Annotated in this window: 47 protein-coding genes (1 of these 47 running past the window's edge); 21 read left to right on the forward strand and 26 right to left on the reverse strand. The window is 64.0% G+C overall.

Annotation, left to right across the window (positions count from 1 at the left end):
• Positions 1-1,416, forward strand: a 1,416-nt coding sequence (locus ACIPHM_RS02660; protein ID WP_400324329.1) for a pseudouridine synthase, incomplete at its 5' end; no start/stop codon positions are given.
• A 108-nt stretch (positions 1,417-1,524) separates the two neighbouring features.
• Here the strand turns inward: ACIPHM_RS02660 and def are convergent.
• The 5 genes from def to ACIPHM_RS02685 form a co-directional block, all read right to left on the reverse strand.
• Positions 1,525-2,058 carry a peptide deformylase gene (gene def / locus ACIPHM_RS02665; RefSeq protein WP_400324331.1) on the reverse strand — a complete coding sequence of 178 codons (534 nt, stop codon included), beginning with the start codon at positions 2,056-2,058 and terminating at the stop codon, positions 1,525-1,527.
• 16 nt (positions 2,059-2,074) lie between these two features.
• Positions 2,075-4,183: an NAD-dependent DNA ligase LigA gene (ligA, locus tag ACIPHM_RS02670; RefSeq protein WP_400324333.1), complete on the reverse strand. Its 2,109-nt coding sequence runs from the start codon at positions 4,181-4,183 to the stop codon at positions 2,075-2,077.
• A gap of 183 nt (positions 4,184-4,366) precedes the next feature.
• Positions 4,367-5,866, reverse strand: coding sequence for a cell division protein ZipA C-terminal FtsZ-binding domain-containing protein (locus tag ACIPHM_RS02675; RefSeq protein WP_400324335.1), 1,500 nt, complete (start codon positions 5,864-5,866; stop codon positions 4,367-4,369).
• Positions 5,867-5,905: 39 nt separating this feature from the next.
• The gene (gene smc, locus ACIPHM_RS02680; protein WP_400324337.1) at positions 5,906-9,421 is read right to left on the reverse strand and encodes a chromosome segregation protein SMC; all 3,516 of its coding nucleotides are present in this window, start codon (positions 9,419-9,421) and stop codon (positions 5,906-5,908) included.
• A gap of 143 nt (positions 9,422-9,564) precedes the next feature.
• Entirely contained in the window at positions 9,565-10,596 is a 1,032-nt protein-coding gene (locus tag ACIPHM_RS02685) for a DMT family transporter (RefSeq protein WP_400324339.1), read from the reverse strand.
• Between the two features lie 362 nt (positions 10,597-10,958).
• Here ACIPHM_RS02685 and dapC point away from each other — a divergent pair, with 362 nt between their 5' ends.
• The 7 genes from dapC (at position 10,959) to ACIPHM_RS02720 (ending at position 19,218) form a co-directional block, all read left to right on the forward strand.
• Positions 10,959-12,161: a succinyldiaminopimelate transaminase gene (dapC, locus tag ACIPHM_RS02690; RefSeq protein ID WP_400324340.1), complete on the forward strand. Its 1,203-nt coding sequence runs from the start codon at positions 10,959-10,961 to the stop codon at positions 12,159-12,161.
• A gap of 24 nt (positions 12,162-12,185) precedes the next feature.
• Positions 12,186-13,013 carry a 2,3,4,5-tetrahydropyridine-2,6-dicarboxylate N-succinyltransferase gene (dapD, locus tag ACIPHM_RS02695; RefSeq protein WP_400324342.1) on the forward strand — a complete coding sequence of 276 codons (828 nt, stop codon included), beginning with the start codon at positions 12,186-12,188 and terminating at the stop codon, positions 13,011-13,013.
• A gap of 94 nt (positions 13,014-13,107) precedes the next feature.
• Positions 13,108-13,455, forward strand: a complete 348-nt coding sequence (locus tag ACIPHM_RS02700; protein WP_400324344.1) for an ArsC family reductase — start codon at positions 13,108-13,110, stop codon at positions 13,453-13,455.
• A gap of 4 nt (positions 13,456-13,459) precedes the next feature.
• Positions 13,460-14,611 carry a succinyl-diaminopimelate desuccinylase gene (dapE, locus tag ACIPHM_RS02705; RefSeq protein ID WP_400324346.1) on the forward strand — a complete coding sequence of 384 codons (1,152 nt, stop codon included), beginning with the start codon at positions 13,460-13,462 and terminating at the stop codon, positions 14,609-14,611.
• Positions 14,612-14,632: 21 nt separating this feature from the next.
• Positions 14,633-15,529 carry a 50S ribosomal protein L3 N(5)-glutamine methyltransferase gene (gene prmB / locus ACIPHM_RS02710; RefSeq protein WP_400324348.1) on the forward strand — a complete coding sequence of 299 codons (897 nt, stop codon included), beginning with the start codon at positions 14,633-14,635 and terminating at the stop codon, positions 15,527-15,529.
• Positions 15,530-15,676: 147 nt separating this feature from the next.
• Positions 15,677-17,104, forward strand: a complete 1,428-nt coding sequence (gene cls / locus ACIPHM_RS02715) for a cardiolipin synthase (protein ID WP_400324349.1) — start codon at positions 15,677-15,679, stop codon at positions 17,102-17,104.
• Between the two features lie 173 nt (positions 17,105-17,277).
• Positions 17,278-19,218, forward strand: coding sequence for an ATP-binding cassette domain-containing protein (locus ACIPHM_RS02720; RefSeq protein WP_400324351.1), 1,941 nt, complete (start codon positions 17,278-17,280; stop codon positions 19,216-19,218).
• 317 nt (positions 19,219-19,535) lie between these two features.
• Here the strand turns inward: ACIPHM_RS02720 and radA are convergent, their stop codons facing one another.
• On the reverse strand, positions 19,536-20,909 hold the full coding sequence (gene radA, locus ACIPHM_RS02725) for a DNA repair protein RadA (RefSeq protein WP_400324353.1): 1,374 nt from the start codon (positions 20,907-20,909) through the stop codon (positions 19,536-19,538).
• 22 nt (positions 20,910-20,931) lie between these two features.
• On the reverse strand, positions 20,932-22,002 hold the full coding sequence (gene alr, locus ACIPHM_RS02730) for an alanine racemase (RefSeq protein WP_400324355.1): 1,071 nt from the start codon (positions 22,000-22,002) through the stop codon (positions 20,932-20,934).
• Between the two features lie 337 nt (positions 22,003-22,339).
• Here alr and lplT point away from each other — a divergent pair, with 337 nt between their 5' ends.
• Positions 22,340-23,632, forward strand: a complete 1,293-nt coding sequence (gene lplT, locus ACIPHM_RS02735) for a lysophospholipid transporter LplT (protein WP_400324357.1) — start codon at positions 22,340-22,342, stop codon at positions 23,630-23,632.
• Position 23,633: 1 nt separating this feature from the next.
• Positions 23,634-24,467 (forward strand): bifunctional hydroxymethylpyrimidine kinase/phosphomethylpyrimidine kinase, encoded by an 834-nt coding sequence (gene thiD, locus ACIPHM_RS02740; protein WP_400324359.1) that lies wholly within the window; start codon positions 23,634-23,636, stop codon positions 24,465-24,467.
• A gap of 72 nt (positions 24,468-24,539) precedes the next feature.
• On the opposite strand, the gene ACIPHM_RS02745 is transcribed toward thiD, so the two are convergent.
• From ACIPHM_RS02745 to tsaB, 4 genes are read right to left on the reverse strand one after another with little or no spacing between them, the layout of a single operon-like run.
• On the reverse strand, positions 24,540-25,763 hold the full coding sequence (locus tag ACIPHM_RS02745) for a DUF1853 family protein (protein ID WP_400324361.1): 1,224 nt from the start codon (positions 25,761-25,763) through the stop codon (positions 24,540-24,542).
• Positions 25,724-26,764: a uracil-DNA glycosylase family protein gene (locus tag ACIPHM_RS02750; protein WP_400325288.1), complete on the reverse strand. Its 1,041-nt coding sequence runs from the start codon at positions 26,762-26,764 to the stop codon at positions 25,724-25,726. Before ACIPHM_RS02750 ends, ACIPHM_RS02745 begins: the two co-directional genes overlap by 40 nt.
• 37 nt (positions 26,765-26,801) lie before the next feature.
• Positions 26,802-27,281, reverse strand: coding sequence for a ribosomal protein S18-alanine N-acetyltransferase (gene rimI / locus ACIPHM_RS02755; RefSeq protein ID WP_400324363.1), 480 nt, complete (start codon positions 27,279-27,281; stop codon positions 26,802-26,804).
• Entirely contained in the window at positions 27,281-28,078 is a 798-nt protein-coding gene (gene tsaB, locus ACIPHM_RS02760) for a tRNA (adenosine(37)-N6)-threonylcarbamoyltransferase complex dimerization subunit type 1 TsaB (protein ID WP_400324365.1), read from the reverse strand. Before tsaB ends, rimI begins: the two co-directional genes overlap by 1 nt.
• Positions 28,079-28,555: 477 nt before the next feature.
• Here tsaB and ACIPHM_RS02765 point away from each other — a divergent pair, with 477 nt between their 5' ends.
• A complete protein-coding gene (locus tag ACIPHM_RS02765) occupies positions 28,556-30,400 on the forward strand; it encodes a DEAD/DEAH box helicase (RefSeq protein WP_400324367.1) in 1,845 nt (614 codons plus the stop codon).
• A 124-nt stretch (positions 30,401-30,524) separates the two neighbouring features.
• Here ACIPHM_RS02765 and pip read toward each other — a convergent pair whose 3' ends face one another.
• Positions 30,525-31,460 (reverse strand): prolyl aminopeptidase, encoded by a 936-nt coding sequence (gene pip / locus ACIPHM_RS02770; protein WP_400325290.1) that lies wholly within the window; start codon positions 31,458-31,460, stop codon positions 30,525-30,527.
• 424 nt (positions 31,461-31,884) lie between these two features.
• Positions 31,885-33,483, reverse strand: a complete 1,599-nt coding sequence (gene aceB / locus ACIPHM_RS02775) for a malate synthase A (protein WP_400324369.1) — start codon at positions 33,481-33,483, stop codon at positions 31,885-31,887.
• A gap of 230 nt (positions 33,484-33,713) precedes the next feature.
• Between aceB and ACIPHM_RS02780 the strand changes: the two genes are divergently transcribed.
• A complete protein-coding gene (locus tag ACIPHM_RS02780) occupies positions 33,714-34,655 on the forward strand; it encodes a LysR family transcriptional regulator (RefSeq protein WP_400324371.1) in 942 nt (313 codons plus the stop codon).
• A 360-nt stretch (positions 34,656-35,015) separates the two neighbouring features.
• Entirely contained in the window at positions 35,016-35,450 is a 435-nt protein-coding gene (locus tag ACIPHM_RS02785; RefSeq protein ID WP_400325292.1) for a universal stress protein, read from the forward strand.
• Positions 35,451-35,694: 244 nt separating this feature from the next.
• On the opposite strand, the gene aceA is transcribed toward ACIPHM_RS02785, so the two are convergent.
• Positions 35,695-37,017, reverse strand: coding sequence for an isocitrate lyase (gene aceA / locus ACIPHM_RS02790; RefSeq protein ID WP_400324373.1), 1,323 nt, complete (start codon positions 37,015-37,017; stop codon positions 35,695-35,697).
• 426 nt (positions 37,018-37,443) lie between these two features.
• Positions 37,444-38,355 (reverse strand): DMT family transporter, encoded by a 912-nt coding sequence (locus ACIPHM_RS02795; protein ID WP_400324375.1) that lies wholly within the window; start codon positions 38,353-38,355, stop codon positions 37,444-37,446.
• Between the two features lie 243 nt (positions 38,356-38,598).
• Between ACIPHM_RS02795 and ACIPHM_RS02800 the strand changes: the two genes are divergently transcribed.
• Together ACIPHM_RS02800 and ACIPHM_RS02805 are read left to right on the forward strand one after the other, a co-directional pair.
• Entirely contained in the window at positions 38,599-39,465 is an 867-nt protein-coding gene (locus ACIPHM_RS02800) for an NADPH-dependent 7-cyano-7-deazaguanine reductase QueF (protein ID WP_400324377.1), read from the forward strand.
• A 32-nt stretch (positions 39,466-39,497) separates the two neighbouring features.
• A complete protein-coding gene (locus ACIPHM_RS02805) occupies positions 39,498-40,304 on the forward strand; it encodes a VUT family protein (protein WP_400324379.1) in 807 nt (268 codons plus the stop codon).
• A gap of 50 nt (positions 40,305-40,354) precedes the next feature.
• Here the strand turns inward: ACIPHM_RS02805 and ACIPHM_RS02810 are convergent, their stop codons facing one another.
• Complete coding sequence (locus ACIPHM_RS02810; protein ID WP_400324381.1) at positions 40,355-40,843, reverse strand: gamma-glutamylcyclotransferase; 489 nt, start codon at positions 40,841-40,843, stop codon at positions 40,355-40,357.
• A gap of 72 nt (positions 40,844-40,915) precedes the next feature.
• Between ACIPHM_RS02810 and ACIPHM_RS02815 the strand changes: the two genes are divergently transcribed.
• A complete protein-coding gene (locus ACIPHM_RS02815) occupies positions 40,916-41,815 on the forward strand; it encodes an AraC family transcriptional regulator (RefSeq protein WP_400324383.1) in 900 nt (299 codons plus the stop codon).
• Here the strand turns inward: ACIPHM_RS02815 and ACIPHM_RS02820 are convergent.
• From ACIPHM_RS02820 to clpB, 4 genes are all read right to left on the reverse strand, one after another.
• On the reverse strand, positions 41,778-42,602 hold the full coding sequence (locus ACIPHM_RS02820) for a LytR/AlgR family response regulator transcription factor (protein ID WP_400324385.1): 825 nt from the start codon (positions 42,600-42,602) through the stop codon (positions 41,778-41,780). The two genes, ACIPHM_RS02815 and ACIPHM_RS02820, sit on opposite strands and share 38 nt — an antisense overlap.
• A gap of 27 nt (positions 42,603-42,629) precedes the next feature.
• On the reverse strand, positions 42,630-43,823 hold the full coding sequence (locus tag ACIPHM_RS02825; RefSeq protein ID WP_400324387.1) for a sensor histidine kinase: 1,194 nt from the start codon (positions 43,821-43,823) through the stop codon (positions 42,630-42,632).
• Between the two features lie 5 nt (positions 43,824-43,828).
• A complete protein-coding gene (locus ACIPHM_RS02830) occupies positions 43,829-44,656 on the reverse strand; it encodes a DUF2306 domain-containing protein (protein WP_400324389.1) in 828 nt (275 codons plus the stop codon).
• A 115-nt stretch (positions 44,657-44,771) separates the two neighbouring features.
• A complete protein-coding gene (gene clpB / locus ACIPHM_RS02835) occupies positions 44,772-47,399 on the reverse strand; it encodes an ATP-dependent chaperone ClpB (protein WP_400324391.1) in 2,628 nt (875 codons plus the stop codon).
• 250 nt (positions 47,400-47,649) lie between these two features.
• Between clpB and ACIPHM_RS02840 the strand changes: the two genes are divergently transcribed.
• Positions 47,650-48,222, forward strand: coding sequence for a group III truncated hemoglobin (locus tag ACIPHM_RS02840; protein WP_400324393.1), 573 nt, complete (start codon positions 47,650-47,652; stop codon positions 48,220-48,222).
• A gap of 87 nt (positions 48,223-48,309) precedes the next feature.
• Here ACIPHM_RS02840 and moaE read toward each other — a convergent pair whose 3' ends face one another.
• The 6 genes from moaE to ACIPHM_RS02870 are packed head-to-tail and all read right to left on the reverse strand — an operon-like array spanning position 48,310 to position 54,447.
• Positions 48,310-48,774, reverse strand: coding sequence for a molybdopterin synthase catalytic subunit MoaE (gene moaE, locus ACIPHM_RS02845; protein ID WP_400324395.1), 465 nt, complete (start codon positions 48,772-48,774; stop codon positions 48,310-48,312).
• A gap of 41 nt (positions 48,775-48,815) precedes the next feature.
• A complete protein-coding gene (moaD, locus tag ACIPHM_RS02850) occupies positions 48,816-49,076 on the reverse strand; it encodes a molybdopterin converting factor subunit 1 (protein ID WP_400324397.1) in 261 nt (86 codons plus the stop codon).
• 45 nt (positions 49,077-49,121) lie between these two features.
• A complete protein-coding gene (glp, locus tag ACIPHM_RS02855; RefSeq protein WP_400324399.1) occupies positions 49,122-50,333 on the reverse strand; it encodes a gephyrin-like molybdotransferase Glp in 1,212 nt (403 codons plus the stop codon).
• A gap of 36 nt (positions 50,334-50,369) precedes the next feature.
• Entirely contained in the window at positions 50,370-51,836 is a 1,467-nt protein-coding gene (thrC, locus tag ACIPHM_RS02860; RefSeq protein WP_400324401.1) for a threonine synthase, read from the reverse strand.
• Positions 51,837-51,872: 36 nt separating this feature from the next.
• Positions 51,873-53,183 (reverse strand): homoserine dehydrogenase, encoded by a 1,311-nt coding sequence (locus ACIPHM_RS02865; RefSeq protein ID WP_400324403.1) that lies wholly within the window; start codon positions 53,181-53,183, stop codon positions 51,873-51,875.
• A gap of 37 nt (positions 53,184-53,220) precedes the next feature.
• Positions 53,221-54,447 (reverse strand): pyridoxal phosphate-dependent aminotransferase, encoded by a 1,227-nt coding sequence (locus ACIPHM_RS02870; protein ID WP_400324405.1) that lies wholly within the window; start codon positions 54,445-54,447, stop codon positions 53,221-53,223.
• A gap of 316 nt (positions 54,448-54,763) precedes the next feature.
• Here ACIPHM_RS02870 and ACIPHM_RS02875 point away from each other — a divergent pair, with 316 nt between their 5' ends.
• The 4 genes from ACIPHM_RS02875 to ACIPHM_RS02890 form a co-directional block, all read left to right on the forward strand.
• The gene (locus ACIPHM_RS02875; RefSeq protein WP_400324407.1) at positions 54,764-55,153 is read left to right on the forward strand and encodes an Mth938-like domain-containing protein; all 390 of its coding nucleotides are present in this window, start codon (positions 54,764-54,766) and stop codon (positions 55,151-55,153) included.
• Complete coding sequence (locus tag ACIPHM_RS02880; RefSeq protein WP_400324409.1) at positions 55,150-56,928, forward strand: phospholipid carrier-dependent glycosyltransferase; 1,779 nt, start codon at positions 55,150-55,152, stop codon at positions 56,926-56,928. Before ACIPHM_RS02875 ends, ACIPHM_RS02880 begins: the two co-directional genes overlap by 4 nt.
• A 74-nt stretch (positions 56,929-57,002) precedes the next feature.
• On the forward strand, positions 57,003-57,374 hold the full coding sequence (locus ACIPHM_RS02885; RefSeq protein WP_400324411.1) for an SMR family transporter: 372 nt from the start codon (positions 57,003-57,005) through the stop codon (positions 57,372-57,374).
• A 115-nt stretch (positions 57,375-57,489) separates the two neighbouring features.
• On the forward strand, positions 57,490-57,671 hold the 5' portion of the coding sequence (locus tag ACIPHM_RS02890; RefSeq protein WP_400325294.1) for a DegT/DnrJ/EryC1/StrS family aminotransferase. 970 nt of this gene lie beyond the right edge of the window; 182 of the gene's 1,152 nt are visible here — the first part of the coding sequence; it begins with the start codon at positions 57,490-57,492; its stop codon lies off the right edge, out of view.

Consider the following 57,671-nt stretch of genomic DNA (forward strand, 5'->3'; position numbering starts at 1 on the left):
CGCGCTGACGAAGACCGTCCGCGTCGCAATACCGAAGGTGGCGCACGTGGCGATTTCGCACGCCCGGCCAAGCGCGACTTCGACAACCGCGCACCGCGTCGCGCTGACGAAGACCGTCCGCGTCGCAATACCGAAGGTGGCGCACGTGGCGATTTCGCACGCCCGGCCAAGCGCGACTTCGACAACCGCGCACCACGTCGCACTGACGAAGACCGCCCCCGCCGCAACATCGAAGGTGGCGCACGTGGCGATTTCGCCCGTCCGGTCAAGCGCGACTTCGACGACCGCGCACCGCGCCGTTTTGATGAAGATCGTCCCCGCCGCAATGCCGAAGGTGGCGCACGTGGCGATTTCGCACGCCCGGCCAAGCGCGACTTCGACGACCGCACACCACGTCGCACTGACGAAGACCGCCCCCGTCGCAATGCCGAAGGTGGCGCACGTGGCGATTTCGCCCGTCCGGCCAAGCGCGACTTCGACAACCGCGCACCACGTCGCACTGACGAAGACCGCCCCCGCCGCAATACCGAAGGGGCACCGCGTGGCCGCTTTGCTGGCGATGACCGGGATCATCAGGCACAGCGCTCGACGCGTTCCGCCCGTGCACCTCGCGTAGCACGCGACGACGATGACGATATCAAAATCCACCACGACGCCGCCGGCTCGCTGCGTCTGTCCAAGCGCATGTCCGAACTCGGACTCTGCTCGCGCCGCGAAGCCGACGAGTGGATCGCCAAGGGCTGGGTCCGTGTCGATGGCAAGGTCGTGAAGGAACTCGGCACGAAGATCCTGCCGACGCAGGAAATCACCGTCGTGCAAGCGGCGCAGAAAGAACAGGCCAATCGCGTCACGATCCTGCTGCACAAGCCCGTGGGCTACGTCTCCGGACAGGCCGAGGATGGCTACGATCCTGCCGTCGTGCTGGTCACGAGCGAGCATCACTGGGCCGAAGACGATGCCGGCGTACGTTTCTCGCCGTCCCATCTGCGCAGCCTCGCGCCCGCCGGACGTCTCGACATCGACTCGACCGGCCTGCTCGTCCTCACGCAGGACGGTCGTATCGCCAAGCAACTGATCGGTGAAGACTCCGACATCGAGAAGGAGTATCTCGTGCGCGTCTCGTACAACGAGCATTCGCAGAATGTCGAGGCGCATTTCCCGCAGGACCGTCTGGCACTGCTGCGTCACGGCCTGGAGCTCGACGATCAGCCCCTCAAGCCCGCACAAGTCGAGTGGCAGAATCCCGAGCAACTCCGCTTCGTGCTCAAGGAAGGCAAGAAGCGTCAGATTCGCCGCATGTGCGAACTGGTCGGTCTGCATGTGACCGGCCTCAAGCGCGTGCGTATGGGACGCATCACCCTGGGCAACCTGCCCGTGGGCGAATGGCGTTACCTGCGTGCTGGCGAAGGGTTCTGAGCACAGAACTCCGTGCCATGAAAAAGCCCGCCATCAAGGCGGGCTTTTTTTACGTCTCGACCGGTAGACGCCTCGGTCAATCGCGAGCCGACGAACAACCTGCCACCGTCAATCGTCGCTATTCGGATCGAGCCCCGGGAAGAGAATTTCGGTGAAGCCGAACTTGCTGAAATCGGTGATCCGCATCGGGTAGAGCTTGCCGACAAGGTGATCGCATTCATGCTGCACCACGCGGGCGTGGAAGCCTTCTGCCACACGGTCGATAGGCGTGCCGTACTGGTCATATCCTTCGTAGCGCAGCATCGAAAAGCGATTGACCACCCCACGCAGTCCGGGCACCGACAGGCAACCTTCCCAGCCCTCCTCCATGTCCTGCGTGAGCGCCGTGATGACGGGGTTGATCAGCACCGTCTTGGGGACCTCCGGCGCGTCCGGATACCGCTCGTTGTGCTCGAAGCCGAAGATCACCACTTGCAGATCGACCCCGATCTGCGGCGCAGCGAGCCCAGCGCCGTTCGCGTGCTCCATGGTGTCGAACATGTCAGCGATGAGCTCGCTCAACTCGGGCGTGTCGAAACGTTCGACGGGTTTGGCGATGCGCAGCAAGCGCGGATCGCCCATCTTCAGAATGTCGCGAATCATCGGTCGGATCCTCACATCAAAGCGCAGCCAACATCGCGCGCATAGCGTCTTCGTCAAGCACCGGCACCCCCAGCGCCTCGGCCTTCACCAACTTGCTGCCCGCTTCCGCGCCCGCCACGACATAGTCGGTTTTCGCAGAAACGGAGCCGGCAACCTTCGCCCCCCTCTCCTCGAGCATCGCCTTGGCCTCGTCGCGCGAGAGCGTCGGTAACGTGCCCGTCAACACAAACGTCTTGCCCGCCAGCGGCAATGGTGCCACTGCCGCCGGCTCCGACTCCTGCCACGTCACACCGGCCGCCCGCAGTTGCTCGATCACCTCGACATTATGATCTTCGCAGAAGAAATTGTTGATCGATTCGGCCACAATCGGTCCGACGTCGGGAACGGCGAGCAGTTCCGTCAGTTCGGAATCCCGCTTACATACGGCAATCAGATTATCGAGCTTGCCGAAGTGCCGCGCGAGATCCTTCGCCGTCGCCTCGCCCACATGGCGAATCCCTAACGCAAAAATGAACCTCGCGAGCGTCGTATGACGCGCTGCCTCCAGCGCCGCCACGAGGTTGGCCGCCGACTTGTCGGCCATCCGATCGAGCGCCGCCAGCTTCGCCACGCCAAGCTTGAACAAATCCGCCGGGGTCCGAATGATCTGCTGGTCGACGAGTTGCTCGACCAGCTTGTCGCCAAGCCCCTCGATATCGAGTGCACGGCGCTGCGCAAAATGCAGCAGTGCCTGCTTGCGCTGTGCCGCACAAATCAGGCCTCCCGTGCATCGGGCAATCACTTCGTCCGGCAGCTTCTCGATGGCCGAGCCGCACACCGGGCAGGCCGTCGGCATCACGAAGGCGCGCGCATCTTCCGGGCGACGATCGAGCACCGATCCGACGACCTCGGGAATCACGTCCCCCGCGCGACGCACGATCACCGTGTCGCCGATCATCACGTCTTTGCGACGAATTTCGTCCTCGTTATGCAGCGTGGCGTTCGTCACGGTCGCCCCACCGACGAACACCGGCGCCAGCCGGGCCACCGGCGTAATCGCCCCGGTGCGTCCGACCTGGACTTCGATATCAAGCAACGTCGTCAACGCTTCCTGCGCGGGGAATTTGTGCGCGAGCGCGAAGCGCGGCGCCCGCGAGACGAAGCCGAGACGATCCTGCTCGTCGCGGCGATTGACCTTATAGACCACGCCATCGATGTCGTAGGGCAACAACGCTCGCGCCTCACCCACCTCTCGATAGAACGCCAGAAGCCCCTCGGCGCCTTTCACGACCTTGCGCCGCTCGTTCACCGGGATACCCAGCGTGACATACCAGTCGAGCAAGGCCGAGTGGGTTTCCGGCATCGCAACACCCACCAACTCGCCCACGCCATAAGCGAAGAACGACAGCGGACGCTTGGCCGTTATCTTCGAATCGAGCTGACGCAAACTGCCCGCCGCCGCATTGCGCGGGTTGACGAACACCTTCTCGTCCGCCGCTTCCTGCGCCTGATTGAGCTTGTCGAAGTCTGCGCGGAACATCAGCACCTCGCCGCGCACTTCGAGCACCTCGGGCGGGTTGTCGGTCTTGAGGCTCAGCGGAATCTTCTTGATCGTACGGACATTCGCGGTGACGTCCTCCCCTGTGGTCCCGTCGCCGCGCGTTGCCGCCTGGACGAGCACGCCATGCTCGTAGCGCAACGCAATCGCCAAGCCGTCGAACTTCAGCTCGGCGGCATATTCGATGGGCGTCCCGAACAGATCGCCAGACGGCGCACTGGCATCGCGCAGCCCATCGGACACACGACGATCGAACGCCTCGACATCCTCGTCGGCAAAACCATTATTGAGCGACAGCATGGGCACGCGATGCACCACCGGCGCAAAGCCGTCGACCGGCTTACCCCCCACGCGCTGCGTGGGTGAATCGGGGCGCTGCAATTCGGGATAGTCGGTCTCCAGCGCGGCCAGCTCACCGAACAGGCGGTCGTACTCGGCATCAGGAACGAGGGGCGCGTCGTTTTCGTAATACGCGCGGTTGTGGCGCGCCAACTCGATACGCAGCTCGGCGGCGCGTTGTGCAGCCGCCGTTGCGTTGGCGGCCGTAGGGGCGTTCGCGCCCTGACCCGGAACGGAAGTTTGGGACATGCGTGCAAGACTCGGGATACGAGAAGTCAGAATATTATGCCTTCGACCTACACCACCGCGCGTCGTCGATAGGAGGAATCAATCGGAACAAAAACGCCGCTCACCCGGCGGTGAACGGCGTGCATCGAATGCGGCACCGGACGGAACGTCCCGCGCCACTCGCCGGGGATGACCCCCGATAACTTATTGGCTGAACAGACGGCGCGTGACTGGCGAACCCGCCGGCAAACCGCGCGCCTCAAGGCGTTCATAGAGCTTAAGCAACTGCTTGTCGACGTTTTGCAGCGCAGCATCGGAAAGCGGACGGCGCTGGTCGTCAACGACGCGGCCGCCGATGCGCTGCCCGATGGAACGCGCGTAATCGCACATCAGACGGAACGGCAAGAGGTCTTCGTCGGCCACCGGCACGTCGAGCAGCATCGTGATCAGATCGCCGCCCTTGTATGTGAGGTCGTCGCGCAGGAAGTTGGTGTCGCCGAATTGCAGCATGAACACCGGGTTCTGACGTGTATCGAGCTTCACGAAACGCATGCCGTCTCGCGAGAGCAGCAAACCGTCTTGCGTCGCCACCGCCTGCACGTAGTTCGCCGACCAGGGCGCGCCATCCGAGAGCACGTTGACCGACAACTGGGCGTCGCATTGCGCAGCGAAGCTGTCGAGTTCGCGGCCACGGGCGACCGTCTCCATCATCTCGGGCAATTCAGGCAAGGCGTCGACAGCGTCGGCAAGCGTCTGCACGAGGTTCGAAAATTCGGAAAATTCGACTTCGTTCAACGCACCTGCGCGATTCGCCAACTGCACGGCCATACGCAGTTGATGGTAGCGTCCGCCCGTGCGAATCGGCTCCCAGGGCGATTGCTCGTCCGCACGGCCCTCGACGTTGACGGGCTTGCTGCCCGCACGGCGCATACGCACCGTCAGCGGCATGAGACGCTCAGCGGCGACCACGTTCGCCAGCGGCAGCTCGACGACGCAGTCGATGCGCTCGTCGATCACCGGTGGCGGACCGCTCGGCACAGCGGCACGGGCGACCACCGGTGCTGCCGCTGCCACCGGCGAGGCAGCAGGGGCGACGGCTTCGGCAATCGGCGCGGCATGCGTCGCGGGCGCAACAGGGGGGGTGTGAGCAGCCACCGTCCCCTCGGTCTTCGCCGCGACCGGCTCGGCGTCCGGGGCGCCCGCTGCCGCGGCGGCAGCCCCCGCCGTAGCGGCGTCTACCGTGTCGTCCGAGGCCAGTTCGGCGTCCACGCGAGCGACCATGCTCGCTGCGGCAGCTTCCTGAGCGTCACGCGCTTGTTCGCTATCGTCATGGGCATGTACCACCGGTTCAGGCGCGGCATCCTGAGCGGCGCGCTTGCGTGCGGCAGGCGGCGCATCCCAGGCGTCTTCGTTGATGGCGAAGGCATCCTGCACGGACGTGCCAGTCGCCGTCGGGTTCAGCGTCGGCTCACGACGTTCGCCAGACTGCGCGGGCACGCGCGGCGGCGAAAGCGTAGGTTCAATGAACGGGCGGTCGTCGTCGGCGTCGGGCGTCCCGGCGGTCGCATCGATACCGGCACCATCGACCGGCATGCGACGCGGTATGCGCGCGCGTGCCTTGCTGCCCTGCCAGGCGTTATATGCCACGACCCCCAGCAGTACCACTACCCCTGCGGCAATCAAGCTCAGCTGCAGTTCATTCATGCGCGGCGTTCCTCTCTCTTCTCCATCGTGGGCGCGGGGTCAGGCGATCTCGGCCAGATTGATCGCTGATTCCATGTCCACTGCCACGATCCGCGACACCCCTTGTTCCTGCATGGTGACGCCGATGAGCTGATTGGCCATTTCCATCGCGATTTTGTTGTGCGAAATAAATACGAATTGGGTACGGTCCGACATGCGCGCCACCATCTTGGCGTAGCGCTCGGTGTTGGCGTCGTCGAGCGGCGCGTCCACCTCGTCAAGCAAACAGAACGGCGCCGGATTGAGCTGGAACATCCCGAACACCAGCGCAATGGCCGTAAGCGCCTTCTCTCCACCAGACAGCAGATGGATCGTAGAGTTCTTCTTGCCTGGCGGTTGTGCCATGACTTGCACGCCGGCGTCGAGAATTTCGTCGCCGGTCATGATGAGTTTTGCCTGTCCGCCGCCGAACAGCATCGGGAACAGTTCGCCGAAATGCTTGTTCACTTCGTCGAACGTGCCTTGCAGCAGCACGCGCGTTTCTTCGTCGATCTTGCGGATGGCGCCTTCGAGCGTGTCGATGGCGTCGTTCAGGTCGGCCGACTGCGCGTCGAGGAAAACCTTGCGCTCGCGCGCCGTCTCCAGCTCTTCGAGCGCGGCCATGTTGACCGGGCCGAGCGCATTGATCGCATTGTTGATGCGCGTGACTTCGCCTTGCAGATACGACGGTTTCATATCCGCCGTCAGTTTCGCGGAGAGCGCCTCTTCATCGACCTCCGCGGTCGTCAACTGCTCGACGAACTGCTCGCGATTCAGGCGTGCGGCCTGCTCCTTCAACTGCAATTCCGTGATGCGGTCGCGCAGCGGCTGCAAACCGCGCTCGGCGGCCAGCCGTTCCTCGTCGCTCTGGCGCAACTTCTGCGTGAGCGCTTCGAGTTCGATACGCGCGGCGCCCAGAATCTCTTCCTTCTCGGCGCGCAATTCGAGCGCATCCTGCAAACCGTTCTCGGCCGTCTGCTCGGTGATCTGCGCGAGCTCCGCCTGCGCCTGCTCGATCGACACAACGAGACGTTCGGCCTGTTCGAGCGCCGTCTGAATATTGCGACGATGCTCGTCGATCTTGCTGGAAATGCCCTTCTGTCCGTAAGACGCTTCTTGCGCCAGACGCTCCAGTTCGCGGGCGCGATTGCGCGCGTCGGAAAGCTGGCTGTCGAGCGATTCGAATTCGAGTTGGCCGTCTTCGAAGGTCGCCTGCAACTCGGCCAGACGCGCGTCGCTTTGCTCGAAGTTCGCCTCCGAATCGGCGCGCATCGCCAGTTGCTCTTCGATTTGCGCAGCGATTTCGCGCAGTTCTTCGTCGATCTGCGTGCTGCGGGCGTTGTAGCGCTCGTAAGCCTGCGTGAGCTTGAGCACGTCCATCTGCAACGCGTGGACACGCTGCGTGGCACGCTCGGTACGCCCGCGCACTTCGGTCAGCGCCTGCGCTGCCTGGCTGTAAGCTGCCTCGGCGCGCACGGCGCTCGATTTGGCATCGTCCGAGAGCAATGCCTGAGCGCGCAACTGCTTGCCCAGATTCTCGATTTCCTGCTGACGGGCGAGCAAACCGGCCTGCTCGGAGTCCGCTGCGTAAAGCTGCACGCCAACACGCGTGACCTGATGGCCGGCCTTGACGACAATCGACGCGCCCTCGGGCAACTGCGCCCGGGCGACCATGGCTTGCGCCAGATCGTCAGCGACGAAGACATGACCGAGCCATTCCTGCAACACAGCGCGCAGGCCCGGATCGTCGATACGCAGCAACGCGAGCAGCGGACGCAGCGATGCCGGGGCTTCCTGCGGACGTGCGGCCGGGGGCGGCGAATAGAACGCCAGCTTGGCCGGCGGTGCATCGCTCGCGAAGGCCTTGACCCAGTCGAGATTGCTGATTTCCAGCGCGGCGAGACGCTCGCGCAATACCGATTCGAGCGCGTTTTCCCAGCCCGGCTCGATATGCAGCTTTTTCCATAGACGCGGCAATTGCGCCAGCTCGTGCTTGTCGAGCCAGGGTTGCACCTTGCCTTCCGTCTGAACGCTTTCCTGCAACTGCTTGAGCGCGGCAAGACGTGCCTCGAGCTGCGCGATGGTCGCCGCTTCGGATTGCACACGAGCCTGCGCCTCGGCACGCTCGACTTCCAGTCGCGGCAAGCGTTCCTGCGCATCGGCCAGTTCGGCTTGTGCGTCTTCGAGCATCGCCTGATGCTCGGCGAGGTCGGCACGCTGCATCTCCAGCTCGGCTTCGTCAGGCCTGTCGAGCCCGCGAGCCTCGCCCTGCAAACGTTCCTGACGCTGCTGCAACTGCTGCAACGCCTGATCGGCATTGCGCTGATGCGCCGCTTCAAGTTTCAGACTCTGCTCAACCTGAGCGATCTCGCTGCGTTGTTCGTTGAGGAGGTTTTGCGCGTCGCGCCAGCCGGATTCGAGCGCCGGCAGCGCTTCGTTCTGATCGGCGGCCTGATCCTGAGCGGTCGCAGCACGCTCTTCCGCGATGATGAGTTCTTCTTCGGCGAGTGCGAGTTCTTCTTCCGACTGCGCAGAACGGGCCTGCCACTGCTCACGCTGTGACGTGAGCGCCGCCAGTTGCGCCTGCACGCGGTTGCGCGACTCGACGACGTAACGAATCTCGGCCTCGAGACGGCTGACCTCGGAGTTCGCCTCGTACATCTCGCTTTGCGCGGCCTGCACGGCGTCGGTGGCCGTGTAGTGCGCGGCCCGCAGCGTTTCGAGATCGGACTCCGAACCACGCAGCCGCGACATCTGCGCCTCGAGATCGACCTGTGCCGATTCGATGGCGCGCTGCTGACGTGCTTGCTCGTTCTGTGCTTCGTTCTTGCGCAGCAGCCACAGCAGTTGTTGCTTTTCTTCACCGTCGCGTTGCAAGTCCTTGAATCGATTGGCCACGACGGCCTGCGATTCGAGCTTCTCGAGATTGGTGCCGAGCTCGCGCAGAATGTCCTCGACGCGCGTCAGATTCTCACGCGTGTCCTGCAAACGGTTCTCGGTCTCGCGACGACGCTCCTTGTATTTGGACACGCCCGCAGCTTCTTCGAGAAATACGCGCAACTCCTCCGGCTTCGCCTCGATGATGCGCGAGATCATCCCCTGCCCGATGATGGCGTAGGCGCGCGGGCCCAGGCCGGTACCGAGGAAGATGTCCTGAATATCGCGGCGTCGGGCCGGCAGGTTATTGATGTAGTAGCTGGAAGTGCCATCGCGCGTGAGCACACGCTTGACGGCGATTTCGGCGTATTGGCTCCACTGCCCGGCGGCGCGCCCGGCGCTGTTGTCGAACACGAGTTCGACGCTGGCGCGGCTCGCCTGCTTGCGGGCGGTCGATCCGTTGAAGATCACGTCCTGCATCGATTCGCCGCGCAGCTCGGAGGCGCGCGACTCGCCGAGCACCCAGCGCACGGCGTCGATGATGTTGGATTTGCCGCACCCGTTCGGGCCGACGATCCCGACCAGTTGGCCGGGCACCGCGAAGTTCGTCGGGTCGACGAAAGATTTGAAGCCAGCGAGTTTGATGGAGGTCAGACGCACGGCAGGTTCGCTTTATCGGTCATTGAATGATGGGAAAGACGCAGACGCGCTAGCTGGTCCTGTCGGGCCTGCGCACGCTGGCGCGCGCGGGCCGCCTTTCTTGCTTTTTCTTGCGGATTACATCGATATCACGACGGTACGCATCATACCATCGCATCCCCCGCCGTCGCGGATTTACAACGACGTGAATCCGGCAAAATACCGGACAACGCACCGGCTGCCACAATGCACAGTCCACCCGCGATTTCACGTGCACCCAGGCCTTCGCTGGCAAGCCACCAGGACGATATCGCCGCCACCACGATTTCGAACAGCATGATGAGCGCGGCCTGGTTGGCCGGCACGCGCGCCAGACCGAACTGCACAACGACGTTGGTAAGCGCAATGGTGCAACCCAGCGCAAGTGCAACCGCCGCTGTCGCGGCTCCCGAACTCAAGGCCGAGACAGCCTCGCGTGCGCCCTGGATCCCACCGTCGAACGGCAGCACCAGCAGGCCGCCGACCACACAGCCGAGGTAAAGCGTCCAACTGCGCATTTCCGCGCGCACATCCGGCAACGACTGACTGACGCGGCGCAGCAACACGTTATTGAGCGCGAACGCCGCGCCCGCAATGGCGCCCGCCCACTCGCCGGGGTTGTTCGGCACCGGCCAGCCCAGTTCGGGCGTCCAGAGCATCAGCCCGGCCCCGCCCAGCGCCAGCACGATCAACCCCGCACCGCGCAAGCCGACGCGCTCGCCCAGCAGCCAGTGAGCAAACAATGCGGTCCAGACCGGGGTCAGATAGAAAAGCAGCAGCACGCGCATGACATGGCCGTGCGTGGTGCCCCACACGAACGCCACGTTGGTCGTGCCACCGGCGAACGCAACCCCCACGAGCAGCCACGACCAACGCAGCGTGCCGAGCGAGCGGCGATACACCAGCGTGAGCAGCACCAGCGCCACGCTCGCCGTACAGATCTGCGCGGGAACAGCCGCGACGCCCCATCCGGCAAGCACGCGATAGGGAAACCAGGCCAGCCCCCAGACGGACGAGCCGATGAGAATGGCCAGGGCTGGCGCGGCCCGGGCATAAAGTGAGGCGGGCAACGCAGATGCACCGGTGGAATGATGGGAAGTGCTGGAAGCGCCGGAAGCCGGTTCCGGGCCGCGCGCGCCGTTACCGGCTACGGTCATACTGTTGACTCCTGAAAAACCTGAGATACTCCGCAGACATGCCCCATTGGCGCCTCGGAATATGCTGAATTACGCGCCGGTCGCGCTTTGTGCGCGCCGTAACGGTATAATTTTCGCTTTGCCGATCTTGCCACTCTTGAACGCGTCCGGGAACCCCTTTGCGTGATGAAGCGGATAAGCGCAAGCCCATGTCTGGGCCGCCATGCGTCGGTCTGGCACCGAAAAGTCGCGGTGTCGCATGGCGCGCCAGCGCGTCCCGGATCCCGCCCAGTCGCCCTGCGCGTCACCGGGCGGCCGCAAATCAGCTCGACGGTGCCTTGAGCGGCATCGCGAACCCTAGTCCTGAGTCTGTTTGAATCCAAGTGAACCCATTACTCGACAAGCTCCAGCCCTACCCCTTTGAACGCCTGAAATCCCTGGTGGCGGACGTCACGCCCTCCAGCGAATACAAGGCCATCAGCTTCGGCATCGGGGAGCCCAAACACCCGACGCCGCAGTTCATCAAGGAAGCCCTGATCGAAGGGCTGGGCGGTCTCTCGAACTACCCCGCCACCGCGGGGGGTGAGCCGCTGCGCGCGGCCATCGCCCAGTGGCTGGAGCGTCGCTACGCGTTGCCCAACGTGAACCCGGCCACCGAAGTGCTGCCGGTCACGGGCTCGCGCGAGGCACTCTTCTCGTTCGCCCAGGCTGTCGTCGACGGCAGCAAGCCCGGTGCGCGCGTGCTGTGCCCGAACCCGTTCTATCAGATCTACGAGGGCGCAACGCTGCTCGCCGGAGCCACGCCCTATTACGCCGACAGCGATCCGGCGCGCAATTTCGCCCCGGATTACGACTCGGTGCCGGCAGACGTCTGGCGCGATGTCCAGCTCGTCTACCTCTGCTCGCCGGGCAATCCGACCGGCGCCGTGCTGAACCTTGCCGACTGGAAACGTCTGTTCGAACTCTCCGACCAGTACGGTTTCGTGATCGCCTCCGACGAGTGCTACTCCGAAATCTACTTCAACGAAGACAGCGCACCGCTCGGTGGCCTCGCAGCCGCCCAGGCGCTGGGCCGGGGCTTCGAGCGCCTGGTCGTGTTCTCCAGTTTGTCGAAGCGCTCGAACGTGCCGGGCATGCGCTCGGGCTTCGTGGCGGGCGACGCCGCCATCCTCAAGAAATTCCTGCTGTACCGCACGTACCACGGCTGCGCGATGAGCCCGGCCGTGCAGGCGGCGAGCATTGCCGCGTGGAACGACGAAGCGCACGTGCGCCTGAACCGCAGCAAATACGCGAAGAAGTTCCAGACGGTCACGCCGATGCTCGCCGAAGTGCTCGACGTGCGTCTGCCGGACGCCGGTTTCTATCTCTGGGCCAAGGTCGACACGAAGACCGGCCTGTCCGATACGGAATTCACGCGCCGCCTGCTGGCGCAATACAATGTGGCCGTACTGCCCGGGTCTTACCTGGGGCGTGAGGCACACGGCACCAACCCGGCCGAGAACTATGTGCGCATCGCCCTCGTGGCCGATGTCGACGAATGTACCGAAGGCGCCGAGCGCATCGTGAAATTCTGCCAATCCCTTTAATCCTTACTGCAACTGATCCTCGCCATGTCGCAACAACTGCAAACCACCATCGATCAAGCCTGGGATAATCGCGCCAAGATCTCGGCCAAGTCCGCACCCGCCGAAGTGCGCGAGGCTGTCGCCCACGTCATCGCCGAACTCGACAAGGGCGCGCTGCGCGTGGCCCAGAAGCAAGACGGCCAGTGGATCGTGAACCAGTGGATCAAGAAGGCCGTGCTGCTGTCGTTCCGCCTCGAAGACAACGCCGTGATGCCTGCCGGCGGCTTCAGCCAGTTCTACGACAAGGTGCCGAGCAAGTTCGCCGACTACACCGCCGAAGACTTCGCGCGCGGCGGCTTCCGCGTCGTGCCGCCGGCCGTTGCACGCCGTGGCTCGTTCATCGGCAAGAACGTCGTGCTCATGCCGTCGTACACCAACATCGGCGCTTACGTCGATGAAGGTACGATGGTCGACACGTGGGCCACCGTCGGTTCGTGCGCCCAGATCGGCAAGAACGTTCACCTCTCGGGCGGTGTCGGCATCGGCGGCGTGCTCGAACCGCTGCAAGCCAACCCGGTCATCATCGAAGACAACTGCTTCGTCGGCGCCCGTTCGGAAGTTGTGGAAGGCGTGATCGTCGAAGAAAACTCGGTGATCTCGATGGGCGTGTATCTGGGTCAATCGACCAAGATTTACGACCGCGAAACGGGTGAAGTGCACTACGGTCGCGTGCCGGCCGGTTCGGTCGTCGTGCCGGGCAACCTGCCCTCGAAGGACGGCAAGTACAGCTTGTACTGCGCCGTGATCGTGAAGAAGGTCGACGCGCAAACGCGCGCCAAGACGGCCATCAACGATCTGCTGCGCGGCGAATAAGGCCACGCAGGATGGCGAGGCAGATGTCGCGGCGAGTGCCGCGGCGTGTCTGCCTCGTTTTTGTTTTGCAATCGCGACCTCAGGAGTTCAAGCGATGACGGCTGTGCTGTACGGCATTCCCAACTGCGATACCGTGAAGAAGGCGCGCACGTGGCTCGACGAGCACGGCGTGGCGTACGACTTTCACGACTTCAAGAAGGCGGGCGTGAACGACGCACTGCTGGGCACCTGGCTCGCCCAGGTACCGCTGACCACGCTGCTCAACCGCAAGGGCACGACGTGGCGCAAGCTCACGCCGGAACAACAGGCGGCAGCGGCCGATGAGTCGGTCGCGCGCACCCTGATGATCGAAAATCCGTCGCTCATCAAGCGCCCTGTGCTGGTGGCGCACGGCAAGGTTTCCGTGGGCTTCACGCCCGATAGTTACGCCTCACGATTCTGATTTCATGACTTCCTCCCAAGGCGCCACGCTGGCGCTTACCGAGCAACTGATCGCCCGTCACTCGGTGACGCCCGAAGACCGCGACTGCCAGGCCATTCTGGCGCGCCGCCTTACGGCGATCGGCTTCGCGTGCGAGACCATCGCGTCGAACGGCGTGACCAATCTGTGGGCAGTCAAGCGCGGCACGCGCGGCACCGACGGCAAGTTGCTCGTCTTTGCAGGCCACACCGACGTGGTGCCGACAGGCCCCGTCGAGCAATGGCACTCCGATCCGTTTGCGCCCACGCATCGCGACGGCATGCTGTACGGTCGCGGCGCCGCCGATATGAAGACCTCGCTGGCCGCGTTCGTGGTCGCCTCGGAAGAGTTCGTCGCCCAGCACCCGGATCACGCGGGCGCCATCGGCTTTTTGCTCACGAGCGACGAAGAAGGCCCCGCCACCGATGGCACGGTGAAGGTCGTCGAAGCGCTGGCGGCACGCGGCGAGCGTCTGGACTACTGCGTAGTCGGTGAGCCGACCTCGAGCCAGCGTCTGGGCGACATGGTCAAGAACGGCCGTCGTGGGTCGATGTCCGGCAAGCTCGTCGTCAAGGGCGTGCAAGGCCACATTGCCTATCCGCATCTCGCGAAGAACCCGACGCATCTGTTCGCGCCGGCGCTCACCGAGCTCACGCAGACGGTGTGGGACAACGGCAACGAGTACTTCCCGCCCACGACGTGGCAAATCTCGAACATTCACGCAGGCACAGGCGCGACCAATATCATTCCGGGCGAGCTGACAGTGCTGTTCAACTTCCGCTTCTCGACGGCCAGCACGTCGGACGGTCTGCAACAACGCGTACATGAACTGCTCGACCGTCACGGCCTGACGTACACGCTCGACTGGTCGATCAGCGGCCAGCCGTTCCTCACGCCGCGCGGCGATCTGTCAGACGCACTGGCAGGCGCCATTCGCGAGGAAACGGGTCTGGAGACCGAACTGTCGACCACCGGCGGCACGTCCGACGGCCGCTTCATCGCGCGCATCTGCCCGCAGGTCATCGAATTCGGGCCGTGCAACGCGAGCATCCACAAGATCGACGAACACATTGCAGTGGCCGACATCGAGCCGCTCAAGAATGTCTATCGCGGTGTGCTGAAGCGTCTGGTGGCGTAAGGCGTACGAGGCGAATTCATCATGACGACTCACACCACCCATCCCTTCCAGACGTTGCGCGATCTGCTGCGCTACGCCGTCTCTCGCTTCACCGAAGCCGAGCTTGCGTTCGGACACGGCACGGCCACGGCGTACGACGAAGCCGCGTATCTGCTGCTGCACACGCTTCATCTGCCCATCGACACGCTCGATCCATTCCTCGACGCCCGCCTGATGCCCGAGGAAATCGAGCGTGCGCTGTCGGTCATCAATCGCCGTGCGGGCGAGCGCGTTCCCGCGTCGTACATCACGAACGAAGCGTGGATGCACGGCCACCGGTTTTATGTGGACGAGCGCGTCATCGTGCCGCGTTCGTTCATCGGCGAGCTGCTCGAAGACGCTTTGCAGCCATGGGTTGACCACGCCGAGAACGTCGCCGACGTCCTTGAACTGTGCACCGGCTCGGGCTGTCTGGCGATCCTCGCGGCGCAGACGTTCCCCGCGGCACAGATCGACGCCGTCGACATTTCATCGGACGCGCTGGACGTCGCCCGGATCAACGTAGCCGACTACGGCCTCGACGACCAAGTGGCGCTGCACCTGGGCGATCTGTACGCCCCGCTGCCCAAGGGCAAGCGCTACGAGGTCATCATCACCAACCCGCCGTACGTGAACGAAGGGTCGATGCAGGTGCTGCCGCCGGAATACCTTCATGAGCCGCGCCTCGCACTGGTCGGTGGCGACGACGGCATGGACGTGGTCCGGCGCATCATCGCAGGCGCCCGCGAGCATCTGACGGAGAACGGCGTGCTCGTCGTGGAGATCGGCAACGAACGCGACTTCGTGGAAGCTGCGTTCCCCGATCTGCCGATGACGTGGCTGGCTACCAGCGCCGGCGACGACATGGTCTTCCTGGTGCAAGCGGCCGATCTGCCGTAATCTCCCGCCCCGCCGTCATAACCAAGCACCGCCCCAGGACTCGCGCATCGCACTGATGCAGCGAGCCCTCGCCTAAGGTGACACACCCCGGTTACACTCAGGTTCCCGAGTCTTCGCGACTCACGGCATGGAGGAAGGTTGTCCGTCATGGTGCTCAATTGGCTCGACGTCGGCTTTGCCGTCGCCTGTCTCCATGCACTGGGGGTGATCGCCGCGATTCATGCGGTTCTGACGGTGCGGACGTCGCAAGGCGCCGTAGCGTGGGCCGTGTCGCTCGTGACAATGCCCTACCTCACGCTGATCCCCTATCTGTTCCTCGGACGGTCGAAGTTCATCGGCTACGTCGAAGCGCGTCGCGCGCGCAATCAGGCCTTGCAGTCTCGCATGGGGGACACGCAGTGGAGCGGCGAGCCGCCCGTCGCAATGGAAGCGCATCCGGAGTTCGCGGCACTCACCGCCATGACCGGGATGTCGTTCGTGGCGGGCAATCGCGTGCGGCTGCTGGTCAATGGCAGGGCCACGTTCGACGCCATCTTCGCGGCCATCGACCGCGCGCGCGACTACGTCATCGTCCAGTTCTTCATCGTCAAGGACGACGCCCTCGGGCGCGCCCTGTCCGCACGTCTGCTGGCTCGTGCCGCGACGGGCGTGAAGGTGTACTTCCTCTATGACCGGATCGGCAGTCACGATCTGCCGCGCAGCTACTGCGAGAAGCTGCGCCGGGGCGGCGTGCTGGTGCACGAGTTCGCGGCCAAGAAGCGTGGCATTTTCGTCAACCGGTTTCAGTTGAACTTCCGCAATCACCGCAAGGCCGTGGTGATCGATGGCAACGAAGCGTTCATTGGCGGGCACAACGTCGGCGTCGAGTATCTCGGCGAGAAGCCGCCGCTCGCGCCGTGGCGAGACACGCACGTTTGCGTGCGCGGACCAGCGGTGGTCGGGATTCAGCGCGCGTTTGCCGAGGACTGGCACTGGAGCACGGGCACCGTCCCCGAGCTTAACCGCCAGCCTGCCGCCTCCGGTGAAGACATGCATTGTCAGGTGGTGCCGAGCGGCCCGGCGGATCGTCTGGAGACGTCGTCGCTTTTCTTCGTGACGGTCATCAACGCCGCACAAAAGCGCGTGTGGATCACCACGCCCTACTTCGTGCCCGACGAGGCCGTCTTCTCGGCCTTGCGTCTGGCGGTGCTGCGCGGCGTCGACGTGCGCATTCTGATTCCCGACCGTCCCGATCACTACGTGGTGTTCGAAGCCACCACGTCGTATGCGTTCGAAGCTGCGCGCAGCGGCATCAATGTCTATCGCTATCACCACGGCTTCATTCACCAGAAAGTCGTGCTGATCGACGACAACGCGGCGGCGGTCGGCAGCGCCAATCTCGACAACCGCTCGTTCCGCCTGAACTTCGAAATCATGCTGTTGACGGTCGATCGAGGCTTCGCCGACGACGTCGCCTACATGCTCACCAACGACTTCGAACACGCCACATTGCTCAACAAGGACGACTTTCGGACGATTCCGAGATGGCGTCAGATTGTGATGCGTGTGGCACGCCTTTTCGCCCCAATTCTCTAGGCGCCGCGCCGCGCGCATCGCTTTCGTGCGTGCAGACCGGTAAAATGCCGGTTTTGCCGTCCGCCGCGCGCCGGTATCGACGCATCGTCCGACAGATCCCGACGGGATCGACGGTGCGGGCTCCGCGCTCGGCCCCAGGACGAACTGACCCGCTTTCCCCTCGGCCATTTTTTGTGATTCGATTCGAACACCTCAGCCTCGCACGCGGCACCAAGCCGCTCTTCGAGGACACCTCCGTGACGCTCAACCCGAGCGAGCGCGTTGGCCTCGTCGGCGCCAACGGTGCAGGCAAATCCACCCTCTTCGCTCTGTTGCGCGGGCAACTGCACGCCGATGGCGGCGACGTCTTCGTGCCCAGCGGCTGGCGTGTCGCGCACGTGATGCAGGAAACGCCTGCGGTCGAGCGCACGGCACTCGACTACGTGCTTGACGGCGACACGCGACTGCGCGAGATCGAAGCGACCATCGCCGCTGCCGAAGCCGCACACGACGGCCATACGCAGGCCGAGGCGCATGCCGCCTTCGCCGATGCCGACGGGTACACCGCCCCCGCGCGCGGCGAAGCGCTGCTGCTCGGCCTCGGCTTCACGCTTGCGCAAACGCAACTGCCCGTCGCCAGCTTCTCGGGTGGCTGGCGTATGCGGCTGAATCTGGCGCAGGCGCTCATGTGCCCGTCCGATCTGTTGTTGCTTGACGAACCGACCAACCACCTGGATCTGGACGCCATCGTCTGGCTCGAAGATTGGCTCAAGCGTTATCCCGGCACGCTGATCGTGATTTCGCACGACCGCGAATTTCTGGACGAGGTCTGCAACGTCACGCTGCATATCGATAACCAGCAGATCAAGCGTTACGGCGGCAACTACAGCCAGTTCGAAATCCTGCGCGGCCAGCAACTGACGCTGCAACAAAGCGCGTTCGAGAAGCAGAAGAAGACGATTGCGCACCTGGAGTCGTTCATCACGCGCTTCAAGGCCAAGGCCTCGAAGGCGCGTCAGGCACAGAGCCGCATGAAGGCGCTCGAGAAGATGGAGCGCATTGCGCCCGCGCACGTCGCGTCGCCGTTCACGTTCGAATTCCGGCCAGCCGACACGGCGCCGAACCCAATGCTCGTGCTTGAGGCCGTTCGCTGCGGCTACGCCCTTGAGGACGGTACCGAGAAGACCATCCTGCCGCACGTCACGATGTCGGTGCAGAACGAGCAGCGCATCGGCCTGCTGGGCGCCAACGGTCAGGGTAAATCGACGCTCATCAAGACGCTCGCCGGCACGCTTATGCCACTGGCCGGCACCGTGAAAACCGGCAAGGGACTGCAGATCGGCTACTTCGCGCAGCATCAGGTCGAAACGCTGCGTCATGATGATTCGCCGCTGCAACACTTGCAGCGACTCGCGCCCGACACGCGCGAACAGGAATTGCGCGACTTTCTCGGCGGGTTCAACTTCCGTGGGGACATGGCGACGGCGTCGATCGCCCCGTTCTCCGGTGGCGAGAAGGCGCGTCTGGCGCTCGCGCTCATCATCTGGCAGAAGCCAAATCTGCTGCTGCTCGACGAGCCGACCAACCACCTGGATCTCGAAACGCGTCACGCCCTCACGATGGCGCTCGCGCAGTTCGATGGCACGCTGATTCTCGTCTCGCACGACCGGCATTTGCTGCGTGCAACGACCGACCAGTTCCTGCTCGTCGCCGGTGGCGAAGTGAAGACGTTCGACGGCGATCTGGACGATTATCGCGACTGGCTGCTGCAACACGCGGCGGACCAGCGCGCGGCCGCACGCGAGGCCAGCAGCGGCACCGGGGATAGCACCAACGGTGACGACGGCGTCAATCGCAAGGATCAGAAGCGGGCCGAAGCGCAGGAACGTCAGCGCCTGTCGCAGTTGCGCAAGCCGCTTCAGCGCAAGATCGAAAAGCTGGAGCAGTCGATGGGCAAGCTCTCGGACGAGAAGGCCCGCCTCGACGCCATCCTCGCCGACAGCAGCACCTATGAAGAGGCGAAGAAGGCGCTGTTGACCGACAGCCTCAAGCAGCAGGCGGACGTCACGGCCAAGCTCGCGGACATCGAAGCCGAATGGCTCGAAGCCCAGGAAGCGCTCGAACAGATCGCCTGATGGGAACGGTGGGCGGTGCGCAGCGCACGGCGCATGCGCTCGCGTCACCCTCGCCGCCCTCCGCTTCGAAACGCCTAAACCGAAAAGCACCGTTACGCCCCTAACGCCCCTAACGCCCCTAACGCCCGTTACGCCCGTTACGCCGCGCATTCCAACCCACCGGATACGGGAGCAATCGCAGCAAAGCGCCGCGAAACCTCGCAAAAAAATGCCGCTTCGATTTGCACCGAAGCGGCATTTTTGTCTGAATCGAATGGCATTGCGGTCGCGGCGTCGCGGTCGCAAATGACGACCGGCCGCGAACCGCTTGCGCCGAACTACAACCCCGCCACCACCGAGATCGCCTGCTCCAAACGGTCGACAGCGTGCACTTCAAGACCGTCGATAGGCTGCTTGGGCGCATTCGCCTTCGGAATGATCGCAATCGAGAAACCGAGCTTGGCCGCTTCCTTGAGACGATCCTGTCCGCGCGGGCTCGGCCGGATCTCGCCCGCCAGCCCCACCTCACCGAACGCCACGATGCCGCGCGGCAGCGCCTTGTTACGCAGCGACGAATGAATCGAGAGCAACACGGCCAGGTCGGCCGCCGGTTCCGTGATCTTCACGCCACCCACGGCATTCAAAAAGACGTCCTGATCGAAGCAGGCGATGCCTGCGTGACGATGCATCACCGCCAGCAACATCGCCAGCCGGTTCTGCTCCAGCCCCACCGCCAGACGCCGCGGATTCGGCACCTGCGCCGTATCGACCAGCGCCTGCACCTCGACGAGCAACGGTCGCGTGCCCTCTTGCGTCACGAGTACGCACGAGCCGGGCACGCTCTGTTCATGTTGCGAGAGGAACAGCGCCGACGGATTGGCCACGCCGCGCAGGCCCTTCTCCGTCATCGCGAACACGCCCAACTCGTTCACGGCGCCGAAGCGATTCTTGAACGCACGCACCAGACGGTACGACGAGTGCGTATCGCCCTCGAAATACAGCACCGTGTCAACGATGTGTTCGAGCACACGCGGCCCCGCAAGGCTGCCCTCTTTCGTTACGTGACCGACCATGATGACCGTCACGCCGCTTTGTTTTGCGCTGCGCGTGAGTTGCGCCGCGCATTCGCGGACCTGCGCCACCGAACCGGGCGCCGAGGTCAGCGCCTCCGAATAGATCGTCTGGATCGAGTCGATGACTACGACGTCAGGCTTCTCCGTCTCGATCGTGCCGAGGATCTTCTCAAGCTGAATTTCCGCCAGCAGATCGAGCTCCCCCCCACCTTCGCCCGCCGCGCCGAGGCCGAGCCGCTGCGCGCGCAACGCAATCTGCGCACCCGACTCTTCGCCACTCACATACAACGCGCGACGCTCACGCGCCAGATGCGCGAGCGATTGCAGCAGCAGTGTCGATTTGCCGATGCCGGGGTCGCCGCCGATGAGCACCACGCCGCCCGCGACGAGACCGCCGCCCAGCACGCGGTCGAATTCGCTCACGCCACTCGAAAAGCGCGGAACGTCGGAGGCCTCGATCTCCGCCAGCTTGCGTACTGGCGTGCTCTTGGCGAGCGATTGATATCGATGCCCGGTGGAGGTTTCCGCCACGGACTCGACAAGGGTGTTCCAGCCGTTGCAGTTCGGGCATTGGCCCGCCCATTTGGGCGTCTGGCCACCGCACTCGGTACAGATATAGACGGTCTTGGCTTTAGCCATTAGGGCGATCCTGTCGTGACGCTCAGATAGCGTGAACCGGCACGCGACGCGCCAACGCACACATCAATTCATAGCCCAGCGTGCCAGCCGATGCCGCGACCTCGTCGATGCACAGACCGCGTCCCCACAACGTGACAGACGTCCCCACACGGGCTTGCGGCACGGGCGTGAGATCGACGGACAACATATCCATCGACACGCGACCGATCGTGCGCGTACGCACGCCGTCGACCAGAATCGGCGTGCCCGAGGGCGCCACGCGCGGATAGCCGTCGGCATAACCGCAAGCAACGGTGCCCACGCGCATGGGTGTGTCGGTGACAAAGGTGCTGCCGTAGCCAACCGAGCCGCCTGCGGGCACGTCCTGAATGCCGATCAATTCGGCTTCGAGCGTCATCGCGGGTTGCAGGTCGAGCTCCGCTGCGGTGACTTCGAGCCCCTTGGGCGACGAACCGTAGAGCATGATGCCCGGACGCACCCAGGCGCCATGCGCGCCCGAATGGAACAGCGTGCCCGCGGAGTTGCAGAGGCTGCGCTCGCCGGGCACATCGGATGCACCGCGCTCGAACGTCTCCATCTGATACTGGATGCCGCGCTCGCCGTCCGCATCGGAGAAATGAGTCATCAGCACAATCTGGCTCACGCCGGCAATCGCGCGAGCGCGCTCCCATGCCGTGCGAAAACGCTCGGGGGCGAAGCCCAGGCGGTTCATGCCCGAGTTCATCTTGAGCTGAATATTGAGCGGCTTCGTCAGACGCGTGGTCTCCAGCATGCGCAGCTGGTCATCGCTGTGCACGGTGGTCGTGAGGCCGTATTTGTCGACGATGGCGAGGTCCTCCGGCTTGAAGAAGCCTTCGAGCAACAGGATGGGACCGGCCCAGCCGAGTTCGCGCACACGCACGGCTTCATCGAGGTCGAGCAGGCCGAAGCCGTCGGCATCGCGCAAACCGGGGTACGCGTTTTCGATGCCGTGCCCGTAGGCATTGGCCTTAATCACGGCCCAGACCTTAGCGTTGGGCGCGCGGCGGCGCGCGACATCGAGATTGTGGGCGAGTGCTGCGGTATGAATCGAAGCTTTGATTGGACGAGGCATAGCAGGAATCGAATCGGAGGAGAAGCTCGCCGGCACAGGCCGGCGGCATAACGCATCGGCATATTTTCGTGTTATAAAGCCGTGCGCACAACTTGTTTTGCCGAAATCTTTTTCCCGATAACAATATCGGTCTCAGACCGAGGGCGACCGGGCGCCCGACACGGGGGCATCAAGACCGAAAATACGGTCGATTAGCGACATTTGCACGGCCGATGAGCGCAGATACCCCTGTGTTTAAGCCCGGTTTCTTCCCGTCTGGATATCCCTCGCGGGTACCGCGGATTCCGACAACCGAGACACGCAAGTTTTACGCCGCACGGGATCGACTCAAGTACCGATGAAGAAAGGCTTTTACACCATCATGGCCGCGCAGTTTTTTTCGTCGCTGGCCGACAATGCATTGCTGATTGCGGCAATCGCACTCCTGAAAGATCTGCATTCCCCGCAGTGGATGACACCGCTGCTCAAACTCTTCTTCGTTCTCTCGTACGTCATTCTCGCCGCCTATGTCGGTGCGTTCGCCGACTCGATGCCCAAGGGCAAGGTCATGTTCATCAGCAACTCGATCAAGGTCGCAGGCTGTCTGATGATGCTGTTCGGCTCGCATCCGCTCATTGCATACGGTGTGGTGGGCTTCGGCGCGGCGGCGTACTCGCCCGCGAAGTACGGGATTCTCACGGAGCTATTGCCCGCCGAGAAACTCGTCGCCGCGAATGGCTGGATCGAAGGACTCACCGTCAGTTCGATCATTCTCGGTACGGTGCTGGGTGGCGCACTCATCAGTCCGCACATCTCGGCATGGGTCTTGCATTACACGCCTGAAGTGATCAACTCGCCCGCGATGGCCTCGATGGTCGTCATCATGGGGATCTACGTGATTGCCGCGCTGTTCAATCTGCGCATTCCCGACACGGGCGCACGCTATGCGCGTCAGGAACGCAATCCGATCAAACTCGTTTCCGATTTCGCCGATTGCTTCGTCACGCTCTGGCGCGACAAGCTGGGCCAGATCTCGCTCGCTGTCACCACGCTCTTCTGGGGTGCGGGCGCAACGCTGCAATTCATCGTGCTGCGCTGGGCCGAAAAGGCGCTCGGCATGACGCTGTCCGAAGGGGCCATTCTCCAGGCCGTGTCGGCCGTCGGCGTGGCCATCGGCGCCATCGTGGCTGCCTCGCGCATTCCGCTAAAACGCTCGCTCTGCGTGCTGCCCGTGGGCATCGCCATGGGCGTTGCCGTGATGGCCATGGCCTTCTTCTCCAAAGATCTGCTGCCCTGGGGCACCCAGTGGAAAGTGCCGCTGTATCTGATCGTCTCGTACATCTTCCTCGTCATCGTCGGCGCGCTCGCGGGTTTCTTCGTGGTCCCGATGAATGCCCTGCTCCAGCACCGTGGCCACGTACTGCTCTCGGCCGGTCACTCGATCGCCGTGCAGAACTTCAACGAGAATCTGTCGGTACTCATCATGCTGTGCCTCTACGCACTGCTGATCTGGTTCAACGTGCCGGTCGGTGTCGTCATCATTCTGTTCGGCGTGTTCGTGTCGGGCACGATGTGGCTCGTGATGAAGCGCCATCAGGCCAACCAGCGCGAATTCGATTCGGTCGCGCTCATCGGCGAAATCAAGCATTGATATGAATTTGCGTCAGTCGTCCCCCTCGATGATTCCCATCGCACTCACCATCGCCGGCTCGGACTCCGGCGGTGGCGCTGGCATCCAGGCCGATCTCAAGACCTTCTCCGCACTCGGCGCCTACGGTGCCAGCGTGATCACCGCACTCACCGCGCAGAACACGCAGGGCGTGACGGGCATTCACACGCCGCCGGCGAGCTTCGTCACGGCGCAGATGGACGCCGTCTTTCAGGATCTCGATGTCGACGCCGTCAAGCTCGGCATGCTCGCGAACGCCGAGGTCGTGCTTGCGGTGGCTGCCGGATTGCGCCGGTACAAGCCGCGCTTCGTCGTGCTCGATACGGTCATGATTTCGAAGAGCGGTCATGCGCTGCTGCAACCGGACGCCGTCGCCGCATTGCGCGACGAACTGCTGCCGCTGGCCGATCTGATCACGCCCAACTTGCCCGAAGCGGCGGCGTTGCTGGGTGTCGCCGCGGCGACCGACGAAGGTGAGATGGAGCGCCAGGCGCAGGCACTACGGGCGTTGGGCGCACGCAATGTGCTGGTCAAGGGAGGTCATCTGGCCGGTGATCTGAGCCCGGACTGGCTCGTGAGCGCCACAGGTGTCGAGCGCTTCAATGCGCCGCGCATCGCCGCCCATAACACGCACGGTACGGGCTGCACGCTCTCGGCTGCGCTAGCGGCGTTGAGGCCGCGGCGTGACAACTGGTCGGACACCGTGCGCGACGCCAAGGCGTATCTCAATGGCGCACTCGCGGCCAGCGACGAACTTCGCGTCGGCAAGGGGATCGGGCCGGTGCATCACTTCCACGCGGTCTGGCCCAAGGGCTGACGCATCGACGTCCTGACGCGGCGCATTTCACTGCGCCGCCGCTCAGTCACCTCCGCCTCGTCTCGTCACTGCCTAGATCGATGGCGCACCGTCGTGCGCCGTCTGCGCCAGCGCCCGTCGCGCTGCAGCTTCGGCGCGCTCCCCCAACTCTTCGATGCGATGCCGCGCGCGTGGCGCCCAGAAATCCGGCACGATAAATCCGCGCTCGCATTCGAACCAGTCGCCGCCATGCGCGTCATCCGCACGTCGGCGCAACGACACGATCAGCAACGGCTCGGCCACGCCCCGCTCGCGCCAGTGTGTCTCGATGCGCGCGCGCATCGCGTCAAGCGAAAACACCGCCGAATCGTCGACACGCGCGGGAGCAAGCCAGCGGGCACGCGGCAGCATTGCCCACGTCTGGTCCTGCTGCGCGGATTGCGCATGCGCCCACCACGCGTCGAGCGTCGCCCACCAGCCCCGGCCATGCGCGTCGGACGCCACCTGCGGCAACCGTCCGCGCTGGCCCAGCGGATGGAATAACCACCCCTTGAGATACACCTGCGGCAACCAGGGCCCGGCGGCGGGCAGCGCAATGCGCGCGGCATCGATCGTCGTCAGACGCAGTTGATGGCCGAGCAGCCGCGCGACTTTGTCGGCAAGACTGTCGGCAAGATTCGGTCCGAGCCAATGAAACTGGAGGGCGCGCTCATCGAGCGTGGCATCAGACGATTCGGGCGGCACGAACAGGTACAGCTTCACCGCCAACTCCCAATGCAGCAGACGATGGTCGGCGCGACGCGTCAGCAGGAAATCGCACTCGCCCAACGTCATGTTGCCACGACGCGCGTCGCGCACTTGCAGGCCTGCGGCGAGCAGATCGAAGCGCGGACTGTGCAGCAGCGCGAAATGCAGCAGTTGCTCGGCGTAGCGGCCCAACCGGTGGCTTTCGCCGCGCGCGAGCATCTCATGCAATGCCTCGGGATCGGCGTCGCAGGCGAGCAGCCAGTCGTGGAGGATGCGGGAATGGATGACGGGTTCGGAGACGCCGGGAAGCGTCGCAGACGCGATGCCCGGCGTTACCTCGGCAGAGGCAGGGGCAGAGGCAGAGGCAGCAATGATGGCTGAGGTATCGGGAGGGACCGACGCGGCATCGGCCGCCGCCTGCACACCGTCGAAGTGCGCCAGTGCCGCGGGAAAGCGCGCGGCACTGAGCAAATCGGCGGACAACAGTAACCACGCGAGGTCGCGCACCGGCGCCTCGCGCAACGTTTCGATCAGTTCGCCGTAGGCTTGTTGTCCGGAGTCGTTTCGCACACCGCCTCGTAGGTAGCCCGCGCCAGGCACCAATCCGTCCAGGCCTTGGCCTTGTCGGGCAGACTGCGTAACAGATATGCCGGATGGTACGTCACGATCACCGGCACCCCTTCGTACTCATGCACACGCCCGCGCAAGCTGGCGATGCTCGCCTGCGTACGCAAGATGCTCTGTGCCGCGAAACGCCCCATCACCACGATCACGCGCGGCTTGAGCAACGCGACCTGACGCTTGAGGTACGGCTCGCAACTCGCCACCTCGTCCGCCTCCGGGTCCCGGTTGTTGGGCGGACGGCACTTGAGCACGTTCGCGATATACACGTTCTCACCTCGGGCCAGCGCCGAAGCGCGCAGCATGTTGTCGAGCAACTTGCCCGCCTGACCGACGAACGGCTCGCCCTGTAAATCCTCCTGCTGCCCCGGCGCTTCGCCCACGAGCAGCCAATCCGCCTCGCGATCGCCGACACCGAAGACGGTTTGCGTACGTTTCTCGCACAGCCCGCACAAGCGGCAATTGGCGACGCGCTCCGTCAGCGCATCCCAATCCAGTGTCTCGACACCCGGCAGCGCAGGGCGCGACGGCGCCGGATCCGCATCGCGCACGATCGACCACAGCGCGGCATCGGCGGCGGCATCGCCGTCACCATTGCCTTCGCTGTCGAGCCACATCGGAATGTCGTCGGGCGGCATGTCCGATACGCGACGGTTGCTGTCGCGCGTGGCGGGCGTCGCGGCAGCGGGGGCCGGATGGGCTTCGCGTTGCGCGGGGGCGGCGAACCGGGCAGATGTCGCAGGCGCATCGTCGAACGCCGAAGCGCGCGCCGCAGGGCGTGTGGCCGCTGCCAGCCCGGCGGATGGCGTCACATCCCATGGCGGCAGTTCCTCGGCATGCGCGGCGCCCTGGGCGCCCGAAGGCTCGACAAGGGTGGCGACGTCGCCATCGTCAGCGGATGCCGCTGCCTGCACCATATTCGCGGCATTGGCCACGGCGTCGTTCGACATCCACACCGGCCACAGCCCGAACTCTTCCAGAATCGCTTTAGGCCACGGCACGATCGCTCTCCCACGACAGGCGCATCACGATGGCGTCTTCACGCCGCCCGCTCGCCGGATAGTATCCCTTGCGCCGGCCGATCTGCTCGAAGCCGAAACGCTCATAAATGCGCAGCGCGCGCACGTTCGACGGACGCACTTCCAACAGCACCCCGCCCATGCCCTGCTCACGCGAAGCACGCACCACTTCTTGCAGCAACTGGACACCCAGGCCGTTGCCCTGCATTTCGGGGATCACGCAGACGTTGAGCAGATGCGCCTCGTCAACCACCGGCATCAGCAGGAAATAGCCCAGCAATGTGCCATCGACGGCGCGCAGACACACGCCCTGATGCCCCGCGTCGAGCGAATCCGCGAAGTTCTGACGCGTCCACGGAAAGGGATACGCGCGCACTTCGACCGCAATGACCTCATCGAGATCGGCCAGCGTCATCGGCGAATAATGGTTCGGGCCGGTCTGGCGCATCAGGGCGTCTCCTTGCCGTTGGCCTGCGTCTGGACTGGCGAAGGCGTGACCGAAGCGCCCTGCGCCGCAGCCTGCTTGATGGCTTCGCGCTCGGCAGTCGTCTGCGCCACCTTGTTACGGATGTAGACCGGCATTGCCTGATCGGCGGGAATGGCTTCGCCGCGAGCGAACGCACGGGCGGCCAACTCGGCCACATACCGCGCGCGCGGCATCGCGTCGGCCAGCACCGCCTGCGCCGACACACTGGCCTGCAGACGCTCGCCAAAGGCCGTGACGGCGTTGCCGGCGACGACGAAATCGGCATCCGGCGCACGCACGTGCTCTGCGGCGTCGAGCGAAGGCGCCTGAACTTCGCGCCAGTCGCTGGCGGCGGCGTCCCAGGCATAGTCGGCCCAGTAGGCCTCGTTCATGCGGGCGTCGAGCGCGACGAGTACGCGCTGCGTGCCGGTACGCATGGCGCGTGCTGCTTCGGCACAGGCGAGCAGCGTACCCACCGGCACCACGGGCAGTCCGGCACCAAAGGCCAGACCTTGCGCGACACCGCACGCCGTGCGCAACCCGGTAAACGAGCCCGGCCCGGCGCCAAAGGCGATAGCGTCGCATTCGGCCAGCGTGAGGCCGGCCTCACGCAACACCTCACGGGCGGCGGGGAGGATATGGGTACTGGAGACGGGACCGGTATCGAGATGACGCTCGACCACCAGGGCCGGCGCACCATTGACAGGATCGTGACGATACACGGCGACCGAACAGAACTCGGTCGAGGTATCGAGGGCGAGAAGCGTAATCGAAGACATGGCGCTATTGTAATCGGGCGCGCGGCGGGCAATCTAGCGGGATCGCGCGAACACCGGCCATTCGTCGCCCGACGGGCGGTCGTCGAGCCCCGCACGCGCTGCGCCCGAACACTCGCCGCCACAGGCCGAATCAGGGGCCCAACAAGGCGCTCGGCAAAGGCCCCATCCCTCCGTGGAAATCCGAACGTGCACTTTTCTGAAAATGGAGGTATAATCCGCGCTTCGCTTCGCGGGGACCTTATGTGATACCCCGTGTGGCGACGAAAAACCGCGTTTTGCCCCAATCCTGTGATAAGCCGCTGTAGTTCTTGCCGGTACTGGCGTTCGTAAGAACGACCCGCCACCGTCCCCTGGCTTACGATACGGATTTCGATCCGCTTTCTGCCCCATCCGCGATTTGCTTCCTGCTTGCGACGAATTGGGTTTGCCGATTGGCGCCAACGCCCCGACATAACCTTACAATCCGCAAGAGGATTCATGGAACAGCATTCCAAGCTGTCTGCCATCGCGCAGACGTATTTCCCTTCGTCCGAAGAAAATGAAAACGCCAACGTTGTCGTCGCCTCCGCTGACGAAGACGAGGGCAAGCCCACGTTCGCCGAACTCGGCCTGAACGAAGCCATTCTCTCGGCCCTCACAACCGCCGGCTACACCAGCCCGACGCCTGTGCAGCAGCGTGCGATTCCCGCCGCGCTCGCCGGTCGCGATCTGCTGGTCTCGAGCCCGACGGGCTCGGGCAAGACGGCCGCTTTCATGCTGCCGGCCATCCACCGCTTTGCCGAAATGCAAGCCAGCGGCGAACTGAGCAACCGTACCGCACCGGCCGCGCATCCGCGCAACCAGCCGGCCGCCCCGGGCGAAAAGCCCCGCAAGGGCCAGCGTGTGCGTCGCGTGGCCGCTCAGCCGCTGCTGCTCGTGCTCACGCCGACGCGTGAGCTGGCGCAACAGGTCTCGACCGCAGCCGACACGTACGGCAAGCAACTGCGCCGTCTGCGCACGGTGAGCATTCTGGGCGGCATGCCCTACCCGCGTCAGCTCGAAATGCTGGCCAAGCAGCCCGAGATCATCGTGGCAACGCCGGGCCGTCTGCTCGACCACATCTCCAGCGGCAAGATCGACCTGTCGCAACTGATGATGCTTGTGCTCGACGAAGCCGACCGCATGCTCGACATGGGCTTCATCGACGATATTCAGAGCATCGTCGACGCCACGCCGGAATCGCGTCAGACGCTGCTGTTCTCGGCAACGATCGACGGCCGCATGGGCGAAATCACCCGCCGCCTGCTGCGCGATCCGGAAACCATCGAGATCACGCGCGGTAGCGAACAACGCACCAACGCCAACATCGAGCAAACGCTTCACTACGTGGACGACCGCGCCCACAAGGACCGCCTGCTCACGCACCTGCTCGGCAACGACGCGCTCGATCAGGCCATCGTGTTTACGTCGACCAAGCGCGACGCCGACCTGCTGGCCGACCAGCTCGAACAAGCCGGCTTCGACAGCGCCGCCCTGCACGGCGACATGCCGCAAGGCGTGCGTAACCGTACGCTGCGTGCTCTGCGCGAGCGTCGTGTGCGCGTGCTGGTGGCAACCGACGTGGCGGCACGCGGCATTGACGTGCCGGGCATCACGCACGTGTTCAACTACGATCTGCCGAAGTTCGCCGAAGACTACGTCCACCGTATCGGCCGCACGGGCCGTGCCGGTCGTCGTGGCGTGGCCGTGAGCCTGGCGGCCCACGGTGAAATCGGTGCGGTGCGCCGCATCGAACGTTACACGCGTGAGCCGCTGCCGGTAAACGTCGTGGCCGGCTTCGAGCCGCGCCGCTCGCCGCCGAAGGCTGGTGCAGGCGGCAAGCGTCCGGGTCAGGGTCGTGGCGGTCCGCGTCATGGTCAGGGCAACGGCGGTGGCCGCTGGAGCAACAACGGTCCGCGTCAAGGCAATGGCGGCGGTTACGGTGGCGGCAACGGCGGCGGCTATCAAGGCGGCCAGCGTTTCGGCGGCAACAAGCCGGCCGGCACGTTCGAGCGTCGCGAGAGCACTGGCTTCCAGGGCGGCTACCAGCAAAACGAAGGTGGCAATACCGGTGGCAATGGTGGCAATGGCTTCTCGAACGGCAGCTCGACCGACCGCTTCGAGCGTCGCTCGCCGCGTCCGTTCGACGGCAACCGTCAGGATCAGGACCGTGGCAGCCGTTCGTTCGAAGGCGGTGGCTACCGTCAGGATCGCGGCACCCGCAGCTTCGACGCACCGCGTCAGGATCGCGGCTTCGGCAATCGCAATGGCGGCGGTGGCTTCAGCAAGCGTCGTAGCGGCTGAGCCTGCAGATTGTCGACAGCGCCGGTGACCTGCCGGCACTGTACGAGATGACAAAAACCCCGGATGTCGACGTTCGTCGACACCGGGGTTTTTTCATGGTTTTTGGTAGTGCGCGGGCTTTTGATTACGCTGCCGCAAACCGATCCGTCGCCTCGATCAGCCAATGCAGGATGGTGGGCTCGCTGAAGGCGTGGCCCGCGTCGGGTGCCCAATAGAAATCGGCCTCGCGCCATTGCTTGTGCAATTCCCACGCGGTGCGCGCCGGCGTCGCAATGTCATAGCGCCCCTGCACGATCACACCGGGAATGCCGCACAGACTGCTCGCCCCGCCGATCAACTGATTCGGCTTGAGAAAGCCGTCGTTCATGAAGTAGTGATTTTCGATACGCGCGAATGCCAGCGCGTAGTGCGAATCGCCGAACGCGTCGGCCAGTTGCTCGTCCGGCAGCAGCGTGATCGTGCTGCCCTCCCACATGCTCCACGCGCACGCCGCCTGGATTTGCACCGCCTCGTCGGGATCCGTCAGCCGCTTCTGGTACGCACGCATCAGATCGCCGCGCTCTTCGGGCGGAATCGGCTCGAGAAACTTCTCCCAACGATCCGGGAACAGCCACGACGCCCCCTTCTGGTAGTACCAACGCAACTCTTCGCGACGCGCGGTGAAAATGCCTCGCATGACCAGCTCGCTCACGCGGCCGACGTACGTCTGCGCATATGCCAGCGCCAGCGTGCTACCCCATGAACCGCCAAGCACGAGCCAGCGTTCGTAGCCGAATTTCTTGCGCAGGGCCTCGATGTCTTTGACCAAATGGTCAGTCGTGTTGTCGTCGAGACTGGCATACGGCAGCGAGCGTCCGCAGCCGCGCTGATCGAATAGCGTGACGCAATACCGGGCCGGATCGAACAAGCGCCGATGCGCTGCCGAACAGCCGCCACCCGGGCCGCCATGCAGGAACACTGCGGGTTTTCCTTTCGGATTGCCGCACCGCTCCCAATAGATGGAGTGTCCTTCACCGACATCGAGCATACCGCTATCGAACGGCTCGATAGGCGGATACAGGCCGCGCAGCACGCTCGGAATGTCTTCCACGACTTTGCCGCGAGCACGTGACGCGCGGGTCTGCTTGCTGCAGTAAGCCTTGGCGTCAATATCCGGAACACTGGTGAATTCGGGTGGCATCGACATCCTCACTGAACAATGGTCAGGGCGTGAAACATTCGAACGTAATGGACTAACGGCAGGCATTCACCGCCGGCACTCACAGCGAGCACCAACGACAAGCACGCCGTCGACGTTCGATACGTGGACAACTAGGACGAAGACCAATAGCGCAAGTTCAGTGTAGCGCGGCGCCTCAAACAAGACAAAGCCGGCGCAAACAAAAATGGGACGATGTCGCCATCGTCCCATTGCGTTGCTTCTGCCTGGCTTGTGCCTGGCGTCGGCGTCGCCGCCTGTCAGACCCCCGACTGCACTGAAGACGTCAGACCTCCTCGTACAACGGCAGCGTGAGGAAATCGACGAAGTCCTCGCTCGTGCTCATCTGCTCGAAGAGCACGGCGGCCCGATCATACGTCGGCGCGACCTGCCCCACGAGCGCCTTCACATGGGCCAGTTCCTGCGGAATCAGTTCGCGTACCAGTTCGGCCGTGACCTTGCGGCCATCGTCGAGCTTGCCCTTCGGCGAGCGAATCCATTGCCACACCTGCGAGCGCGAAATCTCGGCGGTGGCCGCATCTTCCATCAGGTTGTGAATCGGCACGCAGCCGTTACCGGCCAGCCATGCGCCCAGATAGTGAATGCCGACGTTGATGTTGTTGCGCAGTCCCGCCTCGGTGATCGGCGCTTCCGGCTTGAACTCGAGCAGGTCGCGTCCCTTCACGCTCACATCGTCGCGCTGCTTGTCGATCTGGTTCGGACGATCGCCCAGCACCTTCACGAACGCCTCCATCGCCACAGGCACGAGCCCCGGGTGAGCGACCCAGCCGCCGTCGTAGCCATCGGTCGCGTCGCGCGCCTTGTCGCCGCGAATGCCGGCCATCGCCGTCTCGTTCGCCACCGGATCGCCCTTGATCGGGATCAGCGCACTCATGCCGCCAATGGCGGGGGCGTTGCGACGGTGACACGTCTTGAGCAGCAACAGCGCGTACGCCCGCATGAACGGCACCGTCATGTTGATACGGCTGCGATCGGCCAGACAGAAGTCGGCGTCGACCTTGAACTTCTTGATGCAGGAGAAGATGTAGTCCCAGCGGCCGGCGTTCAGGCCCGAGCTGTGCTCACGCAGTTCGTACAGGATCTCGTCCATTTCGAAGGCGGCGAGAATCGTCTCAACGAGCACCGTCGCCTTGATCGTGCCCTGCGCCACGCCCAACGCATTCTGCGCGAGCACGAACACGTCGTTCCACAGACGCGCTTCAAGATGGCTTTCCAGCTTCGGCAGATAGTAATAAGGACCGAAACCGCGCTCGAGCGACGCCTTCGCGTTATGAAAGAAGTGCAGACCGAAGTCGAACAGGCTGCCCGACAGGCGCACGCCGTCCACACTCACGTGCTTCTCGTCGAGATGCCAGCCGCGCGGACGCACGATCAGCGTGGCGACCTTGTCGTTCAGTTTGTACTGCTTGCCATTCTGCTCAAGGCCGATGGTGCCGCGCACAGCGTCGCGCACATTGATATGGCCTTGCAGCTGGTTATGCCAGTTCGGGGTGTTCGAGTCCTCGAAATCGGTCATGTAGCTGTCCGCGCCCGAGTTCAGCGCGTTGATGATCATCTTGCGCTCGACCGGCCCCGTGATTTCCACGCGACGGCATTGCAGCGCCGCCGGCAGGGGCGCAATACGCCAGTCGCCGTCGCGAATCGCCTGCGTTTCCGGCAGGAAGTCGGGCACGTCGCCAGCGTCGAGTCGTGCGGCGCGTGCCGCACGCTCGGCGAGCAGCGTCTGACGGCGCGGCTCGAACGCACGATGCAGCCTGGCGACGAAGGCGAGCGCCTCCGGCGTCAGGATGGCTTCGTACTCGGGGGGAATATCGGTAGCGGCGTCGACATGCAGTTGCATGCCGGGGGGCAGACTCAGGGGCATCAGGGATCTCCAACAGCTTGATTTATATAAGGGAGTACGCCGCAAGGAAGAGCATCAGGGGGCTTTGCGCGGGGCCATCACCTCGCCGGGTGTCAGGCTCGCACTCCCGTCAATGCGGCGCACTGCGTGGTCCGCCAGCATTGACCGACGATTTTATTATTGATGACGATCATCATAAAAGCGCATGAAAATCACTTTATCTATGACTTTTTAGTACATAATCGCCCCCCATGGATCGCTTCAAACAATTCGAAACGTTCGTTGCCGTCGCTGCCAAGGGAAGTCTGTCGGCCGCAGCAACGCTGGAAGGCGTGGCCCCAGCGGTGATCGGGCGTCGCATCGACGCGCTCGAATACCGGCTCGGTGTGAAGCTGCTCGTGCGCACGACCCGGCGCGTCACCCTCACGTTCGAGGGATCGGCGTTTCTGGAGGACTGCCAACGCATTCTCAACGAGATGCACAACGCCGAGGCAGCGGTGTCCGCGGGTGGCGTGAAGGCGAGCGGACACCTGCGGTTATCGGCGCCGGCCGGGTTCGGACGACGCCACGTCGCACCGCTGTTGCCGGTGTTCATCGAGTCGCATCCGGACGTCACCGTCACGCTCGATCTGTCCGACCGGCTCGTGGATCTGGTCAACGAGGGCTTCGACTGCGCCATTCGCCTTGGGGAATTGCCCGATTCCAGCCTCGTGTCTGTGCGTTTGGGCGATACCCGGCGCGTGTGCGTGGCGTCGCCGGGCTATCTGGCCGCACACGGACGCCCCGAGTCGCTCGACGCCCTCGCCCGTCACAACTGCCTCGCGTTCGGCGCGACGGCCAACCAGCAGCGCGGCTGGACCTTCGCGCAGAACGGCAAGGTCGTCACCATCCGTGTGAACGGCACCATGGAGTGCACTGACGGCGCGGTGCTGCACGATTGGTGTCTCGACGGCTACGGCCTCGCTTGGCGCTCTTGGTGGGAAGTCGGCGACGACATCCGGGCCGGCCGTCTGGTAAGCGTGCTGGACGCGTTCGCCGCCCCGCCCATTGGCATTCACGCCGTGTTTGCGCAGCGTCGGCATCTTCCGCTACGGGTTCGCCTGTTCATCGATCACCTGAAACACCAGTACGGCAGCTCGGCCTACTGGCAGGACGACCTGCCCCAGAACGCGGCGCAAGACGTGTCGATCTGACGCAGGGCGCACGAGGAACGTTTGCTACGTACGCCCCGTCTGATATCTACACCGGGATGACGCCTAAGAGTGGGCATGCCGCGGTATCGATTTCGCGGCATTCATACGCGTACGAGACGTGCGGGATGTCGGGATGCCACGATTGGGTTTTCCTTGAGACGTCGGCGGCGGGGATATGGGGTTTGCGGGTTTGCCCCCGTTGCTGCATCGCGCCAACGCCATAGAATCGAAGCGAAGGGTCTGCTGGCGATGCATAGGTGGCATCGTGCGTTACACGACAGCGGACTGGGTGCGAGACCGTAATACCTGCGCGAGCCTGTGAACGCGTGTTCAGCAACGCCAACTGCGGGAGGTCATATGTTGTTTACCCACATCCTCATTCCGACCGATGGCTCGGAGCTATCCGAAAAAGCCGTCACCGGCGGACTCGAACTGGCGCGAGCCCTGAACGCCAAAGTGACCGGCTATTGTTGCCTCGCCGAGTATCCCTATTCGCCGTTCAGCGAATATGTGCTTGAAGCACCGGCCACGTTCAGCGAACGCATCGCCGAAGAGGCGTGCGCGCATCTCGACGAACTGGCCAAGGCCGCCGCCGCCGCAGGCGTGCCCTTCGACCGCGACAGTTCCACCTTCCCCGCCCCGTATCTGGGCATCATCGATGCCGCAGAACGCCATGGCTGCGACGTCATTCTGATGGCATCGCACGGCCGGCGCGGGCTCACGAGCCTGTTGCTCGGTAGCGAGACGCAACGCGTTCTGGTGCACTCCAAGATTCCGGTGCTCGTCTACCGGTGACTCCGGCGGCGCATGCGGCAACAACACATGCCCCCATGAAAAAAAGCCCGTGAGCGGGATAAGCTCACGGGCCTCTTCTCGTTCAGGCATGCACGGCAACCCTCACGGCGACGGGAACGCCGTCAGAGTTGCCCCGGCCGGATAGGCCGGACGCGCGGTCATGACGCCACACGCTGTGCCAGTCGACGACGTGCCCCCACGCGCATCGAGACTGGCGCTCGCATCGCGCCCTCCCTCAGCCCTGTCAGGCTGCCTTGACCTGCGCCTTCTTTTCGTCGAAGAACTGTTCGTCCTCCGTCGAACCCTTCAGGGCCGTGGTCGATGCGTCGCGCTCGATCGTTTGCGTGACGGCATCGAAGTAGCCCGTACCCACCTCGCGCTGATGCTTGACTGCCGTGAAGCCCTTGTCGGCGGCCGCGAATTCGGCCTCCTGCAACTCCACGAAGGCGCTCATCTGACGGCGGGCATAACCGTGCGCCAGATTGAACATCGAGTAGTTCAGGCTGTGGAAGCCGGCCAGCGTGATGAACTGGAACTTGTAACCCATGGCGCCGAGTTCCTTCTGGAACTTGGCGATGGTCGCGTCGTCGAGATTCTTCTTCCAGTTGAACGACGGCGAGCAGTTGTACGAAAGCATCTTGCCCGGGAAGTGCTTGTGGATACCCTCGGCGAACTGCTTGGCGAATTCGAGATCCGGCTTGCCGGTTTCGCACCACACCAGATCGGCGTACGGTGCGTAGGCCAGACCGCGGGCAATCGCCTGGTCGAGGCCGTTGCGCGTGCGGTAAAAACCTTCGACCGTGCGCTCGCCGGTGCAGAACGGCTGGTCGGTCGGATCGACGTCGGCGGTGATCAGGTCCGCCGCTTCGGCATCGGTACGGGCGATCAGCACCGTCGGCACGCCGAGCACGTCGGCTGCGAGACGCGCCGCCACCAGCTTGGCAACAGCTTCGCGCGTCGGCACGAGCACCTTGCCGCCCATATGGCCGCACTTCTTGACCGATGCGAGTTGATCTTCGAAGTGCACGCCACCGGCGCCCGCTTCGACCATCGCCTTCATCAGTTCGAAGGCGTTGAGCACGCCGCCGAAGCCCGCTTCCGCGTCGGCCACGATGGGGGCGAAGTAATCGATATAGCCTTCGTCGCCCGGATTCTTGCCTTCCGACCATTGAATCTGGTCAGCGCGCGTGAAGGTGTTGTTGATGCGGCGCACGACTTGCGGCACCGAGTTGGCCGGGTACAGCGACTGGTCCGGGTACATTTCGCCCGCGAGGTTGGCGTCGCCCGCCACTTGCCAGCCCGACAGGTAGATGGCCTTCAGGCCGGCCTTGACCTGCTGCATGGCCTGGTTACCGGTGAGCGCGCCGAGGGCGTTCACGAACGGCTCGTCGTTAATCATGCTCCACAGACGCTCCGCGCCACGGCGAGCGAGCGTTTGTTCCGGCTGGATCGAACCGCGCAGACGCACCACGTCTTCGGCCGAGTAGCCACGCTTGATCCCCGTCCAGCGCGGGTTGTTCGCCCAGTCTTGTTCGAGTTGCTTCACCTGTTCTTGGCGCGTCGTCATGATGATCTCTCCTGGTTTCTCGATACAAATAAAAAAGTGACTCTTTGCTGTCTTGCGCTCGTCGGGACCGCGGTTGACCGCTTTCGACGCCTCAAGATCAGCAGGTCTTGTATAAGAGTTTAGGGATTTCTCACGCAACGCAACAGAACGAATCAGCGTCTCATGTCATATTTTTTATTTATTAAAATCAACCACATAACAAAATAATTTCTTGATGTGAAACGTTATTTTCCTTCCTGAAATACGGATGTTGTGCCAAGCAGCGCAAATTTTTACGCACCGCAAAGACATTCCACATCATGAAAAAGGCCGATGACGAGGGTCATCGACCTTGAGAGACGCGATATGGCGCCGTACGTGGCGCCGGCGACATAACCCCGTGCCTGGCGCCGCATCAGTGCTCCGCGCGAGGCAAATCCGGCAGTTTTATGAGCCCGCGCGGCTCACGGATGGCACGGCCTTGGGCGGCTTGCACACCAGCCAGACGGCCAGTGCAATGAAGCATCCACCGAACAGATGCGCCATGGTGACCGCTTCATTCAGGAACAGTGCGCCCCACAGCACGCCGAACGGGGGGATGAGGAAAGTCACGGTCAGCGAGCGCAACGGCCCCAGATCCGCGATCAGACGGAAGAACAGCATGTACGCCACCGCGCTGCACAGAAACCCGAGCGCGGCCATCGACGCCCAGACACCCGGCGTGGCTGGCCCGGGAATCCCGGACGTGGCAGATACGTAACCGAAGAACGGCAGCAGCACGACAGCCGCTCCGAGTTGGCTGCCGAACGCGACGAGCTTCGCGTCGAGGCCGCCCCGCTCGGTAATCCAGCGCTTGGTGAGATACCCCGCGAGCCCATAGCAGGACGTCGCGACCAGACACGCCAGCGCCCCCATGAGCACCGGCCCCGACATGGAGACCGGCCCGGTGCGCGTGAGCACGGCCACCCCCGCGAGGCCCAGCAGCACGCCCCATCCCTTCGCCGAGGTCAGCCGCTCCCGGAAGAACAGCGAACCAATGACAACCCCCATCATCGGCGTAGTGGCGTTGAGGATCGCGGAGTACCCCGCGGGCAGCACGCGCGCAGCGAGGCAATACATGACAAACGGGATGCCGGAGTTGATGACGCCGAGCACCATCGACGCCCCCAGCAATCCCTTGAACTCCCAGCGAACGCGCAACGCGAGCAGGATCACGGCCAGACCGATGGCCCCGAGCGTCACGCGAAAGAACGCCGTAGGCAGCGGCCCGAGCGCGGGCACGATGATGCGCATGAAAAGAAAGCTCGCGCCCCAGATGGCGGAGAGCATCAGCAAACGGGCAATATCGGATGAACGCATGGTCGAATGGACGGCGCGATTGACCGCCCGGAGAGAATCGGAATGTGTGAATCGTCCCATATCGGCGCCGGAGACGCTGGTCATATTCGGACATGGCGGCACGCCCTGGAACGTCATTCCTGGTCGGCTCGCCCCCGGGAAAATCGAGATTTGCATTCGCCATTTTTCGGAATCGTCGCATTGAGCGTCCGAGACGTCGCACGATATGGTCGTGATTCGACCGTTCGGAAATTTTCATACGACATGACATATCGCGATTCGCGCCGTCCAGCGCAGCACGGCACGCCTGACGATGGCGGCAACACGGCCCTGCCGTCACGCCTGCGTCTGGGCGCCACGCTTCACCCCATCCCTCGAACGCGACTTCGATGCCGGGAAACGTCGCCCGTCGCCGCACCACGTGGCTACGACCTCTGGAATCACTACGAAGTCAGTTGGCTCGACATGCACGAGCGCCCGCAGATCGCCGTGGTGGAACTGGTGATTCCGTGCGACTCCCCGTACACCCTTGAAATGGCGGACGCCCAACGCTATTTCCTGGCACTGCGCGAGCATGGTTTCGAATCGACGGACGCGCTCGAAGCGCACGTGGCAGGCGAATTGTCGCAGTGTTTAGGGGCGTATGTTCTGGTTCGCACGACGCCCGTGCGTCAGGCGGTGCGTAGCACTATTGCGTGCGGCCCCCTCGTGCAGACGCTGGATTCGGAACCGGTCGGCGTGGTGCGCGGCGGCGTGCAAGCCGATCTCTTGTGTCATGTGCACGACGCCGACGCAGCGCTCGCCTCCCCCGTGCACGAATGCCTGAGCTCGGACCTGCTGAGCGTGCGGTGTCCGCTCAGCGGTGGCGTCGATTACGGCACGGTGTGGTTCGACTACACCGGCACGCCGATTTGCCGTCGCGCCCTGCTCGCTTACGTGCTGTCGTATCGCGACAGCGAGATGTACATCGAGCAATGCGTGGAAACGCTCTTCTCCGATATCCTCGCGCGATGCTCGCCGGCACGGCTCGTTGTCGGCGCCCGCTTCACGCGACGCCACGGTATCGACATCAACCCGGTGCGCTCGACGCATGCCACGGCCATCACCAATATCCGCACCGTTCGTCAATAAACGCAATGAACGCAACAACCGCAAGAAACGATATGGCATCGACGCCATCTGCCGCCGCCGTTCCGTACGGCCGTCAGGCGACTCGCATCACCCCCGCCGTCATCGTGCTGGCGATCGGCTTCGTCAGCTTCCTTCTGATCTCGAACGCGATGGGCGCGCGCGTGTGCGAGATCCCGCTGCCATGGGCGGTGACAAACGAACCGTTGCGCCTTACGGTCTCGGCCGCGCTCCTCAGCTTCCCGTTCGCCTATCTGTTCTCATCGGTACTGACCGAGGTCTACGGCTATCGCATTAGCCGCGTGGTGATCTGGAGCGGACTGGGGGCCAATCTGGTAATGCTGGCGTTTCTGTGGGTGATGGCCATGCTGCCGACGGACGCAGCGTGGGCCGAGCAGACCGGTTTCACCGACGAGGTGCAGCGCCACTGGTTCGAGGCCATCGCGCATATGTTTCTGGCGTCCGTGTCGGCGTGTCTCGTGGGAGAGTTTGCGAACGCGGCCACGCTGGCGCGCATGAAGATCGCGATGCACGGTCGTCTGGCGAGTCTGCGCTTCATGGCGGCCAGCGCGCTGGCCGCAGCGCTGGACTCGATCGTCTTTGTGGTCGTGGCGTTCGCTTATGTGCTCGACGTCGAGGCGATGGCGCGAATGGCCGGGGTCGAATTCGTCTTCAAGTGCGCGTTGCAGTGGCTGGTGCTGCCCGCAACGATCGGTCTGGCGCGCTGGCTCAAGCGCACGGACGGCATCGATCACTACGACGTCGGCACCTCGCTCAATCCGTTCGGCTTCCGGGTGCCGGTGCCCGAGCCTGCGGTGGAAACGTCGGTCGGTAGTCAGTAGCTCGCGTCAGGCGGGTTTCATTCGTCCCCCCTGACGTTGCGGACCGACGCTCACGCCGCGTTCGCCTCCCGCGCGCGGCGATACGCCACCCAGTCACCGCCGGGGATCTGCGGCAACTGGCCGACCGCCGACGCGCTCACCGAATAGACAATGCACGCGTATGACGCGCCGTCGCAGCTCACGTCGTGCATTTCCCGCACGAACAGCCCCGCCTCCCCGGGGTAGACGGCTTCGATTTCATCGAGCACGGGGATCAGCGCCGCCGGAATGCGATAGATATCGCCGCTCACGCGCCCCGCCGCGCCCACGCCGAGCACCATGCCCGGATAGTGGCCGAAGTCATAGAGCTGTCCGCCGAGCGTGGACGTGCCGACATACACCGGGGCCGCAATGCCGTGGCGCTGCGCCGCGCATATCATGTCGTTGATCTCGCCCGCGCGCAGCGTGCCGTAGACGAAGACATGCACGGCCTCGTCTTGCGAATGGGCAGCATCGTTCGCATCGTTCACATCGTGCAAATCACGCGAAGCGGTCATCATTACGGGCATCCAGGTCGAAAGTGACAGGCAACGAGTTTACACTTATGAAACCCCAATTGTCGCGCTCACGCCATGCCCAACCCCATGCCTGCGCCGCCCGGTCCGATCGACACCGAGCCGCCGGCCCTCGATCCCCCTGCCGCCGAACAAAGCGAGTTCGACAAGTACGTCGTGCCGGCGTCGTACTCGCCAACGCCGGAGCGTCCGGTGCGCCTGCGTGCGCGGCCGTTGCGCGACGGCATTCGTGTGCCCAATCATCGCCACGCCTGGGCGCAAGTCGCGTACACGCCGCGCGGTGTGATCCAGATCGCCGTGGCCGACGCCGCCTGGATCGTGCCGCCCTCGCGGGCCATCTGGATTCCGCCCGACATCGAGCACAGCCTTCAGGTCAACGAGCCGTCGTACCTGCGCACGTTGTACGTGCATCCGGACGTCATTCCGCCCGGACTCGATCACTGCCGGGTCGTGGAAGTCTCGCCATTGCTGCGTGAGCTGATCGCCGCCATCGACGTGCCGGAGTCGGAACTCGACACGCCTCGCGAGCAACTGCTCGGCGGCCTGATTCTGGATGAACTGCGACGCGCCTCGCCGCTCCCGCTGGAGGTGCCGCTGCCGCGCGACAAGCGACTGCTCACGCTGTGTAACGCGATGCTGGCCGATCCTGCCCGCACCTGGACACTCGACCAATGGGCGCGTTATGCCGGGGCCAGCCCGCGCACCATCGGGCGCTTGTTCCGCCAGGAACTCAATATGAGCTTCGTGCAGTGGCGTCAGCAGGTGGTGCTCGCGCAAGCGATTCCGCTCGCGTCGAAGGGGTACCCGCTCGCGCGCATTGCACGCGAGCTGGGTTATCGAAGTCAGAGTGCGTTTTCGGCGATGTTCAAGCGGACTTTCGGACGCACGCCCACCGACTTCTTCGCCACCGTTCCGGACGCTACATCTGCCGGAACAGGTGAGCGTACTGACGACTGACCGCCACGCGGTCCTTGCGGCGTTTGAGTTTGAGCGTGAGACGGCCCAGCGGCGTATGCTGCGCGCTCACGACTTCGCTCACGTTGACCACCGTGCTGCGGTGCACCTGCCAGAAGCGGGACGGGTCGAGCTGCGGCAGCAACTCGCGCAGGCTGGTCCGGATCAGCAGATCGCCGTCAATCGTCGCCACCATGACGTATTTGTCCGCCGCTTCGAAAAAGCAGATTTCTTCGACGGGCACGATACGAACCTCGTCGCGCACCGACGCCCGCACGAATTGCAGATACTCACGAGGCATCGGTACCGCCGGCTCCGGGGCCTGAGCCACGGGTGCGGCTGCCATCACCGGTGCAACCCCAGCCAGATGCGTGCGTAACGTCGTGAGCAACGCGGAGAGCGTGTCACCCGTGGGAGCGGCCAACCGTTCACGCACGCGGGCCACCGTGCGCGCGAGACGCCCCGGCTCCACGGGCTTGAGCAGATAGTCGACGGCGGCGGCATCGAAAGCATCGAGGGCAAACCGGTCGAACGCCGTCACAAAGACGATTTGCGGCGGCCGGGCCAGTCGTGCACACGCACGCGCGACGTCGATGCCGGTGGCGCCGGGCATCGCGATGTCGAGAAACACCACGTCAGGGTGAGACTGTGCAATGGCGGCAATCGCCGACGTGCCGTCCGGTGCGACGGGCAGCACGTGCAGCTCGGGCCACGTCTGCGCCAGCAAGGTGCGCAGCGCGTCGGCGAGCAGCGGTTCGTCTTCGGCGATCAGGGCGACGGGGGATGTCATGCACTCCACTCTCTCGGGACTAGAAACCTATGCCACCGCGCCACCCGATGCCGCCGGGTGCCCGGACAACGCCACGGGCAAGCGCAATGTCGCGACGACACCTCGCGGCACGCCCTCGCTGAGCGTGAGGCGCGCGGCGTCGCCGTAGAGCACCCGCAGGCGCTCTCGAATATTCGTCAGACCGATGCCGCCGGCGCGCTCCGCGCCATGACTTGCCGGTCTCGCAGCAAAGCCCGCGCCGTCGTCCGCCACGCGCAGCACGACATGCGTAGCCCCCGACCCTGAGCGCTCCAACCGGGCGCTCACGTCGACCCTGGCCCCATCGGCCAGCGGCTCGACGCCATGCTTGACAGCATTCTCGACAAGCGGCTGCACGAGCATCGGCGGCACGCATAATGCGCGGCACTCGTCGGGAAGATCGAACGTGTAGCGCAGACGCTCGCCAAAACGCACTTGCTGGATCGCCAGCAGTTCGTCGAGCAGCGCGAATTCGTCGGCCAGCGTGGTGAGCTCCGAGCGCGTCGCGGCAAGCGACGCACGCAGGAACCGGTTCAGATGCCCGAGCAATACGCGCGCACGCGCCGGGTCGCTCGCCATCAACGAGTCGAGATTGGCAAGCACGTTGAAAAGGAAATGCGGCTCCAACTGGGCTTGCAGCGTCTGAAGCTGCGCGTGCACGAGTTGCTTGTCCGCGGCCGCTTCGCGCAGCGCCTGTTGCGCCGTCGCCTCACGCAATTGCGAGATCCGCGCCCGCGACCAGCCGTGATAACTGCCGATGGCCGTCGCAATCAGTGCGATCAACAGGACGACAGGCAAGGCATGCCCGTTGACTGGCCGCCACATCGATATAGGCAGGCCGAGCAGCACCGTGCCCGTGGCGATGCCCACGACCAGCCCGGCCGCGCAGCCGAGCACGACCAGCAGCAGAAACCACACCATCGACGGTGTCGCGTCGCGCCAGATCGCGCGGCGGCCGCCGTCCACGAATACTGTGATGGCAATACCGATGCACTGACTGAAAACGAGGTTCTGCACGAACGAACCGCCGTAGCCGATGAACCAGAGCATCAACGCAATGGCCGTGTTGAAAAGCAACACGCCCGCCAGTTCGCGCCAAAACGTCTGCCACAGGCCGCGCGTCGCTTTGACGGGCGCCATGTGGGAGAGCGAAGAAGCCTGTGCGGTCTGCTCGGACTGGGCGGATTGCGGTAATTTCATCATCGACGTCATTTTCGTGCGTCCTGCGGCCCGACGGCACTCGTCATGGCGAGCAGGCCCGGCCCGGACTTCAGCCCCGTTTGCGTTTCTCCAGACGTTTGTTTTAATGCCCCTGCTTGCTTATCGCCGATTTCGCTTCTGTGGCTTCTATCGCTGCCGTAGTTTCCTTCGCTTACGGCCCTCGCATCATGGCGGTCGCGCGCCCCACGGTTTGCGTCCTGCGTCGTGCCAGACACCGCTTGCGTTGCCTCATGGTGCCACATCTGCGCGAGCGCATTGCTGAGCGTTCGCCCGGGGACTGCCACGGCCGCGACTCCTGCGATCACCAGTCCGGCATACAAGCCCAGCATCTGCCGCCGATGCGCGATCACGTTGCGCCGGCGAATCGCCAGCACCGCCAGCACCAGACTCACCAGCACATAAGCCGAGAGCGCGTGCAGCCACGACAGATGTCCCGCGCCAAGCTCGCGAATGCCGAAGCTCGTCGTCGCCGTCACCGCCATTGCCGCCACCCACAGGCGGCCCATCCAGCGGTGCCGTGGCGTGCCACGCCGCATGAGTAGAATACCCACGCCCAACATCACCGCCACTACCGCTGCAGTTAGGTGAATTCCCACAATCGTCGCCATAACGTCCTCATTGAGTTCGATACATGGCCTGACGATAAGAACCTGCCGTGCCGCACGCATCCCGCGTGCGACGAACGGCCCTCCCCAGCCGCCAACCGCATCAGCCTGGCGCGAACGGACGGCGCCGAAAGCGAAGCCAGACACGGCCGTGCGGCCATCCGGCGAGCCAATGCGGCGGTCGCGCATTTTCGCCGACGATTGTGACACGACGATGCACCGCGGCACGTGTAAAAAACAGGCAAAAAAATCCCCGCGTCCTTAGCGGAACGCGGGGAGGTGCGACGACCCCATGCGGCAATGAATCAGCGGGCTACGCCCAGGCTTACTCGGCAGCCGCCTCGGTCTCTTTGCTCACCTGCGCGGCGGTCTCGCCATCGAAGGTAAAGCGTCCGTTGCGCCAGTCGACCGGGATCGTATCCTTCGGCCCGAACTTGCCCGCGAGGACCAGCTTGGCGACCGGATTCTCGATCTCCTGCTGAATCGCCCGCTTGAGCGGCCGGGCGCCATACACCGGGTCGAAACCTTCGCGTGCCACATGCGTGAGCGCCGCCTTGGTGATCTCGAGGTTCATGTCGAGCTTGGCCAGACGTCGACGCAGGATCTCGATCTGGATCGTGGCAATCGACTCGATATGCTTCTGGTCGAGCCCGTGGAATACCACGACTTCGTCGATCCGGTTCAGGAACTCGGGACGGAAGTGCTCCTTGATCTCCGTCCACACAGCGTCCTTGATCCGGTCCTGCGGCTCGCCGACCATCGACTGAATCATTGACGACCCGAGGTTCGACGTCATCACGATCACCGTGTTCTTGAAGTCCACGGTGCGTCCCTGACCGTCCGTCATGCGACCGTCGTCAAGCACTTGCAGCAGCACGTTGAAGACGTCCGGGTGCGCCTTCTCGACTTCGTCGAGCAGGATCACGCTGTACGGCTTGCGACGCACGGCTTCCGTCAGATAACCGCCTTCCTCGTAACCGACGTAGCCCGGAGGCGCACCGATCAGACGCGCCACGCTGTGCTTCTCCATGAACTCGCTCATGTCGATGCGGATGAGGTGCTCCTCCGAATCGAACAGGAACATGGCGAGCGCCTTGCACAGTTCGGTCTTGCCCACACCGGTCGGCCCGAGGAACAGGAACGAGCCGTACGGACGATCCGGGTCCGACAGCCCGGCACGCGAGCGGCGGATGGCGTCGGCCACGGCGGTAATCGCCTCGTCCTGCCCCACCACACGCTCGTGCAGCTTGCCTTCCATGTTGAGCAGCTTCTCGCGCTCGCCCTGCATCATCTTCGACACGGGAATGCCCGTGGCGCGCGAGATGACTTCCGCAATCTCCTCGGTGCCCACCTGCGTGCGCAACAAACGCGGCTGCACTTGCTGGCCCGCTGCGGCGGCGGCATCGGCGTCCTTCAACCGCGCTTCGAGTTGCGGCAGCTTGCCATATTGCAGTTCGGCCACCTTGTCGAGCTTGCCTTCGCGTTGCAGCTTCGCGATCTCGGCACGCACGCGGTCGATCTCTTCCTTGACCTGCGCGCTGCCCTGCACGGCGGCCTTCTCGGCCGTCCACACTTCTTCGAGATCGGCGTACTCGCGCGCCAGACGCGAAATCTCTTCCTCGATCAGGCCCAGACGCTTCTGCGAAGCCTCGTCCGTTTCCTTCTTGACGGCCTCGCGCTCGATCTTCAACTGGATCAGACGACGATCGAGCTTGTCCATCACTTCCGGCTTCGAGTCGATTTCCATCTTGATCTTCGACGCTGCCTCATCGATCAGGTCGATGGCCTTGTCCGGCAGGAAGCGGTCGGTGATGTAGCGCTGGCTGAGCTCCGCTGCGGCCACGATGGCCGGGTCGGTGATCTCCACGCCGTGGTGCAGTTCGTACTTCTCCTGCAAGCCGCGCAGAATCGCAATGGTCGCCTCGACGCTCGGCTCTTCGACGAGCACCTTCTGGAAACGACGCTCCAGCGCGGCATCCTTCTCGATGTACTTGCGATATTCGTCGAGCGTGGTCGCACCGATGCAATGCAGCTCACCGCGCGCGAGCGCCGGCTTGAGCATATTGCCCGCGTCCATCGCACCTTCGGCCTTGCCCGCACCGACCATCGTGTGAATTTCGTCGATGAAGAGGATCGTGCGGCCTTCGTCCTTGGCGATGTCGCTCAACACGCTCTTCAGACGCTCTTCGAATTCGCCGCGGAACTTCGCGCCCGCAAGCAGCCCGGCCATGTCGAGCGAGAGCACGCGCTTGTTCTTGAGCGATTCCGGCACTTCGCCATTGACGATGCGCTGCGCGAGCCCTTCCACGATCGCGGTCTTGCCCACGCCCGGCTCACCGATGAGCACCGGGTTGTTCTTCGTGCGGCGTTGCAGGATCTGGATCGTGCGACGAATTTCGTCGTCGCGGCCGATCACCGGATCGAGCTTGCCCGACGCGGCGCGCTCGGTCAGATCAAGCGTGTACTTCTTGAGGGCTTCGCGCTGACTTTCGGCATCCTGACTATTGACGGACGCGCCGCCACGCACGCCTTCGATGGCGGCTTGCAGCGATTTGCGCGTAAGGCCGCGAGCGCGAGCGAGCTTGCCCGTGTCGCCCTTGTCGTCGGCGAGCGCGAGCAGGAACATTTCGCTGGCGATGTAGCTGTCGCCGTGCTTCTGCGCTTCCTTGTCGGCCTGATTGAGCAGGCCTGCGAGCTCGCGGCTGACCTGCACGTTGCCGTCGGTGCCCTGCACCTGCGGCAGCTTCGCGATGGCTGTCTCGATGTCGTGCGCCAGCGGCTGGACCTGCACGCCTGCGCGTTGCAGCAACGAGCGCGCAGCGCCCTCGGGTTGTGCGATCAGCGCGGCGAGAAGGTGCAGCGGCTCGATGTATTGCTGGTCGCGACCGACTGCCATGCTTTGGGCATCAGCCAGCGCTTCCAGGAACTGCGTGGTGAATTTGTCTTGTCGCATCTAGTGCTCCGGTAAGAAATCTCTCTGGATCGGATGTGCGGACAATCCCCGGCGGTTTCAAGGGGCATTACAGCGCGACGATGGGCATTTCGCGCGACACCGGACGATGCTTGGTGGCAAGGCTTGCAGCGGCGGGGACATCGCCGCTGCGCAACCGCAGAGCGTGACGTGGCGCCGTACGGTGTTGCGCGCCAGCGCAGGACACGCCCGGATTTGAAGGTCATAATAGCCACTTTCAGCACGCCGCACCATGCGTCGTCCGGCCGCCGAAACGCCCCGAATGACCGCAGTGCCCGCTCGAATCTCCGCCGAAATGTCTGCCGCAACGTCCCGTCAAACGACCGACCTCCCCGCCGCCCAGCCCCTCACCGATTGGCCCGCCACGCGCCTCGCCGAGATCGACGAGGACGCCGTCCGCCTGCTGGTCCACACGTTCTACGGACGCATCCGCGACGACGACCTGCTCGGCCCCATATTCCGGCAAGCCCTCGAAGGCCGCTGGGACATGCATCTGGAAAAGATGGTCGCGTTCTGGTCCAGCATCGTGCTCGGTGCCAAACGCTACCGCGGCAATGTGACGCAGGCGCATCAGCCCTTCGGGCACCTGAGCGGCGAGCACTTCAGCCGCTGGCTCGCCCTCTTCTTCGATACGCTGGACAAGCTATTCGAACCGCAGGCCGCCTTCGCGTTCGCGGAACCGGCCATCCGCATCGCGGAGAGCCTTCAGTTGAACCTGTTCGGATGGGAATACACGCTGCCGCCAGCGCAACGGGCGCTGCTCGACAGCATCAAGCAAAGACGAGCGGCTCGGCAACATGAATGACACGATCGACGAAGTTACTTGGCATTCGCCGATGTTATAGAAAGTAAAGCGGAAGATTCAGGGAATTGCGAGTCGTCTCGGAAGGTTTCAGGACTTCTCGCCACCCACCCAGCGCTCACGCGCGGCGGTGTCGGTCTCACGGGCGTCGACCCAGCGCTCGCCTTGCGGCGTCGACTCCTTCTTCCAGAACGGCGCTTCGGTCTTCAGATAGTCCATGATGAACTCGCACGCGGCGAAGGCATCGCCGCGATGCGCCGACGTGACAGCGACCAGCACGATCTGGTCCCCCGGCCCCAGTTCGCCGTAGCGATGGATCACCAGCGCGTCGAACAGACGCCAGCGTTCGCGGGCCTGCGCGACGATCGCCTCCAGCGCCTTCTCCGTCATGCCCGGATAGTGCTCCAGCGTCATGCGCGAGACGTCCTTGCCATCATTCAGATCGCGCACGGTGCCCACGAAGGTCGCGACCGCGCCCACGCGCAGATCGTCCGCACGCAGGCGTCGAATCTCCTCCGACAGGTCGAAATCCTCGGTCTGAACGCGAATCGGCATGGGGGTGTCTCCTGTCTGCTGGCGTCGGCGCCCGTTGCGGCTCAGCCGCCCGTCACCGGCGGGAAGAACGCGACTTCGCAGCCTTCGGTCAAACGCGTCGATGCGGGCACCATCGTGTGATTGAGCGCCATGCGCAGCGAGCGCTGCGGACCGAGCGTCTCGGCCCAGACCGGGCCGCGCGTGCACAGCCATTCGCGCACGTCTCCCACCGTGGCAATCCCGGCAGGCACGGCATCCACACGTTCCTCAGCAACATTCAGCGCCTCACGGACGCTGGCGAAAAAACGAAGATCAATCTGCATAGTCTGGCCGGCACGCCACGCAAACAGCGTACCTCTACCTGTCTCTCAATATAGAAGGTCGGAGAACGGCACGAAGGCGACCGTCTGCCCCGCTTCGATGCGATGGCCCGGCGGGTTGTCGATGAGGCCGTCGCCCCAGACAGTCGAGGTCAGCACCGCCGAGCTCTGGTTCGGGAAGGCTTCGAGGCCGCCCTGATCGTTCAGACGGGCCCGCACGAACTCGTTGCGGCGATCCGCCTTCGTCTGCGTGAAATCGGCACGCATGGCGATGCGGCGCGGCGTCACGTCCTTCATCCCTTGCAGACGCAGGATGAACGGACGCACGAACAGCAGGAACGTCACGAAACTCGACACCGGATTGCCCGGCAGGCCGATGAAGTGTGCGGTTTCACCAGTGGCCCGATTGACCTCGCCATACGCCAGCGGCTTGCCCGGCTTGAGGGCGATCTGCCACAGGCTGAGCCGTCCCTCCGCCTCCACGGCCGGTTTGACGTGATCTTCCTCACCCACCGACACACCGCCGGACGTAATGATCAGGTCGTTGCCGCGCGCAGCGTCGCGCAGGATCGCGCGCGTGGCCGCCAGATTGTCCGGGACGATGCCGTAATCGGTCATCTCGCAGCCGAGATTCTCCAGCAGGCTGCGCAGCACAAAGCGGTTGGAGTTGTAGATGCTGCCCGGACGCAACGTCTCGCCGGGCATCGTCAGCTCGTCGCCGGTGAAAAACACGGCCACGCGCAGACGCCGGGACACCTGAAGCTTCGCGATGCCGACCGACGCCGCCAACCCCAGCGCGCTCGCACGCAGCCGTGTTCCGGCGGCAAGCACCACGCTGTCGCGGCGAATATCGGCGCCCTGCCGGTTGACGAACTCGCCCACGGCCGGCGTGTGACGAATCACGACCGTACCGTCGTCGCGCGTCTCGCACTGCTCCTGCATAACAACGGCGTCGGCACCCTGCGGCACCGGCGCGCCGGTGAAGATGCGCGCCGCCGTGCCGCTGGCGAGCGGCCCGGGGGCGTGACCGGCAGGAATGCGCTGCGAGACCGGCAGCACCGTCTCGGCGCCCGTCAGGTCGGCAACGCGCACGGCGTAGCCATCCATCGCGCTCGTGTCCATCGGCGGGACATCGAGCGTGGCGACGACGTCGGCCGCCAGCACCCGGCCATTGGCCGCGAGCGTATCGACCGTTTCGCACTGGTCCAGCGGATGAGCCGCCGCCAGCACGGCGTCGAGGGCTTCTTGTGTACTCAGCATGCAAATGGCCCGGAAGTCAGAGAACGGAGCGTCGGCTTACAGGCCGGTGTGCTCTGCGATGTAGGCCTTCACGCGTTCGACGTCGTTCGGCACAGTATCGAAGCGCTGCGGCAGCGATTCGAGCTGCTCGAAGCCGGCCGGACGCGGCGGCTCGCGATGCAATGCTTCGCGAATCGTCTCGGCAAACTTCGCCGGCTGCGCGGTCTCGAGCACCACCATCGGCACGCCCGGTTCGAGCGCTTCGCGCGCGACCTTCACGCCATCGGCCGTGTGCGTATCGATGACCACGTCGTAGCGCTTGGCCACGTCCTGAATCGTCGCGAGACGATCCGAGTGCGTGCTGCGGCCCGAGACGAAACCGAACTTCGCCACACGGGCAAAGGCCTCGGTGCCCGACAGATCGAAACCGCCCTCGCGCTCGACCTTCGACAGCAGATCGGCGGTAGCAGCGGCGTCGCGGCCCAGCAGATCGAACAGGAAACGCTCGAAGTTCGAGGCCTTCGAGATGTCCATGCTCGGACTGCTCGTGTGGAACGTCTCCGCCGACTTGCGCACGCGGTAACGGCCGGTGCGGAAGAATTCGTCGAGCACGTCGTTCTCGTTGGTCGCCACGACCAGCCTGCGGATCGGCAGGCCCATCATGCGCGCGATGTGACCGGCGCAGACGTTGCCGAAGTTGCCCGAGGGCACCGTGAACGACACTTCGCCGTCCTGCCCGGACTTGCCGCCCGTCGCCGCGAAGTAGCCCTTGAAGTAGTACACGACCTGCGCCACGACGCGCGCCCAGTTGATCGAATTGACGGTACCGATCTTGTAGCGCGCCTTGAACGCGTGATCGTTCGAGACTGCCTTGACGATGTCCTGCGCATCGTCGAACACGCCTTCCACGGCAAGGTTGGATATGTTCGGGTCTTGCAGGCTGTACATCTGCGCCGTCTGGAAGGCACTCATCTTGCCCGCCGGCGAGAGCATGAAGACACGAATGCCTTCCTTGCCGCGCATGGCGTACTCAGCCGCGCTGCCCGTATCGCCGGACGTCGCCCCGAGAATGTTGAGCGCATCGCCGTGCTGCGCCAGTGCGTACTCGAACAGATTGCCGAGCAACTGCATGGCCATGTCCTTGAACGCCAGCGTCGGGCCGTTCGAGAGCGCCAGCAGCGAGAGTTGCGTGTCGCCCTCGACGCCCAGCGGCAGCAGCGGCGTGATGTCCGTGGCGTCTTCGCCCGGACGCACGTTGCGGTACACCTCGGCGGTGTAGGTGCGCTTGGTCAGATCGGCCAGAATCTCGGCCGGAATGTCGCCCGCGAACTTCGCCAGCACCTTCGCGGCGAGTTCGGCATACGACAACTGACGCCAGGCGCGCAACTCGTCTGCCGTCACCTGCGGATACTGCGTCGGCAGATACAGACCGCCGTCCGGGGCCAGGCCGCCGAGCAGAATGCTGGAGAACGATTGCGGCTCGCCCGAGCTCAGGCCCGCGCCGCGCGTGGAGATGTATTTCATGTGGGTCGTGTCCTGTCGTGTCGGTTCAGGAGGCGCTCAGCTCAATGCTTCCATGCGAATGCGCGTGACGCTCGAAAGCACGGTGTCCATGGCCTCGATCTTCGCGATGGCCGTGTTGATATGCTTTTCCTGCGTCTGATGCGTCAGGATGATGATGTCGGTCTGGTGCTCGCCTTCGCGCGACTCCTTTTGCAGCAGCGCGTCGATGGAGATGTCCAGATCGGCCAGAATGCGCGTGAGCTCGGCCATCACGCCCGCACGGTCGACCACGCGCAGACGCAGGTAATAGCTCGTGGTGACTTCGTCGATCGGCAGCACCGGGGTGTCCGAGAGCGAGTCGTGCTGGAAGGCCAGATGCGGCACGCGATGCTCCGGATCGGCTGTTTGCAGACGCGTCACGTCGACGATATCGGCCACCACGGCCGACGCGGTCGGCTCGGCGCCCGCACCCTTGCCGTAATAAAGCGTGGCGCCCACGGCGTCGCCCTGCACCAGCACGGCGTTCATGGCGCCCTCGACGTTGGCGATGAGGCGCTTGGCCGGAATCAGCGTCGGATGCACGCGCAGTTCGATGCCCGCCTCCGCACGACGGGTGATGCCCAGCAGCTTGATGCGATAGCCCAGCTCTTCCGCGTACTTGATGTCAAGCGCGGAGAGCCTGGTGATGCCTTCGATGTAAGCGCGGTCGAACTGCACCGGCACGCCGAACGCGATGGCGCTCATGAGCGTGAGCTTGTGCGCGGCGTCGACGCCTTCGATGTCGAACGTCGGATCGGCTTCCGCGTAGCCCAGACGCTGAGCGTCGGCGAGCGCCACGTCGAAATCGATGCCCTTGTCGCGCATCTCCGACAGAATGAAGTTCGTGGTGCCGTTGATGATGCCGGCGATCCACTGAATGCGGTTGGCGGTCAGGCCTTCGCGCAGCGCCTTGATGATGGGAATGCCACCGGCGACAGCCGCTTCGAACGCGACCATCACATTGGCCTTGCGGGCGGCGGCGAAGATCTCGTTGCCGTAGACGGCCAGCAGCGCCTTGTTGGCGGTGACCACGTGCTTGCCGTTCTCGATCGCCTTGAGGACGAGTTCTTTGGTGAGATCGTATCCGCCGATGGTCTCGACCACGACGTCGATGGCCGGATCGTTGACCACGTCGAACGGGTCGCCCGTGACGACGGCGGCGTGGCCAACGAGACCCTGGGCACGTTCGACATTACGGACCGCGACCTTCGTAATCTCGATACCCCGGCCGGCACGACGTTGAATTTCTTCCTGGTTGCGAGCCAGTACCTGGAAGGCGCCATAGCCCACCGTGCCAAGGCCCAGCAGGCCCAATTTGATCGGTTTCATGCAGTTTTACTCAAAAGTCGGAATCGGTTGGCGCGCATCACTTGCCGTGGCGACGGCGATAACCGTCAAGGAAGCGGGCAATGCGACTGATGGCGTCTTCCAGGTCGCCCTCGTGAGGCAGGAACACTACGCGGAAGTGGTCGGGATGCATCCAGTTGAAGCCGCTGCCCTGCACCAGCAGGACCTTCTCTTCGAGCAGCAACTGGAGGATGAAGTCCTGATCGTTGGCGATGGGGTACACCGCCGGATCCAGACGCGGGAACAGGTATAGCGCAGCCTTGGGCTTCACGCAGGTCACACCGGGAATGTCGGTGAGCATGCGGTGGGCGATCTCGCGCTGCTCATAGAGACGGCCGCCGGGCACGATCAGATCCTTGATGCTCTGATAGCCGCCGAGCGCCGTCTGAATGGCGTACTGGCCGGGCACGTTCGGGCACAGACGCATCGAGGCGAGAATGTTCAGCCCCTCGATGTAGTCGCGCGCCGGACGCTTGTCGCCCGACACGACCATCCAGCCCGCGCGGTAGCCGCACGCGCGATAGCTCTTCGACAGGCCGTTGAACGTGATCGTGAGCACGTCTTCGGACAGCGAGCCGATCGACGTATGCTCCTCGCCGTCGTAGACGATCTTGTCGTAGATCTCGTCGGCGTAAATGATGAGCTTGTGCTCGCGGGCGAACGCGACGATGTCCTTCAGGAGCGCGTCCGAATACAGGGCGCCGGTCGGGTTGTTCGGGTTGATGATGACGATCGCGCGCGTGTTCGGCGTGATCTTCTTGCGGATGTCCGCCAGATCCGGCTGCCAGTCGGCCTGCTCGTCGCAGATGTAGTGCACCGGCGTGCCGCCCGACAGGCTGACCGCCGCCGTCCAGAGCGGGTAGTCGGGCGCGGGCACGAGCACTTCGTCGCCGTCGTTGAGCAGCGCCTGCATGGCCATCACGATCAGCTCCGACGCCCCGTTGCCGAGGTAGATGTCGTCGAGTTGAACGTCATTGATGCGCTTTTGCTGGCAGTAGTGCATGATCGCCTTGCGCGCCGCGAACACCCCCCGGGAATCCGAGTAACCGGCCGAGTTCGGCAGATTGCGGATCATGTCCTGCACGATCTCGTCGGGCGGCTCGAAACCGAACGGCGCCAGATTGCCGATGTTCAGCTTGATGATGCGATGACCTTCGTCTTCCATGCGCTTGGCATGTTCGAGCACGGGCCCACGAATGTCGTAGCAGACATTCTGCAATTTCTGCGATTTGAGGATCGGTTTCACGGCGGTTGTGGTCTTGACGGGCGGCGCAGGGGTCCGGACGGGCCGGCAGCAGGCGGGGTGCACGGCGAATCGACGGGAATGACCTTGGGCAGTGTGCGTCAGACGCACATGACACCGTATTTTTCCCGAATTCGACGTGGCAAATGCCGCACTGCAACGGTTTTGCCGTGCTGCGTACGGCAAAAAGCTATAATTTAGCCAATTATGACAGACTTCGGCAATGCATCATTGACGGTTTGCGGCACGCGAGGCAAGATGCCCGGCCGTTACACGATTTGCCGACGCTCAGTCACCACTGGGTAGGGAATCTCCGAAAGTGAAACTGCATCAAGACCCGTCGCAAGCAGCATTGAACACGGTCACCGGCTACGGCCCGGGCTATGTCGAGGTCAACAAGATCCGTCACGACCAGAGCGTGATCATTGCGCCCGAGGGCACGGTTGCGCCGTGGCCGGTATCGCGCTTCGAAGCGCTCGACACCTCCCATTTCGACATGCTGCGCAGGTTCGAGCCCGAAGTCGTCATCTTCGGCAGCGGCGCACGCCTTCGCTTCGCGCACCCCCGCCTCACCACGGCGCTGACCAGCCAACGCATTGGCGTGGACTCCATGGACACCCAGGCCGCCTGCCGCACCTACAACATTCTGATGAGCGAAGGACGCCGCGTCGTCCTCGCCCTGCTCATCGAAACCGAGGCGACTGAGTGAGCCGCCGCCCGCTCGCCTCCGGCCTGCCGGCCGCCGAATCCCGTCCGCGCCCGCCCACGCCTTCCCCGTCTTCCTCACCCGCCTCGGGCACCGTACCCGCGTCGTACCCGCTCTCCCCGGCCGCCTTCTGGCTGCTGCTCCTGGCGTTCGCGCTGGTCTGGTTCGGCGTGCTCGACTACCGCCACCTGATTTCGAGCGACGAAGGCCGCTACGCCGAAATGGCGCGCGAGATGTGGGTGACGGGCGACTGGATCACCCCGCGCTACAACGGCTACAAGTATTTCGAGAAGCCGCCGCTGCAAACCTGGATGAACGCGCTCACGTTCGCCGCCTTCGGGCTAGGCGAGTGGCAGGCCCGGCTCTGGACGGCGCTGACCGGCTTCGCGGGCGTGCTGATGATCGGCTTCACCGGCCGACGCGTGTTCAACGCCCGCGTGGGCCTGTTCGCCGCCGCCGCGCTGGCCTGCGCCCCGCTGTGGTCGCTGCTCGGGCACTTCAACGTGCTCGACATGGGCCTGTCGTTCTTCATGGGACTGTCGCTGTGCGCGCTGCTGCTCGCGCAACGCCCGGGCCTTGCACGCGCCGCGGTGCGTGGCTGGATGTGGCTGTGCTGGGCGGCCATGGCGCTTGCCGTGCTGAGCAAGGGACTGGTGGGGATCGTGCTGCCGGGCGCCGTGCTGGTGCTCTACACGCTCATCGCGCGCGATTGGGCACTGTGGCGCCGTCTCTATCTGGGCAGCGGCCTGATCGTCTTTTTTGCGATTGCGGCGCCCTGGTTCGTGCTCGTGCAGATCCACAATCCCGAGTTCTTCGACTTCTTCTTCATCAACGAGCACTTCCGCCGTTTCGCGATGGAAGGCCATAACCGTGACGGCGCACCGTGGTACTTCGTGCCCGTGTTCATCGTCGGCTTCCTGCCGTGGCTGTCGGTCCTGCCGGGCACCGTGCGCGCCACGCTGCGCATGCCGCGCCAGCCCAATGGCTTCGCACCCACCCTGATCCTGTGGGTGTGGTCGGTGTTCATCTTCGTGTTCTTCAGCGCGTCGCACTCGAAGCTGATTTCGTATCTGCTGCCGATCGCCCCGGCGATGGCGCTGCTGTTCGGCCTGTATCTGGCGCAACTGCGCCGCGACACGGTGCGCATGCACATGGCCGGTTACGCTGTGTTCCTGATCGCCGCGCTCGTCATGGTCGCCATCTTTGCCGGACGCGCCGGCAGCGTGCGTAATCCGAACGAACTGTACAAGGCGTTCCAGATCTGGCTGTACTTCGCCGTGGGTGCCGGCCTGGTGGGCACGCTCATTGCCTGGCGTCTGGCGCGGCACAGCGCACGACGCGCCCTGCTCGCGTTCGCCGGCGGCATGCTGCTGCTGGTGACCATCGGCGGCATGGGGCACGAAGTGTTCGGCCGCCAGAGCACGGGCGTGCTGCTCGTGCCGGCCGTCAAGGCGGAGATGCAGCGCCTTGGCCCGAACGTGCCGTTCTATTCCGTGAACGTGCTCGATCACACCATGCCCTATTACCTCGGGCATACGATGATCATGGTGCAGCACCCGGACGAACTGGAGTTCGGCGTGAAGCAGGAGCCGCAGAAGTGGCTACCGACGCTCGACGACTTCTACGCTCGCTGGCGCGCCGATCCGAAGGCCCTCGCGCTGGTCGATCCGGACACGTTCGGCAAGCTCGAAGCCGAGCATTTACCGATGCGCATCATCGCGCGCGATGCCCGGCGAATTGTGATCTCGAAACCACAACCCGAAGACAACGTAAAATAGCGCGCTTGTTTCGAACCGGTATCTGCCGGTTTGTGTCGCATCCATAATTATTCACAAACGTTCACAAACGTTCCATGAATCTCGCTACGTTTTCCCTTATTCTCACGGGCGTGCTGCTCAACGCATGCGCCCAGTTGCTGCTCAAGGCTGGCGCGAACGCCATCGGCGCACTCGAATTCACGCGCGCCAATATCGTACCCATTGGTATCAAACTTGCCACGCAGGTGCCCATCATGGGCGGGCTCGTCTGCTATGCCATCAGCGTGGTCGTCTGGATCCTGGCGCTCTCGCGCGTGGAAGTCTCGATCGCCTATCCGATGCTCTCGCTGGGCTATGTCGTGAACGCCTTCGCCGCGTGGTACCTGTTCGGCGAGACGCTGTCGATGCAACGTGTCCTCGCCATCGGCATCATTCTTGTGGGTGTTTATATTCTTGCGCGCAGCTGACGCAGTTGCCCGACGCAATCGCAGAACGCGCCGCCCGATATTTGCGGGCGCGTTTTTCATGCATATTCAGGCTTACTTGATTGAGGCTTAGTCATACATCATGAGCGACTCGGCAATCTCCCAACCGAATCAACCGTTCATCCCGTTCACGCGTCCGACCATCGACGACGCGACCATCGCGGGTGTAGCCGACGTGCTGCGTTCGGGCTGGATCACCTCGGGCCCGCAAGTACAGGCCTTTGAGAAGGCACTGTCCGAATATTTCGGCGGACGTCCCGTGCGCGTCTTCAACTCGGG

The sequence above is a fragment of the Pandoraea sp. NPDC087047 genome, assembly GCF_044745225.1.
Taxonomy (GTDB): Bacteria; Pseudomonadota; Gammaproteobacteria; order Burkholderiales; family Burkholderiaceae; genus Pandoraea.

Bases quoted from the DNA above. Each gene is read 5' to 3' on its own strand.
- def (WP_400324331.1), bottom strand. From the start codon at position 2,058: ATGATTCGCGACATTCTGAAGATGGGCGATCCGCGCTTGCTGCGCATC.
- ligA (WP_400324333.1), bottom strand. From the start codon at position 4,183: ATGTCCCAAACTTCCGTTCCGGGTCAGGGCGCGAACGCCCCTACGGCC.
- ACIPHM_RS02675 (WP_400324335.1), bottom strand. From the start codon at position 5,866: ATGAATGAACTGCAGCTGAGCTTGATTGCCGCAGGGGTAGTGGTACTG.
- ACIPHM_RS02685 (WP_400324339.1), bottom strand. From the start codon at position 10,596: ATGACCGTAGCCGGTAACGGCGCGCGCGGCCCGGAACCGGCTTCCGGC.
- dapD (WP_400324342.1), top strand. From the start codon at position 12,186: ATGTCGCAACAACTGCAAACCACCATCGATCAAGCCTGGGATAATCGC.
- ACIPHM_RS02700 (WP_400324344.1), top strand. From the start codon at position 13,108: ATGACGGCTGTGCTGTACGGCATTCCCAACTGCGATACCGTGAAGAAG.
- dapE (WP_400324346.1), top strand. From the start codon at position 13,460: ATGACTTCCTCCCAAGGCGCCACGCTGGCGCTTACCGAGCAACTGATC.
- prmB (WP_400324348.1), top strand. From the start codon at position 14,633: ATGACGACTCACACCACCCATCCCTTCCAGACGTTGCGCGATCTGCTG.
- cls (WP_400324349.1), top strand. From the start codon at position 15,677: ATGGTGCTCAATTGGCTCGACGTCGGCTTTGCCGTCGCCTGTCTCCAT.
- radA (WP_400324353.1), bottom strand. From the start codon at position 20,909: ATGGCTAAAGCCAAGACCGTCTATATCTGTACCGAGTGCGGTGGCCAG.
- alr (WP_400324355.1), bottom strand. From the start codon at position 22,002: ATGCCTCGTCCAATCAAAGCTTCGATTCATACCGCAGCACTCGCCCAC.
- lplT (WP_400324357.1), top strand. From the start codon at position 22,340: ATGAAGAAAGGCTTTTACACCATCATGGCCGCGCAGTTTTTTTCGTCG.
- thiD (WP_400324359.1), top strand. From the start codon at position 23,634: ATGAATTTGCGTCAGTCGTCCCCCTCGATGATTCCCATCGCACTCACC.
- ACIPHM_RS02750 (WP_400325288.1), bottom strand. From the start codon at position 26,764: ATGTCGAACGACGCCGTGGCCAATGCCGCGAATATGGTGCAGGCAGCG.
- rimI (WP_400324363.1), bottom strand. From the start codon at position 27,281: ATGCGCCAGACCGGCCCGAACCATTATTCGCCGATGACGCTGGCCGAT.
- tsaB (WP_400324365.1), bottom strand. From the start codon at position 28,078: ATGTCTTCGATTACGCTTCTCGCCCTCGATACCTCGACCGAGTTCTGT.
- ACIPHM_RS02765 (WP_400324367.1), top strand. From the start codon at position 28,556: ATGGAACAGCATTCCAAGCTGTCTGCCATCGCGCAGACGTATTTCCCT.
- aceB (WP_400324369.1), bottom strand. From the start codon at position 33,483: ATGCCCCTGAGTCTGCCCCCCGGCATGCAACTGCATGTCGACGCCGCT.
- ACIPHM_RS02780 (WP_400324371.1), top strand. From the start codon at position 33,714: ATGGATCGCTTCAAACAATTCGAAACGTTCGTTGCCGTCGCTGCCAAG.
- aceA (WP_400324373.1), bottom strand. From the start codon at position 37,017: ATGACGACGCGCCAAGAACAGGTGAAGCAACTCGAACAAGACTGGGCG.
- ACIPHM_RS02795 (WP_400324375.1), bottom strand. From the start codon at position 38,355: ATGCGTTCATCCGATATTGCCCGTTTGCTGATGCTCTCCGCCATCTGG.
- ACIPHM_RS02800 (WP_400324377.1), top strand. From the start codon at position 38,599: ATGACATATCGCGATTCGCGCCGTCCAGCGCAGCACGGCACGCCTGAC.
- ACIPHM_RS02805 (WP_400324379.1), top strand. From the start codon at position 39,498: ATGGCATCGACGCCATCTGCCGCCGCCGTTCCGTACGGCCGTCAGGCG.
- ACIPHM_RS02810 (WP_400324381.1), bottom strand. From the start codon at position 40,843: ATGATGACCGCTTCGCGTGATTTGCACGATGTGAACGATGCGAACGAT.
- ACIPHM_RS02815 (WP_400324383.1), top strand. From the start codon at position 40,916: ATGCCCAACCCCATGCCTGCGCCGCCCGGTCCGATCGACACCGAGCCG.
- ACIPHM_RS02820 (WP_400324385.1), bottom strand. From the start codon at position 42,602: ATGACATCCCCCGTCGCCCTGATCGCCGAAGACGAACCGCTGCTCGCC.
- ACIPHM_RS02825 (WP_400324387.1), bottom strand. From the start codon at position 43,823: ATGATGAAATTACCGCAATCCGCCCAGTCCGAGCAGACCGCACAGGCT.
- clpB (WP_400324391.1), bottom strand. From the start codon at position 47,399: ATGCGACAAGACAAATTCACCACGCAGTTCCTGGAAGCGCTGGCTGAT.
- ACIPHM_RS02840 (WP_400324393.1), top strand. From the start codon at position 47,650: ATGCGTCGTCCGGCCGCCGAAACGCCCCGAATGACCGCAGTGCCCGCT.
- moaE (WP_400324395.1), bottom strand. From the start codon at position 48,774: ATGCCGATTCGCGTTCAGACCGAGGATTTCGACCTGTCGGAGGAGATT.
- moaD (WP_400324397.1), bottom strand. From the start codon at position 49,076: ATGCAGATTGATCTTCGTTTTTTCGCCAGCGTCCGTGAGGCGCTGAAT.
- glp (WP_400324399.1), bottom strand. From the start codon at position 50,333: ATGCTGAGTACACAAGAAGCCCTCGACGCCGTGCTGGCGGCGGCTCAT.
- thrC (WP_400324401.1), bottom strand. From the start codon at position 51,836: ATGAAATACATCTCCACGCGCGGCGCGGGCCTGAGCTCGGGCGAGCCG.
- ACIPHM_RS02865 (WP_400324403.1), bottom strand. From the start codon at position 53,183: ATGAAACCGATCAAATTGGGCCTGCTGGGCCTTGGCACGGTGGGCTAT.
- ACIPHM_RS02885 (WP_400324411.1), top strand. From the start codon at position 57,003: ATGAATCTCGCTACGTTTTCCCTTATTCTCACGGGCGTGCTGCTCAAC.